34 protein-coding genes, 1 tRNA gene and 1 pseudogene (1 of these 36 running past the window's edge) are annotated in these 57671 nt (G+C 41.9%); 4 read left to right on the plus strand and 32 right to left on the minus strand.

Annotation, left to right across the window (positions count from 1 at the left end; all coding sequences use genetic code 11):
* The 3 genes from LPH68_RS09310 to LPH68_RS09320 form a co-directional block, all read left to right on the plus strand.
* On the plus strand, positions 1-243 hold a 243-nt coding region (locus LPH68_RS09310; RefSeq protein WP_204902625.1), incomplete at its 5' end, for a hypothetical protein.
* 539 nt (positions 244-782) lie between these two features.
* Positions 783-1232: a hypothetical protein gene (locus LPH68_RS09315; RefSeq protein ID WP_004305184.1), complete on the plus strand. Its 450-nt coding sequence runs from the start codon at positions 783-785 to the stop codon at positions 1230-1232.
* 301 nt (positions 1233-1533) lie between these two features.
* Positions 1534-4095: an outer membrane beta-barrel family protein gene (locus LPH68_RS09320; protein WP_128131414.1), complete on the plus strand. Its 2562-nt coding sequence runs from the start codon at positions 1534-1536 to the stop codon at positions 4093-4095.
* Between the two features lie 27 nt (positions 4096-4122).
* On the opposite strand, the gene LPH68_RS09325 is transcribed toward LPH68_RS09320, so the two are convergent.
* From LPH68_RS09325 to LPH68_RS09410, 18 genes are all read right to left on the minus strand, one after another.
* Positions 4123-5496 (minus strand): glucoamylase family protein, encoded by a 1374-nt coding sequence (locus tag LPH68_RS09325; protein ID WP_192923103.1) that lies wholly within the window; start codon positions 5494-5496, stop codon positions 4123-4125.
* 48 nt (positions 5497-5544) lie between these two features.
* Positions 5545-7854 carry a beta-glucosidase BglX gene (gene bglX / locus LPH68_RS09330; RefSeq protein WP_128131413.1) on the minus strand — a complete coding sequence of 770 codons (2310 nt, stop codon included), beginning with the start codon at positions 7852-7854 and terminating at the stop codon, positions 5545-5547.
* A gap of 142 nt (positions 7855-7996) precedes the next feature.
* Positions 7997-9529, minus strand: coding sequence for a RagB/SusD family nutrient uptake outer membrane protein (locus LPH68_RS09335; protein ID WP_008024295.1), 1533 nt, complete (start codon positions 9527-9529; stop codon positions 7997-7999).
* 64 nt (positions 9530-9593) lie between these two features.
* Positions 9594-12659, minus strand: a complete 3066-nt coding sequence (locus LPH68_RS09340) for a TonB-dependent receptor (RefSeq protein ID WP_009039766.1) — start codon at positions 12657-12659, stop codon at positions 9594-9596.
* A gap of 181 nt (positions 12660-12840) precedes the next feature.
* Positions 12841-13731 carry a PfkB family carbohydrate kinase gene (locus LPH68_RS09345; protein WP_008642866.1) on the minus strand — a complete coding sequence of 297 codons (891 nt, stop codon included), beginning with the start codon at positions 13729-13731 and terminating at the stop codon, positions 12841-12843.
* Between the two features lie 56 nt (positions 13732-13787).
* Positions 13788-13872 (minus strand) — tRNA-Leu (locus LPH68_RS09350).
* 73 nt (positions 13873-13945) lie between these two features.
* Positions 13946-14980, minus strand: a complete 1035-nt coding sequence (locus tag LPH68_RS09355) for a S41 family peptidase (protein ID WP_008649432.1) — start codon at positions 14978-14980, stop codon at positions 13946-13948.
* A gap of 45 nt (positions 14981-15025) precedes the next feature.
* Positions 15026-15886: a DUF3316 domain-containing protein gene (locus tag LPH68_RS09360; protein WP_008642868.1), complete on the minus strand. Its 861-nt coding sequence runs from the start codon at positions 15884-15886 to the stop codon at positions 15026-15028.
* A complete protein-coding gene (locus LPH68_RS09365) occupies positions 15886-18531 on the minus strand; it encodes a DNA gyrase/topoisomerase IV subunit A (protein ID WP_004309592.1) in 2646 nt (881 codons plus the stop codon). Before LPH68_RS09365 ends, LPH68_RS09360 begins: the two co-directional genes overlap by 1 nt.
* A gap of 135 nt (positions 18532-18666) precedes the next feature.
* On the minus strand, positions 18667-19995 hold the full coding sequence (locus LPH68_RS09370; RefSeq protein WP_008998021.1) for an MFS transporter: 1329 nt from the start codon (positions 19993-19995) through the stop codon (positions 18667-18669).
* 101 nt (positions 19996-20096) lie between these two features.
* Positions 20097-21848: a RagB/SusD family nutrient uptake outer membrane protein gene (locus LPH68_RS09375; protein WP_008642871.1), complete on the minus strand. Its 1752-nt coding sequence runs from the start codon at positions 21846-21848 to the stop codon at positions 20097-20099.
* A gap of 22 nt (positions 21849-21870) precedes the next feature.
* A complete protein-coding gene (locus tag LPH68_RS09380; RefSeq protein WP_008998020.1) occupies positions 21871-25413 on the minus strand; it encodes a TonB-dependent receptor in 3543 nt (1180 codons plus the stop codon).
* 23 nt (positions 25414-25436) lie between these two features.
* The gene (locus LPH68_RS09385) at positions 25437-26423 is read right to left on the minus strand and encodes a FecR family protein (RefSeq protein WP_004312646.1); all 987 of its coding nucleotides are present in this window, start codon (positions 26421-26423) and stop codon (positions 25437-25439) included.
* Positions 26424-26546: 123 nt separating this feature from the next.
* Positions 26547-27629 carry an SGNH/GDSL hydrolase family protein gene (locus LPH68_RS09390; protein ID WP_004312647.1) on the minus strand — a complete coding sequence of 361 codons (1083 nt, stop codon included), beginning with the start codon at positions 27627-27629 and terminating at the stop codon, positions 26547-26549.
* A 39-nt stretch (positions 27630-27668) separates the two neighbouring features.
* Positions 27669-28607 carry a glycerophosphodiester phosphodiesterase family protein gene (locus tag LPH68_RS09395; RefSeq protein WP_008020125.1) on the minus strand — a complete coding sequence of 313 codons (939 nt, stop codon included), beginning with the start codon at positions 28605-28607 and terminating at the stop codon, positions 27669-27671.
* 13 nt (positions 28608-28620) lie between these two features.
* The gene (locus tag LPH68_RS09400) at positions 28621-29502 is read right to left on the minus strand and encodes a PL29 family lyase N-terminal domain-containing protein (RefSeq protein WP_008642877.1); all 882 of its coding nucleotides are present in this window, start codon (positions 29500-29502) and stop codon (positions 28621-28623) included.
* 12 nt (positions 29503-29514) lie between these two features.
* Positions 29515-31935, minus strand: coding sequence for a PL29 family lyase N-terminal domain-containing protein (locus LPH68_RS09405; RefSeq protein WP_225739704.1), 2421 nt, complete (start codon positions 31933-31935; stop codon positions 29515-29517).
* Positions 31936-31965: 30 nt separating this feature from the next.
* Entirely contained in the window at positions 31966-35310 is a 3345-nt protein-coding gene (locus tag LPH68_RS09410; protein WP_230296917.1) for a PL29 family lyase N-terminal domain-containing protein, read from the minus strand.
* A gap of 301 nt (positions 35311-35611) precedes the next feature.
* Between LPH68_RS09410 and LPH68_RS09415 the strand changes: the two genes are divergently transcribed.
* Positions 35612-36199, plus strand: a complete 588-nt coding sequence (locus tag LPH68_RS09415) for an RNA polymerase sigma-70 factor (RefSeq protein ID WP_008998019.1) — start codon at positions 35612-35614, stop codon at positions 36197-36199.
* Positions 36200-36298: 99 nt separating this feature from the next.
* Here LPH68_RS09415 and LPH68_RS09420 read toward each other — a convergent pair whose 3' ends face one another.
* The 14 genes and pseudogenes from LPH68_RS09420 to LPH68_RS09485 all read right to left on the minus strand — a co-directional run.
* Positions 36299-37642 carry a Gfo/Idh/MocA family oxidoreductase gene (locus LPH68_RS09420; RefSeq protein ID WP_008998018.1) on the minus strand — a complete coding sequence of 448 codons (1344 nt, stop codon included), beginning with the start codon at positions 37640-37642 and terminating at the stop codon, positions 36299-36301.
* A gap of 87 nt (positions 37643-37729) precedes the next feature.
* Entirely contained in the window at positions 37730-37969 is a 240-nt protein-coding gene (locus tag LPH68_RS09425; protein WP_004299591.1) for a hypothetical protein, read from the minus strand.
* A 3-nt stretch (positions 37970-37972) separates the two neighbouring features.
* Positions 37973-39298, minus strand: a complete 1326-nt coding sequence (locus tag LPH68_RS09430; RefSeq protein WP_151923490.1) for a Gfo/Idh/MocA family protein — start codon at positions 39296-39298, stop codon at positions 37973-37975.
* 1 nt (position 39299) lies between these two features.
* A complete protein-coding gene (locus tag LPH68_RS09435; protein ID WP_164497217.1) occupies positions 39300-40070 on the minus strand; it encodes an FAD:protein FMN transferase in 771 nt (256 codons plus the stop codon).
* Between the two features lie 47 nt (positions 40071-40117).
* Positions 40118-41527 carry a putative oxidoreductase C-terminal domain-containing protein gene (locus tag LPH68_RS09440; protein ID WP_120144802.1) on the minus strand — a complete coding sequence of 470 codons (1410 nt, stop codon included), beginning with the start codon at positions 41525-41527 and terminating at the stop codon, positions 40118-40120.
* Between the two features lie 4 nt (positions 41528-41531).
* The gene (locus LPH68_RS09445) at positions 41532-42539 is read right to left on the minus strand and encodes a Gfo/Idh/MocA family protein (protein ID WP_120144803.1); all 1008 of its coding nucleotides are present in this window, start codon (positions 42537-42539) and stop codon (positions 41532-41534) included.
* A gap of 27 nt (positions 42540-42566) precedes the next feature.
* On the minus strand, positions 42567-43358 hold the full coding sequence (locus LPH68_RS09450) for a glucosamine-6-phosphate deaminase (protein ID WP_120144804.1): 792 nt from the start codon (positions 43356-43358) through the stop codon (positions 42567-42569).
* Complete coding sequence (gene nagA / locus LPH68_RS09455) at positions 43339-44526, minus strand: N-acetylglucosamine-6-phosphate deacetylase (protein WP_151923488.1); 1188 nt, start codon at positions 44524-44526, stop codon at positions 43339-43341. Before nagA ends, LPH68_RS09450 begins: the two co-directional genes overlap by 20 nt.
* Before the next feature lie 21 nt (positions 44527-44547).
* Positions 44548-45864 (minus strand): sugar MFS transporter, encoded by a 1317-nt coding sequence (locus tag LPH68_RS09460; protein ID WP_151923487.1) that lies wholly within the window; start codon positions 45862-45864, stop codon positions 44548-44550.
* 36 nt (positions 45865-45900) lie between these two features.
* Positions 45901-47388, minus strand: a complete 1488-nt coding sequence (locus tag LPH68_RS09465; RefSeq protein ID WP_230296918.1) for a DNRLRE domain-containing protein — start codon at positions 47386-47388, stop codon at positions 45901-45903.
* 24 nt (positions 47389-47412) lie between these two features.
* Positions 47413-48900, minus strand: coding sequence for a RagB/SusD family nutrient uptake outer membrane protein (locus LPH68_RS09470; protein WP_055235185.1), 1488 nt, complete (start codon positions 48898-48900; stop codon positions 47413-47415).
* Positions 48901-48922: 22 nt separating this feature from the next.
* A pseudogene (locus tag LPH68_RS09475) lies at positions 48923-52003 on the minus strand (SusC/RagA family TonB-linked outer membrane protein).
* A gap of 110 nt (positions 52004-52113) precedes the next feature.
* Positions 52114-56589: a sialate O-acetylesterase gene (locus LPH68_RS09480; protein ID WP_151923485.1), complete on the minus strand. Its 4476-nt coding sequence runs from the start codon at positions 56587-56589 to the stop codon at positions 52114-52116.
* Between the two features lie 96 nt (positions 56590-56685).
* Positions 56686-57671 carry the 3' portion of a DNA-binding transcriptional regulator gene (locus LPH68_RS09485; protein WP_055235191.1) on the minus strand. Its footprint extends 160 nt past the window's final position, so only the last 986 of its 1146 coding nucleotides appear in the window; its start codon lies off the right edge, out of view; its stop codon occupies positions 56686-56688.

Raw genomic sequence — 57671 nt, forward strand, 5'->3', positions numbered from 1 at the left:
TATACTATCTCCTTTTTTATCCTCAAAAAAAAATACGAAAGTTATAAATCTACCCTCACCACCCCTCACCCTGGACCCATATCTTATAATAAAAAGATAACGGGGAATCTTAAAAACTCAATCATCTTTTTCAGATTTACCACAACGTTTCCAGAATACTCCATTATTTTATTCAAAACCGTACAGAGAATGAGCCAAACCCGTACGGGAATGAATCAATTTTTAGGGATATGGCTGTCCTGAACCAAATCCCCAAGAATTATAATTGAGCTGGCTTGCTGAATATACATAACTTCCAGCATTTATTTCCATATTTCCACCACATTTAAAAAAATATGTATATCTTTGTCACACGCTTTCTGCTCATCAGCGTGATGAAATTAGCGGGAGGCGCTATATATTACTTAAATTAGGAATATGTAAGTGTTATCTCTCGGAATCAGAATCTAGCGATTTAAACCAAGGAGAGATGATGCGACAGATGTTCCACGTTAACGGCTTATATCAACATATCCGTAAAAGATGTGTTATATATAAACGATTGACGTGGGTGTCTGTTGTCATTATTATCTTTTGGGAGGGTTTCGCTAGGCCTTGATTCCGGATAATGGTGCAACAGCATTCACGTCTTTTTTGTGTCCGGTCGGTTATGATTACCCCTAAAAGTCTAACCTAAACAATTCCCCGTCCGCCCGAAATACAGAAAACGTGGATGTCCGTTGTGCCACATAAACAAAATAATACTCCATTTTTATTGTGGAACACATTAAAACAAAAGCATTATGCCAAAATGGATTAGCGTAGAAGAAGCGGCGGCCAAGTATGGAATCAACAAAGAAGTAATCTGGCTTTGGGCGGATATGAAAAGATTCCCAATGTCGTATGAGAAAGGTATCACCACTGTTGATGAAGAAAGCCTTATCGGATTCCTGCATCAGAATAAGGATCGAGTTACAGCCGAGTATATCGACACATTGGAAGACCTATGTATTGAAAAAGCAAATATCTGTAACTTATATGCTGAAATTATTGGCTGTCAAGACAAAGAACTCTTGTATCAAAGAGAGCAAATAGCTCGAATGAAAGAGATACAAACAGCTATGAAAAGGCAAAACAGCCGGCTCCGGGATTGTGAGAAAGTGTTCACGAAATATGAAGAGAACTTTAGTACCTGCTGGGTTGGAAGAATCTGCGCTCACTTAAGGCGGCTGATATGGTTGATACGACGGTAAATACCATTCTATCTCCTTTTAAATAAGGAATAACCGATACCGTTGAGCGGAAATGTCTAAAAGTACTCTTGAATAGAAAATTTAAAGATGCCCATGAATAGATATATTTAAAGATATCCCTAAATAGAAATGTTTAAAAATACTAGAAATATACTGTAGTAAGATTTTTTATCCATTCGTTTTATATTCTTAACTCCGAAAAATTCGTAAGTGTAGATAAACCAACTACTTTTGGCTCTCGAATTTGCAGCATTTTTGAATGTCTTGCGTTTAATAAACATAAACTAATATATTTCTAGTCATGAAACACAGACTGTTACTACTAATTCTATTCGTATTCGCTACCTCCGTGGCGGGGTGGGCACAAAAATCCACAGCTCCTTCTTATACAGTCAAAGGAGTACTTATTGATTCTTTAACACAAGAGGGAGAACCGTATGCTACCATCAAAATAGCAAAGAAAAATGCTCCGGATAAAGCAGTCAAGATGGCGGTGACTGGGGCGAATGGTAAATTTCAGGAGAAACTGAATGTCGCTGCGGGCAATTACATCATCACTATTTCTTCGATTGGTAAAGCGCCGATAGTAAAGGAATTTACTCTAAAACCGTCCGTGAAGGAGGTTGATTTGGGTACAATGATTTCTTCAGAGGCCAATAACGTATTGAAAGGAGTGGAGGTAGTTGCACAAAAACCTTTGGTAAAGGTAGATGTGGATAAGATTGAATATAATATTGAAGATGACCCGGACTCAAAATCAAACAGTATATTGGAGATGCTTCGGAAAGTGCCTTTGGTAACGGTGGATGGAGAAGACAATGTACAGGTGAACGGCAGTAGCAGTTTCAAGATACATGTGAATGGAAAGCCCAATAATATGATGAGCAATAATCCGAAGGAAGTACTGAAAAGTATGCCGGCAAACACAATCAAATATATTGAGGTGATAACTTCACCGGGAGCTAAATATGATGCGGAAGGTATCGGAGGTATTCTGAATATCGTCACAGTAGGTTCCGGATTTGAAGGCTACACGGCTACTTTCAGAGGAAATGCTAATAATAACGGAGTAGGTGCCGGCACTTACGCAATGGTGAAACAAGGTAAACTGACTGTTTCTGCCAACTATAACTACAATTATAATAATAGCCCGCGCAGCTATTCCGATAGTTATCGCGAAAACTACGAACCGGATAAAGAGAATGAAAAATATCTGGAATCGGAAAGTAGCTCCAAGTCGAAAGGGAATTTCCAGTATGGCAATTTGGAAGCCAGTTACGAGATTGATACGTTGAGGCTGCTGACCGTGGCTTTCGGAATGTACGGTAGCAGTGACAAAAGTAACAGTGGCGGAAATACGATTATGCACGGAGCTGACCGACAGGATTTTGCGTACCGTTATAGAACCGACAATCATGGAAAAGGGTCATGGTATTCTATCAACGGAAATATAGACTATCAGCGTACTTCCCGAAAGAATAAAGAACGAATGATTACGCTTTCTTATAAAATCAATTCCCAACCCCAAACGAATGATTCATATAATACTTATCTGGATATCGAGCCTGATGAGAATAAACTGGATATCATCAAAGAATTGTCATTAAAGAATTTCCATTCGGACGGAAAGACAAATACGATGGAGCAGACTTTCCAGGTGGACTATACTACTCCGATTGGAAAGCTGCATACAATTGAAACCGGTGCCAAATATATTTTCCGACGTAACTCCAGTGATAATCGGTTTTATGAAGCCGAGGGAGCAAGTGAAAACTATGCATATAATGAGAATCGTAGTAGCGAGTACCGTCATTTGAATCATATTCTCTCTGCTTATGCCGGATATACGCTGAAATACAAGGGATTTACTTTCAAACCGGGATTACGTTATGAGCAAACCATACAAGAGGTGAAGTATCTGGTGGGTCCGGGCGAGAATTTTGATTCGAATTTTAGTGATCTGGTTCCTTCCGTTTCGTTGGGAATAAAACTAGGAAAGACGCAGAATTTGCGTGGTGGATATAATATGCGTATCTGGCGTCCGGGTATCTGGAATTTGAATCCTTATTTCGATAATCAGAATCCGATGTTTATCAATCAGGGAAATCCGAACCTGAAGAGTGAGAAGAGTCATTCGTTCGACTTGTCTTACAGCAGTTTTACGTCCAAGTTCAACATCAATCTTTCTTTGCGTCATTCTTTCAATAACAATGGAATTGAAAGAATCAGTCGCTTGATTACTGATAAAGACGGAGAAATCTTTGAAGGTGGGCATAAAGCTCCCTACGGTGCACTGTATAGCACATACGGTAATATCGGAAAGAGCCGGGAAACAGGATTGAACTTTTATTTGAACTGGAACGCTTCTCCTAAAACGAGAATTTACGTCAATGGACGTGGCAATTATAGCGATTTGCGGAGTCCTGCCCAAGAGCTGCACAATTATGGATGGAATGCTTCTGCTTATGGAGGAATTCAGCAGACCTTACCGGGAAAAGTACGTTTGAGCCTGAATGGCGGAGGTAGCACACCCCGAATCAGTTTGCAGGGAAAAGGTTCAGGATATAGTTATTATAGTTTGGGATTGAGCCGTTCTTTCCTGAAAGAAGAACGTCTTTCTTTGAATATTTATTGTAGCAATGTTCTGGAGAAATACAGAACTTACAATAACCATACAGAAGGAGCTAACTTTATTTCGAAGAGTTCGAGCAAATATCCGAGCCGGTATTACGGTTTCAGTATCAGCTATCGGCTTGGAGAGTTGAAAGCCAGTGTGAAGAAAGCCGCACGAAGCATCGACAATGACGATGTGAAAGGTGGCGGCGGAGGAGGTGGAAACACCGGTGGTGGAGGTGGTCAGTAGACCACTTCCGCACACCGAGATTTCCTCTTATTTCTGTCTCACGTCTTGCTTGTTGGTGTTAAAACCAAGTTTGGTTAATCCGGCCTGTACGTCGGGATGGCTCATGAAGAGTTTCCACAATAATCCGGTCCGGTAGTTTTCGATCATGACAGCAATAGGACCTTGGTCGATAGCCAGATAACGTTGCGGATACCAATTGTCCGTTTCGCTGAAAGCATCGTAGAATCCGAAAGGACCGAACACTTTATCTCCCATACCATACAGATGGCGCATTACCTGCATGGAATATTCCGGTGTATAGACAATGGATGAAAGTGCGGCGGTAGGGGAGATCACTCCTTTGTCCTCCTGCTCATTGGGCGAATGAGCCGCATATCCATCGACGGAGTAGCTGGCGGTCAGTCCCCAACAATCCGGTCCGAAACCTTTGTAATGTTTAGGGTTGCGGATGCAGTAAGCACGGTTCACCAGTGTCAGGTTGCGCATTTCGTGGAAGTAGCTGGGGCAGTATTCATCTTTCAGTCCCACCGGATCAAGTCCGAGAAAAGAGTATTGAGCCCAGAAAAGCGGTCCGGCTTCGGTGCCCTGATAGCAGAGGTGCAACTCGATTCCTTCCACTTTATGCGGAGAAACGATGGCTCCGTTCTGTGCCCAACCGTCATGATAGACAGCCGCAGGTACTCCGTGTGTAGGAGAAGCGGCGGCAAGAATATACATAATCATACATTCGTTGTAGCCGTGTACAGGGAAATTCATTTCCCAGCCATACGTTGGACTCCAATGCCAGTAAAGAACGTTTTGCCCGCCTTGCCGATACCAGTTCCAGTCGACATCCCGCCAAATCTGGTCGATACGTTGGGCGAGGGCTTTCTCTTTCTCGTTTCCGTTGACGTAATATTGGTGTACGGCCAGCAGTCCTTGGATGAGGAAAGCGGTCTCTACCAGATCGCCCCCATTATCTTTCTGGCCGAATGGTTTCACCTTGCCCGTATCACCATACCACCAATGAGGGTAGGCTCCGTGGAAACGGTCTGCCTTTTCGAGGAAAGAAACGATGCGTTCCATTCGTGCCAGTCCCTCTTCGCGGGTGACGTAACCGCGGTCGATTCCCGCAAGGATAGCCATGATGCCGAAGCCGCTGCCGCCGGAAGTGACTACGTTGGCATCGTTTTCTGGATAAACGCCGTCTACATGATAACGTTCGGGAGCTAAGCCGCTATTCGGCTCGGCACCTTCCCAGAAATAAAGGAAAGTCCGTCGCTGGACGGTATCCATCAGGGCGTCGTCCGATAACGAGTCGGTGGCTGCGGAAAGGTTGTTGCTTTTGCTTTTCCCTTTACAGCTCTGGAAAGTCAGGGCAACGGCGGATAGAAATAGTAACATGAGCGGAAGTGCACTCATTTCTATTATTCTTTTATATTTATCGTTCATAATCAAGGTGATAAAAGTTTAGTTTAACGTGAACTTCGCGGTTTTCACATCACGGCTGTTCGTACCGATCATCACTTCAAAGTCGCCCGGTTCGGCAACCAGTTGCAAGTCATAATTATAGTATCGAAGCATTTCCGGAGCAATCTTGAAACGGACAATCTTCATTTCTCCCGGTTCGAGGAATATCTTTTGGAAACCTTTCAGCTCTTTGACGGGACGGGTACTGCTACCCACAACGTCGCGGATATAAAGCTGTACCACTTCCGAGCCGGGCCATGTTCCGGTATTGGTAACCTCCACTGCCGCGGTCAACGAACCGTTCATGTCCATGGAAGAATGACTCAAGTCGATGTCACTGTAAGAGAATGTCGTATAAGAAAGGCCGTAACCGAACGGATAAAGCGGATCATTATCCACATCGAGATAGTTGCTGCGGAATTTCTCGAACCATTTGCCATCTTTCAATGGGCGTCCGGTATTTTTGTGCGCATAATAAAGTGGTATCTGGCCGACATTCTTCGGGAAAGTCATGGTCAGTTTTCCACTCGGATTGACGTAACCGAAGAGGGCGTCACCAATGGCGTAAGCGGCTTCACTACCTCCGAACCATACATTCAGAATAGCAGGCACATACTCCTGTTCCCAATTCAGCGTAAGCGGACGTCCGGTGAATAACACCAGTACCACCGGTTTGCCTGTCTTTAAAAGCTCTTTCAACAGATTCTGTTGTACGTCGGGAATATTCAAGTCTGTACGACTGCTGCTTTCACCGCTCATTTCAGAAGATTCGCCTAGCGCTGCGATGATGATATCCGACCGACGGGCTACGTTCAATGCTTCGTCCAGTAACTGCTGGTCGGTGCGGTTGTCACGGTTCAGGGAACGGCCGAACATCGTTGCCCGTTCTTCGTAACTTGCATCACTAATCAGGTTGCTTCCTTTAGCGTACATGATATTCGCTTTTCCGGCTGTCATCTCTTTCAATCCTTCTACCAAAGAAGGGCAACGGTCGAGCACAGCTGCTACGCTCCATGTACCCGGCATATTGCTACGGCTGTTTGCCAACGGACCGATTACTGCAATATTTCCTTTAGGGTTGAAAGGCAACAACGGATTTCCGTTCGGATTACCGTCGGGACTGTCATTCTTTAGAAGAACGAAACTTTCTGCTGCAATTCTGCGGGCTGCATCACGATGGGCTTTGGTAAAGATGTCGCGTGCCGGACGTTTCGGATCGCAATATTTATAAGGATTATCAAACAATCCCAGTTTATATTTGGCTTCCAGAATACGACGGCAAGCCGTATTCAATGTTTCCATAGAGACTTTTCCTTCCTGAACGGATTTCTTCAGTGTCCCTACAAAACCCTCGCTTACCATGTCCATATCCACTCCGGCGTTGATGGCACGGGCGGATACTGTCTGAAGATCACCGATACCGTGGTCGATCATTTCTGAAATGCCCGTATAATCAGTTACCACAAAACCGTTGAATCCCCACTGTCCGCGGAGAATATCCGTCATCAGCCATTTATTGGCAGTGGCCGGAATACCGTCTACTTCATTAAAAGAAGCCATCACGCTGCCTACACCCGCTTCAACGGCTGCTTCATACGGCAGCATATAATCATTGAACATTCGTTGGCGGCTCATATCCACGGTGTTATAGTCGCGGCCGGCTTCGCCTGCCCCATATAACGCAAAGTGTTTTACGCAGGCCATGATTTCGTCATTCCGTTCCATGTTTTTCCCCTGATAGCCGCGCACCATTGCTTCGGCAATCATGGCACCGAGAAACGGGTCTTCGCCACTACCTTCGGATACGCGTCCCCAACGAGGGTCACGTGAAATATCCACCATCGGGCTGAAAGTCCATGAGATTCCATCAGCACTTGCCTCTACGGCTGCAATGCGGGCAGACTCTTCAATGGCTGTCATGTCCCAGGTGCAAGACAAACCGAGCGGGATAGGGAACATCGTTTCGTACCCGTGAATAACGTCCATCCCGAACAATAACGGAATGCCCAGCCGTGAATCTTCCACAGCTTGTTTCTGTACTTCACGTATTTTCTCTACTCCTTTCAGATTGAACAATCCTCCCACTTCGCCTTTCTTGATTTTTGCGGCAATGTCGCTGCTTTTAGCTTGTCCCGTAGTGATCTCTCCGGTGACGGGAAGGTTTAACTGTCCGATTTTTTCTTCCAGCGTCATTTTATTCATCAATACGTCGATGAAACGATCCATATCCTGTGGCGACTTTTGTGCCGACGCGGTTAGAAAACCTGCGGCAAACAACAGGACGGATAGACTTAACTTTTTGTATATCATATTATTATAGTTAATTTTATCTCTATTCATATAAAGTCCTCCTGATGCGTTGAATGTTCGGCACCGAGGAGGACATTGTTCGACACCGAGGAACAGTAGTTTCGGCACCGAGGAAACAACCGTTCGGCACCGAGGAACTTTCTTATTGGTAGTCGGGGTTCTGTACTAACACTCCCTTAGACTTGTCGATCTCTGTCTGCGGCAGTGGAAGCAGTGCGTTTTTGTCCTGATAATTGGTTTTACCGGCTGCGTGCAACACTTCTTTTGCAATGCCCCAACGAACGAGGTCATAGAAACGGTCGAATTCCAACCCTAATTCCACACGGCGTTCGTGGCGGATGGCCTCACGCAATTCTCCCTGATCGGTAGTCGTCACTTTAGGCAATATATTGCTGTTGGTGCCTCTGGCGCGTGCGCGTACTTGTTCCAAATAGTCGATTGCTTCACCCGGAATACCTTTTTCATTAGCTGATTCGGCTCCCATCAGCAGTACATCTGCGTAGCGGATCAGACGAATGTTTACCCAGAATCCTTTGTTGGTATATTCTTTACGCAATGCCGGGTCGGTATAGGCTTTCTTATTGAAATAAGCACCCATTGCCGGGGAAACCGGAGACTCGCCGTATGGTTCGTTGGTGTTTTCCGGTGTGATAGGATCGCTGTCCGAGTGGCGGAAGTAGAGTAGGGTAGAGTTTTTGCGTGGATCACCCTGTTCGTATGCTTGCGCCATATACTCTGTTGCCATGTGCCATCCCCATCCCAAGTCCCATTGACCTGCTCCGCGTACACCTTGTACTTCACAGAACTGGCTACCGATAACGGTACTTTGAGGAAGAGCGGCAGTAGCTGTACATTGCAACTCGAATATAGAACCTCCGTTATTTTCACCATCATCCGTGAAAATCTCATTATACGGAGTCTTTAAGTTGTAGAGCCCCTTTTTGATGACATCGGTGGAGGCTGTGTACATATTGTTCCAGTCGTTGCGCATCATATAAGTACGCGCGTGTAAGGAACGGGCAGCTCCCCAAGTCAGTCGTCCGGTGTATTCGCTGCTCCATGTTTCCGGCAATGACTCTTCTGCTGTTTTCAGGTCTTTGTCAATCTGCTCATAGATTTTATCAGCGGTTGTCTTCGGGATATTGGCTTCCGAAGCGTCGTTGATTTTGTAAGTCACCAAAGGAACTTCGCCGAAAGCTCTTACCAGATTGAAGTAGCAATAAGCGCGGAAGAAAGAGGCTTCTCCCTTATTGATGATGTCTTCAGTTTCTGTTTGTCCGGCTGTTTCTTTTTCTGCAATGGCATCAAGAATCTCATTACATTGGTAGATGATGGCATAATTCTGTCCCCAATAAGCACCCAGTAGGCCGTTGGTCGGTGTATACACAAAATCATCATACATTTCGGCTACATCAGAGCCATCGCTGGCAATACTTCCTTTTTCCGAATCTTCCGAACGGAAACAGTGGATGGCAAAAGCAGGAGGGCCGGCTGTCACATTATAGTTACGCATCATCGTATAGACATTATAAATCTTACCGTTGACCAGAGCGTTCGGATTATCATCTTCCGTAAACTGTCCTTGTGGACTACGATCCAGAAAGTCACTACAGCTGCCTAGAAATAATGTAGTTGAAGTAATAAGGGCTGCAAATATATATTTATTCAGTTTCATATAATGATAGTTTTAAAGATTAAAGTTGTGTTCCGCATGGAAAACTGGCAGTGGCACCTTGCCACTAGAATGTTAGGTTGATACCGAAGGTATAGACTGCAGGTACAGGATAACTGCCGTTATCTACTCCGAATGCGGTGGCGGTTCCTCCAAGTTCGGGAGTATATCCGGTATTATGTTTCCATGTCTTCAGGTTCTGTATGTTGACATAGACTTTCAGGGCTTGCAGACGTATTTTGGCAATTAAGCTCTTGTCGAACGTATACGCTAACTGTACGTTGCGGATACGGAAGAAACTACCGTTCTCAATGTAATAGTCGGAATTCAAGTTATTGATAGAATGTTTGGTGTTCAGCAACGGTTGGGTGTTGGACGTACCTTCTCCGTGCCAGCGGTCCAAACGTTGTTCCAGGTAGTTGAACTGGGCAAAATTGTAGTTATCCCATGTACGGAAAATCTTGTTTCCGCCTTGTCCCATCATGTCGATGCCTAACGACCAATTCTTGTAGTCTACTCCAAGAGAGAAACCGTAAGTTACCTTTGGAGTCGGGTTGCCTATCATGGTACGGTCTTCCGGGGTGATTTCTCCGTCACCGTTCACATCGGCGAATTTCAGGTCACCGGGGGTAACGGTAGCCAATGTATTTTGGGGTGATGCGTCAATATCTGCTTGTGACTGATAAACGCCTGCCACTTTATAACCATAGAAATATCCGATAGGATAACCTGCCATTGTGTAACTTTGCTGCTTATCTCCGGCAATGATGGAGTATCCTTCCTGAACAAGACTTTTTACCTCATTCTTGATAGTAGTCAGGTTGGCACTGACGGAATATCCCCAATCACCAATCTGATCGCGCCAGGTTACAGCCATTTCCACTCCTTTATTCTGGATCTCTCCCAAGTTTCCGATACCGGGGATAGTTCCGGAAATTCCGGGAACTTCGGCTAACAAATCTTTGGTGTTCTTCTTATAGTAAACACCCTCAAAATGCAAGCGGTTGCGAAGTAGGTTCGTTTCAAATCCGGCTTCCCAGGCTTCTACTTTTTCCCAACGCAGGTTAGGATTAGGAAGATAGGCAAGCTGGTATCCGGGATAAATGATGGACGGTTTACCGAATACGGCCGAATAAGCATTGGTCAATAAGGGTTCGGCAGGATAGGCTTTATCCAGGTTCTGGTTTCCTAACGTACCGTAAGATGCTTTGATTTTCAACATATCCAGCCATTTGATGTCTTTCATAAATTCTTCTTCGGACATCAACCAACCTCCACCCAGTGAGAAGAAGTTCTGCCATTCATTGCCTGTGTAGGAGAAAGCGGAAGAACCATCCCGGCGGAAAGATCCGTTGAACAGATATTTACCTTTATAGTTGTAGATCACACGTGCAAGTACGGATAATGTACTGCGTTCCCATTGAGTACTTCCATTGGTAGCGGTAGCCGCATCGCCGATGCTGACAAACCATTTGTCCGGATTATCCGGAATAACCAGTCCGACCCCCTGCTTGCGTGCTCCGTCCAATCGGCTCAACGAATTATAATAGGTAGTAAAACCGGCGGTAGCTGTCAGGTTATGATTTCCATTATCAAAGCTGTTGGTGTATGTCAACAGGTAGTCGCTCTGAACTTTTGTTTCATTCTCTTTAAACTGGCTGACCTCGGTCTTGCCTGTTCCCAAAGTAGAGATCCCTCCGTTGACAGCGGCATCGTATACTTTTACGATCGGTGTATACGTCCGTCCGTTGTTCGACGCATAATCCATGGAGAACATTGCTTTGAACGTGAAATGTTTCAGGAAGTCTACTTCACCATAAATATTACCGGATGCCCGGTAGTTCTCCGCTTTGGTAGTATTCGCTTTCAATTCGACGTCTACCATCGGGTTGCTAATCTGCGCTTTCTGGAATTCGGGCAGAGCCGTATATAATCCGTATTCGTTGTTATACACCGGAGCGATAGGAGTTGCACGCAGGGCATTCAATACCTGTTTGGAATCAGCAGGAAGCATACGTGCACCGTTGAATTGGAAACCGACTTTCAAAAAGTCCGTAATCTTATAATCATTACTTGCGTTGATGGTTACCTTACTGAATTTCTCATGCTCGATGTTGCCTTGTTCGTAAGAGTAGCCTACACCCAGATAGAAACTATGTTTGGGCGAAGCCCCTGTAATACTGATGTTATTGTTTGTAATGAAAGCAGTCTGGAAAATTTCGTCTTGCCAGTCGGTATTGGCATCCCAGCCGGTATAATCGAAAGGGTCATCTTTCTGATTGGCAAGCTGTTCGTTATATAGTTCCTTGAATTGTGAACCATTCACCAGTTTCACTTTATCTACCACTTTCTTGAAACCGAAAGAAGTATTAATATTGACTAGTGTCTGTCCCTCTTTGGCTTTCTTTGTGGTAATGATGATAACACCATTCGCACCGCGAACACCGAAGATAGCCAGAGATGACGGGTCTTTCAGGATTTCCATGGATTCGATGTCCTCCGGATTCAGGAAATTGATGTTGTCATTGAATAATCCGTCGACAATGTACAGCGGTTTATATCCGTTGATGGAGTTTGTTCCGCGAATACGGATTTCCGGGTCCGATCCGGCTCGTCCGGAGTTTACAATCTGCACACCTGCCACTTTCCCCTGAAGGGAAGACAGCGGATTCATTGCCGGTTTGTTGGCTAACTCTTCTCCTTTGATATTGGTGATAGAACCTGTCAAGTCTCTTTTCTTTGCACTACCGTATCCGATAACGACTGTTTCGGCTAGTACTTGTGAATCTTCTTTTAAAGTGACATTGATGACGTTCTGTGTCCCCACTTTAATGGTTTGCGAAGTCATCCCCACGTATGAAAATGCCAGTACGTCCTCCGGAGTGACAGAGATTGAATATTTACCGTCCATGTCCGTGATGGTTCCGGTGGAAGTTCCTTGTACGAGTACCGATGCGCCGATCAATGGTTCATTGGCAGCGTCCGTCACTGTTCCTGTCACCGTCTTTGTCTGTGCAAAGGCTGATGCAGAGGCCAGTAGCAGGCAAACAAGCGTCATGATGCTCTTTGACCTGATGGCTTTTTTCTGAAGATGTTGTAAAAGTCTAGTCCTCATTGCATTAAATTTTTCCATTTGTTATTATTTAGGTTGAAGTCTTTTTTCTGCCGTCTTTTGGCGAGAGTAACAAAGGAAACAAACGAAATTCAAAAAAGATTTGGGAAAAAAGAGAGGATGCTTGTTTTTAACACAAAAGGGTGAGGAGACTGTTGAAAAAGTTCAGACATGAACCGGTGTGGTTCATGCCTTTCCTGTTTTAAAACATTTGTTCCGCAGTGGTCATACATTGAATGACGTCTTCTTTGCTGCCATTGAAAGGACCTGATTTCTCTATTTTTAATGTAGACATGGCGGCTGCAAAACGACCGGCTTCTTCGATGCCGGCACCTGATACCCGTTGATATAAATAGCCGATGGTATACGTGTCTCCACATCCCGTTGCGTCTACCACTTCTCTGGGCTTATAAGCCGGAATACGATAGAAGTCTTTTCCGTCGAAGATAAGTGAGCCCATGCCGCCTAATGTGACTAATACTTCTTTCACTCCCCATTCATATAATTGGCGGGCAGCTTCATGCGGGTCGGAAAGACCGGTCAGTACTTCCATTTCATGCTCGTTGACTTTGAGGAAATGAATATATTGCAAGGCTTCTCTCTTATCTGTCCAGTCCACCGGATAGACGTGGGTGTCACGCACTTCACGTAAATAGCCTTGTGAGTCTACTGCAATCAACCCTTTTTGAGATAGTTCTTTGATTACTTCCAATGAGAAGTCGTCAGCCAGCAGAGAGCCGAGATGGTAGATTTGCGCATCTATCTCTTTCAACTGACTGGCTGTGAACGGATCGGCTTTCGCTAATACCCGTTGGGTACGGTCGTCCGGATTGGCTCCATAGATGTTCTCGAAGTATACGGAGTGTTTGCTCGGTAAGGCAGTTACGTTAATACCCACTTTGCGCAGCTGCTCTACAACTTTCATTTCAGTGGCACCTACTGCCGTTACCAGCGCATAATCGATATCATTAAAATGGCGGATGGCATGTGAGCAATAAAAAGCTGTTCCTCCCGGCATGTAGACAGTGTTTTGAGGAGTGACTACTTTGTCTAATGTGATGTGACCGATGCAGCAAAGTTGATGTTTATTCATGTTTAACTAATTAAAAAGCCTCCAAGATAGTATCTTGAAGGCTTATAGTTTATTTTTGGTGCGGATGATAGGACTCGAACCTACACGCCTCACGGCACCAGATCCTAAGTCTGGCGCGGCTACCAATTACGCCACATCCGCATGTGTAGCTTTTTTGTTTAGCGGTGCAAAGATAGGAAGATTTTCTGATTTGGCAAATAATTCGACAATAAAGTTATTCACTTAAGATTTCGAATGCTTTTTCAATCAGAGTGTCTTTGTGCTTAAGTTGATCTGATTCAGACATATTGATGGCAATGTCCGGCTCAATACCTTCTTCCAAGGGTTGCTTGTTTTTGTCGAAATGCGGACTGGCGGAGAAACGGACGCTCCATCCATTAGGTAATTCCGATGAGAAGGGAAGTCCCGAACCACCTCCGGTCCAGTCACCTAACTGGATGATTCTTTTCTCTTCGTTGTCCTTGTTTAAGCTGCGCATCGCATTCACAAAATCATTGGTGGCACTATAACAACGACGATTGGTCAGAATGATTACTTTCTTCTGCCACCGGATGCTGTTGGATGGTTCCAGATAGATCGGCTCCATCTTGGAGAAATCATTATGTCCCGGTCCGGTTTTGTGCTGTATATATCCGGTAAGTGTTTTCTCGTTGGTAAACCGGGCGGCAATGCGGGTGGAGTTGGTCAGGTTTCCGCCTCCGTTATCACGTACATCGATGATTAATCCGTTGCAGGTGGCCAGGTAGAGGAGAACTTCATCCAAGTTGCCATCGCCCACTCCGGAACTGAAACTTTCATAACGAATATATCCTATATTATTATCGAATATTTTATACTTTAAACCGGCGGATGTATAGTATCCTGTGCTGGCACTGCCCAGATAAGTTTGATAGAGAATATCTTCCCGGTAGTTCCAGTCGTAACCCTGATACCATTCATCGTAGAAAGAAGTACGTTTGGCAGAGGATAGATTGACATGTCCGTCTTTTAAAATGTATAGCATCTGGCTTAGGATGTCGAACAGGTCGTCATTAGACATTGTCGGAATAATCAGTGGGCTATATTTGTCGTGAACGGCATCCCAGTCAATACCTTTTGCTTCCAGAAAACAATACTGTTCGTCGATGATCTTCCATAGTTGTTCGAAGTTTCCTACAGGATCATTGGCGTAGTCTTCTTCTCCGATGCAACCGGTCAATACCGGAAGACAGCAGAGCAGCCAAAGCATTTGTCTAATCTTATTTCTCATTCTTAATTGATCTCACTTGAAGTTTCAACATTAAATTTTGTTCTCTTAGTAGGCTCTGACCGATGAAGGCAAAGCTGTTCCTTTTTTGTTTCGGATACGGTATAGGTCTTTCACAAATCCTACCATGAATACGTGCGAGTAGGTATGTGTCTTGATATTGTTTACATTGGATTGTTGCAAATCAGCCAGATAGCTGAATCGCATTTTTGTATATCCTATCGGTAAGTCGACCGAGAGCATCTGCCGCAGTGAAGGCTGGTTGTGCAGGGAGGTGAACTTTATCACTCCACTCGAATTTCCCAGAGAGAATATCTCGTAGTAAGATTGTCCGTAGTGCGGTGAGAACATTACTCCCATCACCGGTAGATTGACTTGATAGCGTAATACCATCGGGTACCGTTTGATTTTCAAATGCCAGATAGCCATTCCGGAAGCATCCAAATTGACGTATGCCCGTGCGGATGCCGGATTGTTGGTGTTCCGGAGATTATAGACAAAGCCTCCGTTGGCATCTATCAATCCTCCGGCTAATAATTTGAAATTCTCCGTCAGTCGAAACTGGTAGTGTAATCCGTAATTCCAGTTGACTAATCCGGAGAAGGTGTTATTGTTATCGGCACGGTTATGGGTATAACCGATGTCTGCCTGAAAGAAATTCTGCACAGACACATTTCCATCGAATAACTTAGTCATCCGAATCGTCTCGCGGGAAATACGGAAGTCAATTCCTTTGTATTCCTGCGGTGAAAGATAGGTGTCGAATACGTTGGTAAATCCTACACCGTACATGGTGGCACGTGTTACATACCGATGGGTTTGCAGACTGTCAATCTGCGCTTGTAATCTGGTGCAAAGGGCGAACAGGATGCATCCTGTCAGCCCCAGATATATTAGTTTTTTCTTCATCAGAATAATTTCATCTGCCCGGTGATCTCATCAATAATATCGCCTTCGCTCTTATCACTGTCCGGGTCCAGATTTTCCGGTTCCTCTTCCGGGCTTTCCTGCTGCTCTTGTTCAGGTTCGGGGAAGCGGGTCGGTTCAAGTTCGTTGATCGTATCCACGGTATAGGTCGTGATGCGTTTTCCTTTGGCTTTGAACCCTTTGACAGCTATGAATTCATCTGCATCGATATCCAACGGATCACGGAAGCTGTCGTGTCCGCCAAATATAACTTCCAGACGCGGATAGTACTCATCGGTCAGCAAGATGAGACGGTTATTCTTATTCTCTCCCAGATAGTTCTGTTTGCGGTTGGAGGCCTCGAAGCAGAAACGTTTCAGGTACGGGTAATTCTGTTGATCGGCATCATAAAGTGCAGCGGTCCATACCTTATGGGGATCGAATTTCTCAACGATGCTCACATTGTCTTCGTAGTGATTGCTCAAATCGAAGTTGGTGGTGTAGAAATCACCATTGTTCAGTACAACCAGTATGGAGTCGTCACTTTGGAATTCTCCCAGGTATTCGCCGCGTCCATCATAGTTGAGGCGAAGTATGTCACGGTCGAACCAGACTTTACGTCCACCGAGAGTAGAGCCGCCTTTCTGTTTCAAGGATATTTTGTGTACCGGCAAGCGGGTGAGAATTATCCCCCGTGCCTGGCGTCCCTTGATACTGACTTCGCTGAAGTCATGCTCGAAGATGATGCGGCGTACACGCGGGTTCGGCTTCAATGTCACTTTGATAATTTCGGCTTCTCCGTTCGGGTTGGCACTGAAATAGGTAATTCGTGAATCGGGAGTTCCCAGTGTCACATCATATTCGCGGTCGCGGACCACGGAAGTTACGGCGAAACGTTTTACGTAGGTCGTTCCTTCTTTTCCGTCGCGGTAGGCTACGTTGTAGATTGTACGTTTATCGTTCTTCTTGAATACATTGACATAAAGAACGTTCTTACCGACAAATTTCTTATCGGCAACGGGGGTGACGATATATTTACCATCACGGAAGAAGATAATGACATCGTCGATATCCGAACAGCAGGCTACGAACTCATCTTTCTTCAAGGTCGTTCCGATAAATCCTTCTTCACGGTTGATATAGAGTTTCTCGTTTGCTTCTACTACTTTGGCTGCTTCGATGGTGTCGAAGTTTCGCAATTCCGTGTGGCGCGGGAAATTCTTGCCGTATTTGTTCTTCAGCATCTGATACCAGTTGACGGTATAATCCACGATGTGAGCCAGGTGGTTATCAATCTCGGCAATTTCCTCTTTCATCTTGGCGATCAGTTCATCTGCTTTGTCTGAGTTGAATTTCAGGATACGCCCCATTTTGATTTCCATCAACTTGAGAATATCTTCTTTCGTAACTTCACGGATAAATGTCGGATAGTAAGGTGTCAGACGTTCGTCGATATGTGCACAGGCTGCATCCATGTCTTTGGATTGCTCGAACTCTTTATCCTTATAGATGCGTTCTTCGATAAATATCTTTTCGAGAGAAGAGAAATGCAGGGATTCCAGAATTTCTCCTTTCTTGATTTCCAGCTCCTGCTTCAGCAAATCCATCGTATTGTCTGCCGACTTTTTCAGGACTTTGCTCACAGTGAGGAAATGTGGCTTACTGTCATCGATAATACAGCAGTTGGGCGAGATACTTACTTCACAGTCAGTGAAAGCGTACAGAGCATCAATCGTTTTATCTGATGAGGTGCCGGGTGCGAGGTGCACTAATATTTCTACGTTGGCAGCCGTATTGTCGTCTACCTTACGAATTTTGATCTTTCCTTTATCAACAGCTTTCAGGATAGAGTCGATCACTGTCGAAGTCGTCTTTCCGTATGGAATTTCTGTGATAGCAAGCGTTTTATTATCAATCTTGTTGATCTTGGCACGTACTTTCACGGCTCCGCCACGCTCTCCGTCGTTGTATTTGGCTACATCGATAGAGCCTCCTGTCTGGAAATCAGGATATAGTTGGAATTCCTCTCCGCGTAAATAGCTGATAGAGGCATCACAAAGTTCGTTGAAATTGTGTGGTAAAATTTTTGAAGAAAGTCCCACGGCGATACCTTCCACTCCCTGTGCTAATAATAACGGGAATTTCACAGGAAGAGTGACCGGTTCCTTGTTTCGTCCGTCATAAGAAAGTTTCCATTCGGTAGTTTTGGGATTGAAGACAACATCCAGCGCAAACTTGGACAAGCGTGCTTCGATATAACGGGGAGCAGCTGCGCCGTCTCCGGTGAGGATATTACCCCAGTTACCCTGACAATCGATCAACAGGTCTTTCTGTCCCAACTGTACCAGGGCATCTCCGATAGAAGCATCACCGTGAGGGTGGAACTGCATGGTGTGTCCCACAATGTTAGCCACTTTATTATACCGTCCGTCGTCCAGACGTTTCATTGAATGTAAAATACGTCGTTGCACAGGCTTTAAACCGTCATTGATATGAGGCACGGCACGTTCCAGTATAACGTATGAAGCATAGTCCAGAAACCAATTCTGGTACATGCCTGTTAACTGATGCTTTACGTTTTCGTCCCGCGTGTCCGCCGGTTTGTAGTCTGAATGTCCTTCCGTTATCTCGTTGATTTCGTCACTCATATATCAATCTTCGCTTTGCTTTAACAACAAATTATCTTCCTGAACATCAAAAAAGGGGATGTCCACGCAAAAATACGAAATAAATTCATATGAGGACGAAAAGAACTCACGTTTTTTATGATACTGACAGTTCTGTTAATCCTTTGATTTCACATTCCATACCAATAAAGCAAAAAAGACGGAGAGTAATGCGGCTCCGATCCAAAAAATATTGATATAAGAAAAGTCATAGATTTCTTTGCCATCGACAATGCTTTTATGCCCTCCTATGAGAATACCGCTCATAATATCCTGTATACCTGCCCCGATGTAACTGGCAATACCTACGATTCCTAATGCTGCACCTGAAGCGTTCCGGGGAGCAATGTCAACTGCCATCAATCCGCCCAAGAAACAGAGGAGTACTCCGATCGCAGTACCGAACAGTACCATGGATAACGCGTCTACCCAAAAGTGGACACCCGGAACTAATAGAAACAGACAAAGTGCCATTACATTCATCAGACCGAAGATGAGTGCAGGAGCATTTCTGCGCCCACTGAAAAACTTGTCGGAGATGACACCGGAAAACATTGTACCGATAATTCCACAAACCGAACCGATAGAAATGATAAAACTGGCGTCCAGTGTAGAATATCCTTTCTGGGTTTCCAGATAGAAGACTCCCCAGCTGTTTACGGCATAGCGGCTGACGTACATCAATGCACTCGAAATGGCAAGTATCCAAATTGCGGGCATCATTAGAGCTTGCCGTTGTGCCTTGTTGAAATCGGCAGCATCACCTGTTTCACTTTGCATTTGTGGATGATTGACGGCAGGCAGCCCTTCACTTTCCGGAGAATCATGAAAGAATCTCCAGACGATTAATGCCCCGATTATTCCGATACTTCCGGCTCCAATGAAACCGTATCTCCATCCTAAAGCACTGACAATGGAGGCGACAATAATGAAAGTCATTGCTTCCCCGATGTTGTGGCTTGCCGACCAGAAGCCATAGAACGATCCCCGTTTCTTATTTTCAAACCAACGGGATAATCCGACTACGCAAGAAGCAGCCCCCATTGACTGAAACCATCCGCTGATTCCCCATAATATGGCGAATAGAATGAAAGAGTGGGTGAATCCTAGGCATAAGTTTGCCAGGGCTGTAATTAGCAGTCCGGTGGACATGAAACGCCTGATATTGCTGCGGTCTGCCAGAAATCCGTTAGTGAATTTTCCGATAGCATAGGTGAAAAATAACACTGCTCCGATAATACCGAGCTCTGTTTCTGAAAAGATTCCTTCTTCAACAATCGGTTTCTTTACTACATTCAGGCTTAGCCGACAGACATAATAAATACCATATCCGGCTGTGGCGGAAAGAAAGGTAGCCCACTGCAATCTTTTAAGTTTTTTCTTGTCTTTTTTAAGAGGAGTCGCAGGAGTGCTGATGTGATAAAATTTGATAAGTTGTTTTAACATGGTGGTAGGATTTGATAGCCTAGTGAAAGGCGATAGTAATGGGAAGGTGTATCGATTATCTTCCGATACACCTTCTGATGAAGAAATAAATAAAGAGTTAGTTAGTAGCTTAGTCCATCTTCCCAACCCGGATTTTGGGTTAGAATGCCTTGTGTAAGTACGCGCTGGTCAGCAGGGATAGGCCATAAGTAGTCTCTTTCCTCTTTCCAGTCTTTGCCATAAGTAACTTTGGGGAATCCGATAATATAACCGGATGTTCCGTTGGAGAGATAGATATCCTTATCCAGTTTCTTTTTATTATCACATTGGGAGGTCGCTGTGGTTTCGTAGATTTCCAGATCAGGCTTCCCGTCACCATCCATATCGTATGTTCCTACTCCGGGAACATAAATACCGTAGTAAGGTACGTAATGATTGAACATTTGTTTACCTTCTTTCCAACGGAATAAATCCCATTGTCTCAACCCTTCCATTACTAGTTCAATTGTACGTTCGCGACGGATTTCGAGAATGACGCCCTTATTCGTTCCCTGCTCAACATTCGGATAGCAAGCTGCCAGATAAGGATCAGGGTTACTGTTGGCATCCGTAAGATTCAGATCCGGCATTTTAGCCCGTTCTCGAATTTTATTGATAGAGATATCCAGGTCTTCTTGTTTGAGTGTTCCCAGTTCGGCTTTGGCTTCGGCATAATTCAGGTAGACTTCCGCTGCTCGCATCAAAGGCCAATCGGAGGTACTTTTAGCGGCTCCGTCATGATCTTTGGTACCTACAAATTTGATAGGTCTGTAGCCGCAATAAGCAGTTAAGTCATTGGCGGTCACGGTTGTTTCTCCTTTTTGGATATAGTTCGGACAAAGTACGGTTTGTTGCAGGCGTGGATCGCGGTTTTTCACCTCGTCTGTGTAAAACATTGTTTCATATCCTTGTTTATCAGTGAAACGTGTTCCGTCCGCCATCAGGTAGTGATTCATAAACCGGCGGGTAAATCCCATTTGCAGGTTAGCGATGCTGAATTGTACGGAGTGTGATAATTGCAAACCTTCGAAGTTATAAGCTCTTGCCAGTACGACTTCTGTGGTTTTGGCGTTGTCGGCACAGAACATATCTCTGTAAGGTTCCGTTCCTTCTTTATACAGGCTGAAGCCGCTTTCGTCAATAAACTGCCGGGCAGTGCTTGCTGCAATTTCCAGGTATTTCTCATAATTATCCAGTCCATGGTATTTCCGATAAGTCCCTTCATAAAGTGCAGCTTGACTGGCAAATGCCAATGCCGCCCATTTAGTGACTCTTGTGTTCCGAGTGTCTGTGCTTTTAGTTGGTAAGCTGGTGGCGGCATCTTCGAAATCTTTGAGGACCCGATCCATCACAAATTCGCGTGAATCTCTGGCTTTAGCCAGTAATTCCTGATCTTCCGAACCTAATACCTGATCATACCAGGGCACGTCTCCATAACGACGTACCTTTACGAAATAGAAATAAGCTCTGAAGAACTGTGCCACACCGTTATATTGGCTGCGGGCGGTTTCATCATCACAATTGGAGGAATGTTGCAGAAAATAATTGATGTGACGGAGTTTGCTCCATGACCATCCGGTTTCGCTAGCAGCCGAACGGGTACCTTCAATCACCTGTCCCATGCCTTTGTCAATCATATCGTCTGCATTTGTACCGGCTGAAGCGTCCGGTTCATCCAGCAAAGTATAAAATTGATTGGTCCATAACTCCAGGTCGGATTTATTTTGAAAGTAATTCTCCGGTGTCACTGCATTTTCCGGTAGGAGTGTCAGGTCGCAACTACTGAACAGGGTTGTCACCATTCCCAGGATAATTATTTTGTTGATAGCTTTCATACTATATCTGATTAATCATTAATTAAAAAGTAATATCTACTCCAACAGTATAAACACGTGGATAAGCATATCCCGAACCTGTGTTGGATGAGTAAGTGCTACTAGAGATAGCCAATTCCGGATCAATGGTTTTATTATGCTTCTTCAGAGGCGACCAATAGTATAGATTCTCTCCTGAAACATAAACACGGACTTTTTCGAAAAAACGCTTGTTGATGGGCAGGGTATATCCGATAGAGAGGTTCTTGAAACGCAGATAAGCAATGTTCTGTATATATCGGTCATTGACTGTTCCGAGTGAACCTCCGGAGTAGGATTGATAACCTCTGATGCGTGGGAAGAAGGCATTTCTGTTATCTTCTGTCCAACAGTCTTCCGGGAATGACTTTTCTATAAATGAGGTAGAAGGGAAAGAGTAGGGGCCCCAGAAAGAATTCGCTCCTTGTGAACTGGAACTGGAGGACGGATACCAGTCTCTTTTACCGATCCCTTGAAAGAAAGCAGATACGTCAAAACCATTCCAGCTTGCATCCAGGCGGAAAGAATAGTTGTATCTTGGAGTCGTATTTCCGATGATCCGTTTGTCGCCCGGGTCATCTACGGTTCCTGCTCCTGCTCCGATCACGTTGTCTCCATTCAAGTCGGCAAAGCGTACATCACCGGCACGTAGATAACCGTCTACTTTACTACTGTAAACACGTCCGTTCACGGCTTTGTCATTAATCTTTGCCTGATATTCCGCAGCTTCTTTGTCTGTTTTAAACAATCCGTCTACATGGTATCCCCAGATTTCTCCCATTTTCTTTCCTACATAGTGGTCGGAAATCAGTTTGTCCGGGTTGTTGTATTTGGTGATTGTGCGCTGGTAATCTCCCAAGGTAGCTTGTATCCCATATCGGAAAGGCTTGTTGGCTACTTTGAACGAATCGTTCCATGAAACAGATAATTCCCATCCGTTTGTCCGTAAGTCAGCGCAATTGGCTTTTGGGGTAGAAGCACCGTATACATCCGGTAAAGTCAATGAGGTGGTCAGCATATCCGTTGTTTTACGGACGTAATAGTCGGCACTCATACTTAGACGGTTTCTAAGGAATGACATATCCAATCCGACATTGTATGTTGTAACAGTTTCCCAGGTCAGCCCGGAAGAGATTGGATTGGAAATTTTCGCATAGTATGCTTTTCCTTCTCCATCAAAGGTATAACTGAATTGGTTATCGGAAGTGATTGTTTGCAGATAAGCGTAATAATCTACTTGTTGGTTACCCAGACTGCCGACAGAAGCACGTAATTTTAAACTGCTCCACCAGTCACTTACAGGTTTGAAGAAGTTTTCTTCAGAAATTCTCCACCCTGCTGATACCGAGGGGAATATTCCCCATCTGTCTCCTTCTGCAAATCGGGAAGAACCATCAGCACGGCAGGATACCTCAAGCAAGTATTTGCCCATGTAGTCATAGTTGATACGCCCAAAGAAACCAAGAGTCTTATAGGCACTGATATCTTGTGATACGGTAAGCACACTTTCGGGTGTTACTGCCGAAAAGGAGTCGAGGTTATCATTGGACAAGTTGGTCATGGAAGTATCTTTGTTGACATTACGGTAAGTCTCATACTGACTACCTGCCACCACTTTAAGATTATGTTTCTTTGCCCATGAATGTTCAAAAGTAGCATAGTAATTCAGCATATGAGTGACGGGGAAAGATTCGTCTTCTTCATAGTTGTTAAAGATACTTCCGGAAGTGAATGTCTGTGTCACTCCCTGACTACGTGAATATTCAAATGAGTTGTTGCGATAGCGATACAGCTGTTTTCTTTGCTGATAACTGTAATTGGCAGTCAAAGTCAATCCTTCCAGTAAAGTAATATCAATCTGGTTGACTACAGACAAGAGTGTTCTGGATTTGGTGTTATGCCCTCTTTGAGATGTCAGATAGCCACCGTCGCCGGCTCCGAGAGGGGAGTTGGCATAAAGTTGGTTTGTATATTGCACAATTGTTCCGTCAGGATTGAAAGGCACGAATGACGGACTGATATTCGATTCCAGACGAGCAATGGTCATTGCATAATTGGAAGTTCCGTTATATCTGTAATTGTTGTTGTCCAATCCGATATTTGTCGACCATTTTATCCATTTATTCAGTTGGGCATCCATCTTGGCACGGAATGAGTAATCTTTATAGAGGTCTTTATCAATGTTGAACATACCATACTGCTGATAGTAGCGTCCACTGATATAATAATTCACCTTCTCGCCACCTCCGGTGATGGAAACGTTATGTTCCATCTGTGGGCGGGTGCGATTGTAGAAGTGTCCATACCAATCTGTATTTCCATAATAATAGTACTTCCCGTCTTCTCCGATTTCTACCCAGGGGCGTTCAGGATTCTCAGTCATATCATTCCTGCGGTCGTAGAGCTTCTGGAGTTCTTCATCTTCATACAAATACATATTCACACCATTGTATGCATGGTAGAACTTGTTGGCGAAAGTTACATAATCATACCCGGTACGGATAAAATCAGTGGAAGTCGTATTCTGTGTCCATCCGAAACGACCGTTATAGGAAATTTTGGCTTTTCCTTTTGTTGCGGCACTTCCCGATTTAGTGGTAATAAGTACCACACCAGCCGATGCTTTTGCTCCATAAATGGCACATGAAGATGCATCTTTCAATACAGAAATCGATTCGATATCATTTGCATTGACTTGATTTAGCGGTACTTCTACACCATCACACAATACTAACGGCGTGCCACCGTTGACAGAGATACCTCCACGAATGTTTAATGAATACCCTGACTCGGGCGAGCCTGTACCAAAAGTAAGATTTACAGATGGATCGGCTCCCTGCAATGCATTGGCAGCAGACACTACCGGGCGGTTGTTCAGGTCTTTACTAGAGATGGTGGAAACGGCACCTGTCAGGTTACTTCTGCGTTGACTACCGTAGCCTACTACGACTACCTCGTCAATCATCAGGCTGGAAGGAATCAGGCGGATGGTCTTGGTCTGATTGTCTTTTACATTGACTGTTGCCATTTCATAACCTACGTACGAAATTTCGATTGTTGAGGGTATGAAAGCTTCTAAAGAAAACTTTCCATCCAGATCGGTAATTGCTCCTTGTGCGGTTTCTTTGTTCATCACTGAAGCGCCTATAACAGGATTACCTTCTTCGTCATAAACAATACCGGTAATCGTCTGTTTCTTTTTCTCACCGGGCTTTTGCTGACTGGTATCTGACTTTTTACTGATAATGATACTATGCCCGTTGATGGCGTAGCTAACATTCTGTCCCACAAAAATCTGATCCAAAACGGCCTTAATAGGCGCATTAGTGGCATTGACTGACACTTTTTTACTCATGTTGATCTCTGCGGATTTGATCACAACAGAATAATTTTTGGTCTTATGTAAAGCTTCTATTGCTTCTTTTACAGTAACATTCTTTAATTGTAAGGTTATGTCTTGTGCTAGAATGGGTTGAGAGAAAAATATCATCACACAAGCAAACCAGATCGTTGATATATATTTTTTATAAATATTAGTTTGCTTCATATCAGGTTATACTACTGCTAATTTTATGGAGCTGCAGAAGTAATCAAGATTACTCCCTGACTCCGGGTTATGGACATTTGTCCGTCTGTATTGAGATTGGATAAAATCTCATCGAGAGTTTCCCCGTTAGTGAAGTAAGCAATGTAAGTGCTGTCACCTAGCTTTTGATCTAATATGATGATTCTGGTATCGAAATAATATTCCAGTTCCTTCACAATATCATTAAGGGGAAGATTACTGAAATAGAATCCTTCGTTTTTGGCCGGACACTTGTACAGATTGGCAAGGAATGTATCGCGGACAATCTTCTGTGAAGTTCGGTTATACTGAATCATTTCTCCTTTCTTCAAAATCTCATTAGGATGAGTTGGAGTTTTGAACAGTACCGAACCTTCTACGAGCGCGACTTCTACTGTCTCGATATTCTCGTAGGCACGGAGATTGAACTTTGTACCCAGCACCTGCACATGGACGTCACCAGCAGAAATGATAAAAGGCTTGTCTGGATCCTTTGCCACATCGGCAAAGAGTTCTCCACTGACAAAGATTTCTCTTTTATTTTCTGTGAAATCGGAAGGGTAAATTACTCGCGTGCCTGAATTGACATGGAGCGTCGTTCCATCCGAAAGAGTGAGTGTCTGATGCATACCGTGTGGTACGGTGATATCATTCCAGTGTGTATTTGCCTTCTTGTCAAGAAGTAAATATCCGGCTAAAAATAAGAGTGGTATAAAAAGGACGGCTGCCACACGCTGCATCCAGCGGATTGAACGCTGAAGTCCCGGGCGTGGTGTGCGGACCTGTTGGGGTTGAGTTGCTTTTTGAAATTTCTCAAAAGCTTTTTGAGATAACTCATGATTCTCCATTTGAATTTCAGAGATAATCTCACGGAAACTCTGGTCCACTAGGCTATTGTCATTTTCTGTCAACCACTTTTGGATTTCTATTTCTTCCTCGTGAGAACACTTATCATAGAAATAATCTTTTAATATGTCATTAGTTATCTTCATAGCGTATTTGTTTAAAGTACAAAAATGCATTTTTTTTCTTTATCAATGAGTATATTATGTTGATTATTTCTGAATAAGATATTCTATTTGGGATAGATTTGTATTTTTAATCTGATCTCATATTCATAAGCACTTGTTTTTATTTAGTATTTCGATTATTTTTTTCTCTAAATTCTTAGCCCAAAAGTAGTAGCCGAGGTCAGACGGATGGGTTCCGTCGGTACAGGTATCCCTGTTTTCGGGAGATGGCAACGGATTGCCTATCAGGTAGATATTCGGATATTTCCGGATGATCTCTTTCATAAGAGTTTCTACTATTTCCAGTTTGTCACTCTCCCTGGCTCGAATCAAGGTGTTAAATGCTTCATTGCCCCGTTGAATAGTTTGTACGAATATCAGAGGAGTCTTAGGGTGTTTGGCTACAATGATATCTACAAATGCTTGTAAACGTTCCTTGATTTGCATTGCGTCGGGGTTGGAAAACACATCAAATACAAAAGCATCGGCTTCGGTGGCTGCTATCACTTCCGCAAAATAAGACTGAAGTTTGGCATTGCCACTGAATCCTAAATTGCAGACATGTAAGTTTGTATTACGCTCTATTTGCAGCGGATAACTCATCCCCGGACGACTTGCTCCAATACCTTGCGTAAAACTGGAACCGAAGAATACGACTTTTTGCCCAAAAGGATTCGGGATCGTTTCGATTGAAGATCCCGGCTGAATGCCTATCTTCAGAGATTCGAGTTCGCTGTACATCGGCAGGTAAAGCAGACATTCTTTTTCCTTTGGCTCCATACCATACATCAGTGTGAACGCTTCGTTCCGTTTAGCAGGAGCTAGCGAATTGGCATATATCCATTCATTATTCTGTCTGATATAGAGGTCGAAGCCGGCAGCTGCTATTCCTGTTACATTATCTTTCCTGTATTCCCATTTATACGAGGGAAGCAGGTCAATCTGGGGTGAGTTGGTCCTGAAAACAACCGCTAATCCTGCTGAACATCTGGCTTGCTGGTTTTCTGATTTTGAAAATCCCTTGAAAGCTACCGTATCTATACGGTGATATAGATGTGGGGTAGGCAAGGCTTTTCCTACAAGGGTCAGTTGGGAGGCATCTACATAGCGGATGTCTTTTATACTTTGTCCCCATAGGATAGTCGGTGCCAAAAGCGAAGCCAAAAGGAGCAATCTGAAATTTCTCATGTTTTCTTATCTGGTAAATAGAATAATTACTTTCGGGGATTAATTGTGCCGTCCGATTTTCTTCAGGTAGCTGATTAATAACTCCGGTCGGTCGGTTTGTATGATGGATGTGCCGAGATCTAATACCTTTTGGTAAACTTCTGCCCCATGTTCAAAAGCATAGTCATCGTACATACCTGCTTCTTCACCTCCGCAGAGTGAGGCCCAAAGAGTATTTACCCAGATTTTAGAACCTTGTGCAAGTATATCCTTCATGCATTTTTTTACTTCCGAAGTTTCTTGCTGCCAGCATACTTCATATGCTAGAGGAATGATTTTCTTGTCCATATATTGACGGAACAAATCTTGTCCGCTTGGTTTGTTGATATCAATAATGGGCATGTACATCATGGCGTGTTTATACTTCTTAGCTTGTGCATCTACAAAATCAACCGACTTTTTACCTTTAATCAAGATTTGTTCTGTGACTCCCAATTCTTCTGTGATAGCCATTACCAAATCATAATATTGGTACCCTTGGTCTATGTTAACCACTATACGGTCTTTGCAGACGGCCAATGCTTCTTTTAAGGTCGGCATCTTGTATTTAGTGGGGCAGTTATGACCTGTTTTCAGGAAACAGCTTTTGATATAGTCGTAAGTTACGTCGCTGACTCTGCCTTTTCCTGTGGTAGTCCGGTCGATAGTACCGTCGTGACAAAGGACAAGTACACTGTCTGCTGTTAGTTTCAGGTCTAGTTCCATGACATCAACTCCCATGCGGATAATCGATTCGATGGCAGGGATGGAGTTCTCCGGATAATCCCGCCAGTCTCCCCGGTGGGATACTACCACTACATAGTCTGTTTTCGGATTGTGAATGGCTTCTACTATCTTTTGCGCATGTGTCTTGTCCGGAGCGACAGGAGTGACTGCAAAAGTGCCTAGAGTCAGCAACAGAAGAAGTCCGGTGAATAAGATTCTTTTTTTCATATTCATATCATTTTAAGGATTAATTTTTTTTGAATAAAAGAGGACGAAGTACAAGATGCTGAAGATCGTAAGCTGTGATGATCACATGACCTTCATCAAAATTGTTTTCGAATATTACAGTAAGGGTATGAGTCTCTTTGTCGATTGTTGCTTTTACGTTCACCGCTTGGGCAATAGTGACTAATGCTTCTTCTGCAGATGCTCCCGTTACTTCATATTCAATTTTTAGGGGACTGGAAAGATCGGTTATTTTTGTAACAGCATTTGCTTTTAACCTGAGATTCAGAGAACTGAACACTTCCAGTGTGAGTGTTTCCCCATTACCCAATGTGATTTTGAGATATCCCTCATCAGTCTTGGTAATATTTTTAAAAATGGCCGTCTCGTCGGTTGTAGCTGTAATAGGAGTCCCCTTGTTATCCTTGAGTATCTCACCATTGACTGTCCAGTAACCGTCGGCATTTACCCCCATTTCGGGGGTATAGCCACAGACGGGTACTTTTTTTTCGGTATCATCTGTGAGCCAGTTTGTCTCATTGCCAATAGTGGTGGTCCAGTAATACAACTGGTCGTCATCGTTGAGGCGTACACCGAGTATAGGGGCTTCTATTACATCTTCCTGGGTTGCTACAACAACTGCTTTTTCTTCATTATTGTTGTCTTTATAGGTAATAACATATTGCCCGTCCGAGTTTCGGGAAACAGAGGTAATTACATTTCCTTCCGTCAAATATCCCAGTTTTGAGATATCTTCATTGAGTTTATCCGCTTTGGTTTGAAGGGCGGCTATTCGCTCTTTGAAATCATTGAGCTTATTCTGAATCGAAGAGTCATCATAATCCCCACAACTGGTGAGCAGGAGGGAAAAAAGCACCGAACAGACAAAATATATTCTTTTCATATCTTGTGTCTTTTAGAAATTAATACTAGGATCGAAATTTTGGTTTGCATGACAAAATGCATTCTGGTTAGTGGCATCTGGTGCAGAAGTAGGATCGTCCTTATACTTGCTGTAATCACCGACATAGCCTCCACATACACAAGCCTTGCAATTGGTCCAGGTTGCAGTGGAAGCACCAGAATAACCACATAACCAGCCCGGACCATGTCTGTTGGTCCCATTTCCTTCGGTGAATACATCTCCCAAAACAGCACCTTTGTTTACGCAACCGATAATCTGTATGTTAGAGTGACCGATGATGCCTCCTGTGCGGACACTTAGGTGAGTCATGACATTTCCGTAATTCGTGCAGGACTCTACTGTATATTCCGGTTTGGTTTTCAGGTCGTCTGTACCTCCTACAATTCCACCCATACGTTTGTAATTGTAGGTCACACTCGCTTCTTTGCCTTCATGTTGCCCTACTTTGTCATCTTCAATGGTTCCTCTGTTGTCACAGTTGTAAATGTTACCATACATTAGTGTTGCTACAATTCCGCCCGTTCTTCCGCTCGGACAACTGATATCGCCATAGTTGGTGCAGTAATTCAATTTTCCTCCTTCTGCTTTAGCCATGAAGGCGCAGATTCCGGCTGTCTGCATACCTGTACCGCCATTAGCTGTATTGCTGATGCGTCCTGTACGGACAAATCCTCTGTTGGAACAACCTTGTGCTTTGGATTCTCCTCCAATGGTTGTGTTGGCAATTGTACCTACCAGGCCGGAAAGTGCGTTAAATTCTCCGGATTTATTATCGGCTGTGAAGTCGATATTATAATAGTTGGTACAGCCCTCTATTACCGATTTTTTGGCGAAGCAGACAAGAGGAGCTATGACAGTATATTTAGATGCTGTTCCGCTCATCATCCAAGTTATAGTGGTACTGGCATCTCCTAAAACTAAATTTTTGATTGTCGCATTTTCTATCGAACCGAATAAACCATACGCCAATCCACCATTTGTTATATCTGCACTACAATTCAGGTTCTTGATAGCATGGCCTTGTCCGTTGAAAGTTCCAGTAAACGGATGTATGGAAACATAGGGTTCGGCCGTAGTATAGTTGGAAGCATCTATATCACCGATAGGTGTCCAACTGGTCACGGATGACATATCAATATCATTCAACAATACTATCTCTCCGGCGTCATTCTGCCAGCGGGAGGTACTTGTTCCGTTATTTACGGCTTTTGCAAAATTAACTAGATCGGCAGCAGTACTGATTCCTCCTTTAGCTTCCACTTCTTTAGCTTCTTGTATCACATCGATACTTGAAGATATATTATACAGCGAATTAGAGAATATTATTTTCCCGGAACGTTCGTCACCCGTTTCATTAGCCAGAATGGTGAAGGCATGTGTGGTTGTAATTAATGCACGGGTTCCTTTGTAAGTGATCCACTCGTTTTCTGTACTGACCTGATAGAATATGTTGGCAGATATCTGCATTTCTATGTCCATTTGGGTGCCTTTGAGTTGGATAGGACCTACATGACCTTGGTATAGTGGATCGTCCAGAATTGCGGTACCGTATGTGAAGTATATCGGTTTCAATACGGTATTATTTCCTGCACTTGCCAGCAACAGAATATTTCCTTCAGTCGCTCCTTCTTTCATGGTAGCGATGAGGGTGGAAGAGGCTTTATCTATTTTGACTTCCATATTGTAGGCAGTAAACAAGTCTACATATGCATTTTCCGATTGGGTACCATATATTTCATATGGAATACTAACCGGAGTAGCATAGTCTGTTACTGCATTGTAAACCGGACTGTTGAACCGGATACCGAGTGCCTCTTGTAAACTCATACGCAATTCCTGACCGTCTGCCAGAATAAATACGGCTTCTCCTGTTTTATCATCTATATAAGCCGATTTGAATAACAGATTACTTAAATCATTGGCTAATACACCGGTGCTGGCGCCATTCACACTCCAATAACCGTTCTCGTTTATTTTAACGTCAGGCATCGTTCCGCCTATCGGAAATTTCTTTCCGTCACCGTCGAGAATGAATGTATAAGTCTTCCCTTTATCAGTCGTCTGCGCCCAATAGAATTTACTGTCAGTATCCTGTTTGGCCGTGATGATAGGAAGTTTGATGGCATCTTCTTGAGTAGCGATCGTAACGGTGTGGGTTTCCCCACCACCGTCACTGTAAGATATTACGTGGTTGCCATCGGCATCCTGACTGATTAAAGTGATAAACGAACTCCCGATCACTTTAGACAGTGAAGTCATTTGCTTGGTCAATGTTTCGGCTTGAGCTTCATAATCTCCGATCGTCTTTTCTATTTCGTTGAGGTCCTGCCAGATTCGTTCGTCGTCGTAAGAACTGCAACTTCCCAGAAAACAGGCAGATATAAATAATGATATACTTATAAACTTTTTCATATATTCAGTGATTAACATTCGTTTGATTCATTATTCGAGTACTCTGACATGCAGATAGTTCATACAACTTCTCTCACCTTTCGTATCCGACACGTGATTGATTACTTTTCCGATACCATTCTCATAAGTCCACATTACTGTAGAGCCTCCCCCATCGAAACGGATTACATCATATAATCCCAACTTTTTGCAAACACGGTAAGCTTCGTAGAAATCAAGTCCTCTGTCACTATCTGTCCTTCCGTCTACACAGAAAATAACAATCTTTGATTTATCCTGTGTCATACCGAGATTGGTGGTCGGGTTGATTGTCTCTGCATCTTCTTTTTTAGGAGGTGCAGAGTATACGCCATTATATACATAGCGGTACATACTGGAGTTGTGTACTTTGATTGGATTAGTAGAACTGCCTATTTTAAGTTCGGCACTGATTTGTACTTTATCACCGGTTTTTAGGTTTTGAACTAGTTCGTCAGCTTTGTCTCCTGTTACTTGCAGTACCCATTCATTTTTATCTGTTACGTATGGGGCTTCTACTGTAGTGCCTCGTCCGTCAATGATTTTAGTAATTGTGGCTTCAAAATCACCAGAGTTAACCTTTAGCGGTTGGTTGTTCTTGCCGATGATAAATAGGGCTTTAGTTCCTATCGGGTTAGTTAATCCGGGATGGGGCTCTTTTACATACCTGAAGGTGTACAAGTTTGCATCGTATGATGGTTTTCCACTCAAACGGACAATAGTATCATTGACTGAATAATATTCATATTCCTTGGTACCAACTTTCAGTTTGCCTGTGAAATCTCTTTTTTCGAAGCTAACCGTACGGTTGTCAAAGAAGGTGAATCCCCAGACATGATTAGTTAAGATAGAACGTACATACGGGTTATTGATGAATACCGGTTCTCCTTCTTCAATATGCATTCCTCTGGGGAAGCCGTCATGTGAATTGAAGAAGCCGGTATTTATACCTACAATAATGTTTCTTCCTTCATCTCTTCGTCTGGTACAAGTCTCCGATAAGGTTTCGCGGAGGACTTTACCATTATTTGAATTATTATTACCATTCGGGTTTGGGCAAATTTCGTCTGCCATGACTGTCTCGAATGTAACTTTGGGGTTGTTCATGTCAATTTCAATAGCATAGATATTTTGATTGAAATTGATAAAGGAGTAGTGTTTGTACACAATACCTGATGCTAGTTCACGGTCCTCGGTCACCTGCCAGTCATAGTATGCCTCATCCTGGTTAGAGAAATTATTGGCTTCTTTGGAGAAAGCTCCGTGACGGACAGCGTTACTGTAAGTTGCTCCCGGAGTATCTTCCGGATTATTTTTGTAAATACTGTAATCTCCAACTTTACCTCCGATATGACAATCTGTGATATAGTTCGTACCGTTTTTGGTGCCACTATAACCACAGGCCCATCCGGCACCATGTTTGTTGGCTCCATCAGCAGTTGCATCGGACAAGATGATTCCATTGTTTGTACACGATTGAACAAATCCGGCATTGTGTCCGACAAATCCACCTGCACGACTTCCGTTTTGGGAATAGACATTTCCGTTGTTAATACAATTTTTGAGGTATTTATCTGTATTTATACCTCCTGCAAGTCCGCCGATGCGTTTCACATTATATCGTTTGGAAGTTGAAGCAAAAACACCATTCACGTCATCTTGAATGACTCCTTCGTTAGTGCTGTTTTCAATAATTCCTTCCTGTAGAGTTCCTGCAATTCCACCACCACGCCCGGAAGGTGCACTGATATTTCCTTTGTTAATTGCGTAGCCGATATAAGCCTCATCATTTTCTATATATCCCGCAATACCTCCTTGGTTGAAAGCTGAATAGGCACCGGAAGCAGTGTTGACTATGTTGCTGCACGTCAGGTTACCTTCGTTGCTGCAACCGTTTGCTTGTGTTGTGTCGCCTATTTTATTTCCGTATAATACACCTGCTAAACCTCCCATTCGAACACCTACATTAGCAGCGTCTGTTCCTTCAAAAGATAGATTTATTTGGTTGGTACATGCCACTATGCTTCCCTCACAATAGCCTACTAAGCCGCCAATAGCAGCTCCTTGCGGAGCTTTACCTGTAATGGTGGCATTACCCGAAATCACTAAATTCCTGATGACACCGGAACTGCCGAGTGCATTGAATAATCCATGGGCAATATTGCCGTCTTCAAGATTATATGTAAAAGTCAGATTAATAACTGAATGTCCTTTACCATCAAATACATCGTTAAAGGTTTGCTCGCCGATTGTATAAACCACTTTTGTATTGGCGTTGGTCGTATTGCTTGTTACATTACTTCCTGCACCGCTCGTCAACGTGATATCTTTCATATCAATATCGTTCAACAGAATAACGTTTCCTTCCGTATCTTTGAATTTACGCAAACTACTTCCACTGGTCACAGCATCTATAAATGCTTTGAAGTCTGTTGCAGTAGCAATGCCTCCGTTTTCAATGATAGGCAAAGTGAAGCGCATCGGTTTGATCAGTACGTTATCTTCAGTGTCATAAAGCATAATCATTGTTACCCCTTCTTCGAAATCATCAGCGAAGGTGACGACCAATGTTTTATTACTACTATTTAACCTGGCTTCTAATCCATCGTCGTTGCGTGTGATGAGCATCAATGCTTGTGCTGCCTTTTTCCCAATGATATTATAATTTAAGGTAAGGTTTTTTGTTCCTTCCTCTATAATAATAGGAGAAATGGCAGTCTGATCTGTATTTTTAAACTCCACATTAAATAGTGTAAAGGTATTGACCGATAGAGTTTCTCCGTTGCCTAGAGTAATTGAAGCAGTTCCGTTATCGTTCATTTCCACTTTAGTAATAAGTGAAGTTGTTTTTCCTTCAGCTTTAATCGGCTTTTGGTTGCTGTCTAGAATTTGCTGGCCGTTAATAATCCAATATCCATTCTCATCCACTCGTATTTGAGGGGCGCTACCTGATACCGGTATTTTTTGTTTGTTGGCATCCAGCAGGAAAGTCGTTTGACCTTTGGTGGTAGTAGTCCAATAATATGTTCCGGCTTCTTCTTGTATTCCGATAATCGGACTGGAAACCATTTGGTCAGTGGTAGCAATGGTGAAACTATGCTCAATATTGTCACTTCCTTTATAAGAAATGACATAACCACCGTTAGCAGCTTCTGTGACAGAGGTGATGGCTCCTCCTTTCACAATCTGGCTCAACGCATTCGCTTGCAGTTGTAAACTGTTTAGCTTCTCTTTCAGTTGATCGAGATCTTTGTAGATTCCATCAATGTCCTTCCAGGCAGCCGAGTCATCATAGTCATCGGTGCAACTGCCAATCACGGGCATGAGTAGCAGGAATAAAAGTAGAAAATTTCTCATGTTCTTTAAATAAATTGATTCAATGGTTAATAGCGCGCTATGTGTGATTCGTTTCTATAATGAAGAACACATCATCTAACGGGGGTACGTAATCGGATTTGAACTTTTTTTTAAAATCATCACTATTTTCAATAAGACTTGAATTTTTCATATTAATTTCATAATTTTGTCACCAGAAGTATGCTACTCCCTGTTTATTTCTCCCTTACATATTACAATATGATGTGATTTTAAATACGGCTTGGTATATCTTCTATATTATTTATAGCTTTGTTGACTAGAATCTTTTTTAGAAAAAACGATGAATAAAACTGATTTATCTTCTGCTACTGAAGAGCAACTGTTGTTACAGCGGTTGAGAGAAGGGGACATGGGGAGCTATGAAACCTTGTTTCATCGTTATTATCCTACTTTTTTTGCTTTTGCCAAAGGTATGCTGAAAGATGCAGGGGCAGCGGAAGATATTATTCAGAATGTGTTTATGAAAATCTGGATACACCGTGAGGCGCTGGACGAAACAATGTCAATCAAAAACTATATTTATGTACTCTCCAAACGTGAAGTCTTTAATTATCTTCGGGCCAAATACAATACTCATGTAGTGTTAACGGAAGACATGATGACATTGGAGCGACCTTCAAGTATAGATGAACCGACTACAGACTATCGTGAATTGCGAGAGGCAGTACAAAGTGTGATTAACACGATGCCACCTAAACGCCGGAGTGTGTTTTGCCTTAGTCGCTTTAAATCTCTGACTAATCAGGAGATTGCAGATAAACTTGGTATTTCCATTCGTACTGTCGAGAAACATATAGAACTGGCTCTCCGTACTTTTAAGGAACAATTAGGGAGCTTCTTTGCTCTTTTTGTAGGGTGGTTTCTTTAGATGAAGAGAAGGAAGTGTGATGATAATGGGTGGATTTTATAGTAGAAAGAGATATGTCGTATACATGACATATCTCTGATAATTTAATGAGAAGTTGATTTAAACCCGTATTTCCCAACCTTTTTCGTACTCTCTTCCCCAAAGTTTATTGGCTTCCAAATCGTTGAGAATTCGTCCGCTTCCCGGATCAATCTGTAATGAATGTCCGACACGTTGGGCAATGTTACCTAATTGTACTAACTGGGTACTGATACAGGCATCTACAATTCCGGAATTTAACTTTGTTCCTTTACGAATGGCATCAAACCAGTTTCGGAAGTGGAAGGCATCCAACTTTTCGGATGGATTCAACAGATTGCCGGTCTCAAATTTTAAATCACTTTTTACCTCTTTAATCGTTTTACCTTTTATATCTGCAATTTTATATTCATTGCCACCGCCAATGAAGAGAGTTCCGTTTTCTCCATAAAATGCGGTTCCTACTCCATATCCGTCTACCGGCATCGTATTACAACTACGTCCTTCCCATGAAAAAGATGCTTCGTCGCCAAATTGGAAGGTGATGAGTTGTGTGTCAGGAGTTTGCCAGTCGTCTTGAAAACGATACCGACCTCCGATAGAATCAACCTTTGTAGGATAATCTACGCCCAATCCCCAGCGGAGTATATCAACAAAGTGGGTTCCATTGTTGAGCGCTTCACCTGTTCCCCAATTCCAGAACCAATGCCAGTTATAATGGATGAAATTATCTTTGAAATCTGCAACACGTGGGGCAGGACCTTGCCATAAATCCCAATCCAGATAATCAGGTACAGGTACAACTTTCCCTGTTCCAATGGAAGGGCGATTATTGACATACCAAGATTTGGCATATCTCACTTTTCCGATAGAACCGGATTTGATTTCTTCCATAGCTTTAATTACATTGGGAAAGGAGCGGCGTTGGTTACCCACTTGAACAATCCGGTTATATTTCAAAGCGGCTCGAACCAACATTTCATTTTCTGCCGGATTATGACTGGTCGGTTTTTCCAGATAAACATGCTTTCCGGCCTGCATAGCCATAATGGCTGCTTTGGCATGCCAATGGTCAGGGGTAGCAATCACCACTGCTTCAAAATCGTTCGACTCTAACATCTTACGAATGTCTTTTTCTCCTTTGGGAGTACGTCCGGTTATTTTGTGGATAGCAGCCTGGCATTTTTCTAATGCTCTAGAGTCTACATCGCAAATGTAAGTTACTTCACAATCTGGAAGTTTGGCAAATCCTTGCGCCAGGGCCTTACCTCTCGAATTCACTCCAATGACTCCGATACGTATTTTTTCGTTAGCTCCCAGAATATCTTGATAACGGCTTGAACCGAATCCTGGAAGTATGCTTCCTAATGAAAGTGCAGCTGTACCTGCTACTGTTTTTTTGATAAAATCTCTTCTTGTTGTCATAGTATCTATTTTTCTCCAAAATTAGGTTGTTATTAGAATATGTGAATGAGCTTTTCCGTCAATTCTCCTTCAAAAAACGTAAATCTCTTATTTTTTTCTTCGGAAAAGGTGACTCAAGAATATCAGGATTCCTCGGGGAATCCATAAGATAAGATAGATGAAAAAACTAATCACGATGACATACCCGATTTGGGATATTATTTCAATCCATGGGCGGGAATAGATAATGATTGCAATTACGTTGATGATAAATGCAAGCAGGAAACTTAGAAGAAAGATATTCCTTTCTTGTTTCAACTTTTTTGAGGTGATAATAATATCTTTCATAGTTTAGAATTTCATATAGGGTATTTTATATTCGTCGGGGAAGAGGATATGGCGTTGTTCATCCATTGCTTGATTCCCAAGTAAGCAAAGGACCGTAGAACAATAAGCCTCTTCTACTACATTCTGTGCTTTCTCTCCAGTGATACAAGATTGGCAGAAAGAGGATAGAATGATATCCGATCCGTCTTTGTCTGCTCCGATCATACTTAAACCACTGTTAACGTGAATATCTCCATTAATGATAAAATGTGGAGTGTATTCCATTTTTGTTTCCGGCCGCCAACTAGGTCCTGCCGTTGGGATGGCGGCAAAAGCTTTGTCTTTTACCTGGTCAATCAGTTGGCGGATGCCCGAAGTAGAATGGTCTTCTTCCAGGTAATAAATACCTTTGGCCATATCCATCGTTCCTTTACTTCCCAGAATTTGGTCTTCCATTCCGTTGAACTTGTTGGCGATTAATGATTCGTAGGCAATCTTGGTTCCATCGGAATATCGGTAAGTCACATTTACACTATCGTATACTTCACGACCGTCTTTCCAGTAAACAATATCACCCATCCCCATGATACTTACCGGCATTCTTTTAGCTGCCCAGTTACATACTTCCAATTGATGACAAGCCAGTTCGGTCATTAGTCCGCCCGAACTGGCTTTATATAATCTCCAATTGATTTTGCGCTCCAATTCCGGTGAAGGAACAGGACGACGCCAGTCTGCATTTCTGAACCAATGACAGCGCATTCCTACCACATCTCCGATCAGTCCGGAATGAATCATTTGCATCCCTTTGATATACTTCTCGTCATACATTCGTTGCATACAAAAGTAGAGTACTTTTTCAGACTGGTTGTAAGTGTCATAGATAGCCTTGCACTCGTCAAGGGTGCGTGCCATTGCTTTTTCACAGAAGACATGTTTGCCGGCAGCTAATGCGTCCAACACAATAGGTGCGTGCCAGTTTAGTGGTGTGGATATGATGACTCCATCAATGTCTTTCGATTCCAGCAGCTTACGGTAGTCTGTATAGGACTTGGCATCCGGGCAAAGCTCCAATGCTTGCTGAAGATTGGGAGCATAATTGTCACACACGGCTACAATTTGTGCATGAGGTATTTCCTTGAGGTTATGGATGTGGTATTGCCCTCTGGAACCTGTGCCAATTAAAGCAATCCGTGCTTTTTCATGTTTAATCTCTTTCAATTTTTCGGGGGTACAGGAGGTAAGCCAGGGAGTGGTAGCTAATAAAGCGGTTCCTCCGGCAACATATCCCAGACTTTTTATAAATTGTCTGAGCCCTAAGTCTACTCCTTCTTTTTTATTGTCTTTCATGTTATAAATCATATAGGGTTGCTTGTATATCTTTAAAATTCTCTGTGAGTAATTGCTGTTGTTCTTTATTCGCAATCATCCATACGGTACTTAGAATTTCAGCCTCTAACGGATCTGTAGATATGATAGAGCTTGCTTTTCGTTGTTCATTAAATAAACCCGTAAGTGGATTCATAATGTGTCCGGTATATTGCAGCGTATTACCGGAAGTGGATAATGCTGTATTTTGAAGGTTGAACTCATTTAAAAGAGACTGGTTATACGGATTCAGAAAACTCACTTTCCAACTGTCTCCATAAGGATGATGTCCCATGCCCAGAATGGAGCTATTACCGAAATTGACAAATGCATGGTTGACGTTCTCTTGTTCAATGAATCTTTTGATTTTCTTCAAAGCATACCCTTTGGCAAAGCCTCCGAAATCGAGTGAAATAGTGGAAGATGCAAAGGAAATGCGTTGATGGTCGTGAATTTGTATTTTGGAGAAATCTTTTAATGTAATGTCAAATAGATGAAAGGTGTTTTCGTAATAATATTGGCAAAGTTGCAATATTTCCTCCAGTTCTTTGCTAATTTGAATATAACTTTGCAAAGCATGTTTATTAATTCCGGAGACCTCACTGTGGGGATCAAAACGGTTCAAGATCTTATCCAAACGTTCCAGCTCGTTGATGATATGGTACCAAAGTCCGTTTAAACGTTCTGCATCAGAATGAATAAGCAATATATCGAATCGTGTCCCCATGATATGAGGAATGAAGCCATGAAACATGGCTTCATCTTTATAATATTTACATCTTGTCTCTAACACCTATTGTCTTATTTATTTTCTTTCTTAGCCATTTCTACAGCAGTTGTAGTAATGTAATATTTGGTTAATGTATTTTCGTTTTCCCATTCCGGGATGTTTTTGTTACGTATATAATGCAGGAAAGCTTTTGCTACTTTACTGAAGTGCTCTTCATGTCCTAGTCTGTATTCCTGTGGTATATCAATAAGATAAATCCCGTTACTTTTATTTTTGACGGATAAGAACGGGTAGCTTTCTTGAAGTTGTTCTATCGTCTTTTGTAATTGAGTCTCAAAAGCATGGCTGTCAATGTTTGGCTTTTTCTGAATATACAATTCTTTCACAAAACCATTCTTCTCATTTTGAACAATTTTTAAAGTTGCTTTGCTACCTTTTTTGATAGAAGTAAACGTATCTCCTCCATGAACTGGTGGCATATAATTCCATGTGACTTTCATTCCCATATAAATTCCTTTGACGGTGTAGTTGAGACTTCCGTTTGCCATAACTTCCAATACATCATTTTTTATGTATTGATTCAGATAAATAGGGAAAGAGTCTGTTTGCGTTGATTGGCTGAACTCTGCCAATGTGATTGGGGTTGGCCAGTGTTTGGCCGAAAGTACTTTGACATCCGATTGATAATGAATTGCTTCATCTGGAAAACATTGCCAGTTGATAAGATCTATCAAATGTGTTGTTACATCTGCAATTCCTTCTCCTTGTTGTGCTATATCATAGTACCATGCAGGACGAACCAGCGGTTTACCGGAAACCTTTTTAAAGAAATGATGTACGCTTTCCATTATTACAGAAGGGTTGTCCGGTGAGCCTTTTTGTAATTCTCCAAATAATTCTGTTTGATGTAAGAGTTCTTTTTCTATGATGTTGAGAATATCATATCGCTCCGTCATCAAATCATATAAAAGGAGTCCCTTTTGTTGTGCTAGCTGATAAGCCTCTGTCAATAATTGGAAGTCCTGTGAGTTAATAGCCAGTGGCTTATCTGCAAGAACATTATATCCGGCTTTGATAGATTCTATAATATATCGTGTCTTCTTCTGATTATTTCCAGCCAGAATTACGACATCACCTTTATGATCTGAAAGCATTTTCTGGAGATAATCTTCGCCTGTATATACTTGTTTCTTCCATGTGGTGGGAGACTTTGGCCGATGGTTGTAAGAATCTATACTTTCCAGGTATTGATTGACGCCTATTCCTTCAGGAGCGTATATCCGGATGGTATCATTAATAACAGCTAATGCATCTTTCTGAAGCAGACTGGCATGGAAATGTCCTGGATCAAGAACGACTACTTCTATTTTACATGAATCATTGGCTTCCGCCTTATTCATAGTCTGTTTCTTGGAGAAAGAACATGAAGCAACTATAAATAAGATTGATATAAGCCCGATTCCTTTATATATAAATTTCATTTTCTTATTTATTATAGGTTTTGATTAATTTCCGGGCGTCTTTCCATCCTTTTTGGTAAGCTTCTTCCAATGTGACAATTCTTCCATTCTCTTCTTTACTCATATTGGATGCTTTCATGAAAGTGAATATTTCAATTGTTTCTTCTCTGGAGATAGGAGAGATTCCTGTTTGGAAAAAATTCAAAATTTGTTCAAGAAGTACTTTATATCCTTGATAACCTCCTACTTCAATAGCTTTTTTGGCGCCGAACGCTGTTCCTCCATAAATGGCAGGCCCTTTTTTTATTCCTCTGAAAGTTCCGATTCGTCCATCTTTCCAACGTCCGACCACAATGTCTGCATTTTCTGAAGACATTCGGTTGACTGATTCACATCCGGTTCCCATAATCGTATATAGAGTTTCTATTCCATGTATTCCGTAAAAACCGAAATCCGGATGTGTAGGTTCCACTTTATGCGGAGAGTAGCAGTCGGCTCCTATAATATCTCCAAATTCTCCGTTTCTTAATTTCTGATTTTGTGGAGAGTATCTTAATGCTGAAGAAGAAAAAATAGGGACCTTATATTTTTCTGCCATCTCGAAGATAGCAATGGCTTCGCCTAATGTTGAGCCGATCGGTTTATCAATATAGCAGATTTTTCCTGATTTGAAGACTTCGATAGCTTGTTCGAGATGAAGCCTGCCATCATTTGTTTCTAAAAGTACACAATCTACTTTATCCAATAACTCACTGATTGAAGATACAATCTCTACTCCTTGTTGTTCTACTTTCTTAATATAACCTGGAATACGTTTAGCGCTGGATTCAATAGTTTTTGAACCATACGGATAGGCCGCAACGATTCTAAAGCCTTTGGCAAAAGCATTGTCTTTATCTCCATTAATTAAATCTGTAAAGGCTACTGAATGGGAAGTATCTAGACCGATAATTCCTATCCGTATAGATTTTTGTGCATGAATATTCAAAACGAAACTTGATAAAATAAGAAGTAGACATAGTTTGTTTTTCATAATTCTTTTCAATTAAAATATTAGAAGTTATAAATTGAGTAACTGTGCACTTTCTGTGTCCAAATATAACGAAGATTTTTCTTTTCTCCGCAATATACTGGCCGGACATTTTTCAGAAATATCTCCATGGATTGTGCGATAGACAGCTTGAGCCTTATTCTTGAAAGGCACGATGCAAAACATCCATTTGGCTTTTAATAATGCCGGTATAGTAAGAGTTAAAGCTTCCGTAGGCACCTGTTCAAGTGTCTCAAAACATTTTTCATTGACTTGTTGCTGGCGGCACACATGATCAAGTTTTACTATCTTTACTAGTTTGTGATCGTTGAAATTGGCAACATCAGGGTCGTTGAAAGCAATGTGTCCATTTTCACCGATTCCTAAACAGACAATATCAGTGGGGAATTGTGACAATAAACTGGTGTATCGTGTACATTCCTCTTCCAGATCAGTAGCATGCCCGTTTAAATAATAGACATTCTTGAAAGGTACCTTATCAAAAATACGTATTCGGAGGAAGTTTCCGAAACTTTGCGGCGCATCAGGCAGCACTCCAATATATTCGTCCATGTGAAAAGCATTGATTCTGTTCCAGCTAATTCGCTGATCGCTGATCAAGTGATGTAGAAATTCTTCTTGTGAAGGAGCTGCGGCAAATATCATATTGATTTCAGCTTTTCCTTCCAATAAATTGCATATTCTGTCAGCTACTTCTTGAGCGGCGGCTTTTCCCATTTGCTGGACGGTTGGGTAGATTTTGACAGTTAATTGATTTTGTTGAAATACTTTAGTTTCAGTTTCATTTACTATAGATAACATGGCCTTCTGATATTGTGTGAATGATATTAATTTGATTGTCGAAAATAACGATGTCCGCATCTTTCCCGGCCTCCAGTGAACCTTTTGACTTGTCGATATGGAGGATACGGGCAGGAGTAAGTGTCATCATACGAATGGCATTGATGAGACTGACGTCGGCCAGTTGTACCATTGTTCTGACCAGACGGTTAGTGGTAGCTACACTTCCTGCAAATGCGGAACGGTCAGGCATTTTGGCTACTCCGTCTTCGATGATTACTTTTTGTCCGTTAGCCAGACTTCCTAATATGGATTCTCCGTCAGGCATACCTGCTCCCCGCATGGCATCAGTACAGAGAGCTATCTTGTCAGCTCCTTTAAATTTGTAAACAAACTGCAGTAATGGTTTAGGGAGATGGATACCGTCGGCTATGATTTCCACTGTCATATCATCAATTAGGTATGCAGCTTCTACTACTCCTGCATAGCGAAAGGCATTTCTGCGTGTGACAGATGACATCGCTGAATATAAATGGGTTATATGCGTATAACCGGCTTTATATGCTTGTGTTACTTCTTCATAGATCGCATCGGTATGGGCAATAGAAGGAAGTATGTGGTGCTCTTGTAAAACATGTCCCATTTTAATAGCTCCCTCCAATTCAGGAGCGATACTCCAGCGTATAATATCTTCCGAAGATTCTAAAATGGCGTTATATTCTTCCGGTTGTGGCTTCTTCAAGTATATAGGATCTTGTGCTCCGCTTTGTTTGGGGGAGAAGTAAGGTCCTTCTAAATGTAAACCGATGAACTTTGCTCCTTTTGTGTTGAGGACTTTAGCTTTCCGATAGGTAGCAAACGTATTCATTAATTCTGTGTCAGAGCATGTCAATGTAGTGGGAACCATGGAAGTAGTTCCATATTTCGCATGAGTTTCTGCTATGCCTAGAAACGCCTCTACGGTGCCATCCATGAAGTCGTGACCACCACCGCCATGAATGTGCATATCGATGAATCCTGGTGCTACGTAATTACCGGCAGCATCTATTATTTGGTCATCGGGTTGAGGCATAAATTCATTGCTCGCTACAATTTGCCTGATTTTCTGATTTATACATATCAGTATTTTATCAGTTTCTATGCTTGTAGGTAAAATGATTTTTCCGTTGGTAATAATAAGTCTTTTCATTGTATGAAGTATGTCTTTTTATCAATAGTTTCGTTTCCAGGAATTGATTTTATGGCCTTTGGTTGCAAAGAATATCAGATAAAGGAAACACGGAATTAATATCCAGTAGCCAATGCGCAGATCATATACTTCAGCAAAATAACCGTATATCAATGGTAAAATGGCATTTCCGCAAAGTCCCATAATTAGTAGTGAAGAACCTGTCTTGGTGAACTTGCCCAGCCCGTGGATAGATAAAGGCCAAATCCCGGCATAGATTAAAGCATTCGGGAAGCCGAGTGCACAAAGCAGGAAGATGGAAATATTTGCTTGATGTCCGAATAGAGTCACGTTGAAATCAGCGAATACAACTCCGAATGAAAGCAACAATCCTAATACGGTACATATAATCAATGCCTTTGTCTGTGAGACATATTTGGGAATTATAAGGATGCCTAATATATAGCCAATCATAGTACAAGCTAATGTATATGAGGGGAATACTTTTGCTTCAAGCAAGTCTATTCCCATTGAATTGGCGTAGTTGATGATGGTATCTATAGCAATTACCTGTGTCCCTACATGGAAGAAAATAGCTAAAGCTCCTAATATAAGATAAGGAAAATCGAAAATACTTTTTTTAGAGTTATGCCCGTTCTCTTTTTCGTCAGTTGCATTTTGTTCATCTGTATTAATCTCCGGCAATATGGAATAGCGGATTCCGATTCCTGCTAATACTAATAGCCCCCCTAGTATGGCATAAGGTACAATGACACGTTGTATCAACTCGTCAAGCATGGCACTTTTAGTTATTGCATCCAATGTACCAGATTCTATGAGGCTGAAAAGTTCACTGTCGTCTGCTTTTAAAATTAAAGCTGCGAAAATGAGTGGAGAAATAATCCCGGCAAACTTGTTGCATATTCCCATGATGCTGATTCGTCGGGCGGCACTCTCAATAGGACCGATGATCGTTACATAGGGGTTGGCGGCAGTTTGTAAAATAGCCAAGCCTGTTCCAATAGAAAATAGGCCGATCAGGAATATTTCAAATTGTCGAACTAAAGCAGCCGGAACAAAAAGAAAAGCTCCTAATGCCGTCAACATAAAACCATACATGATTCCTCGTTTGAAACCTACTTTCTTCAGGAGGATTCCTGAAGGAATAGCCATGACAAAATAGGCTATATAAAAAGCAAAAGCCACGAAGTAGGATTCGAAATGGGTTAGTTCGCAAGCGATACGGAAATAAGGAATCAGGATGGAGTTCACCCATGATACAAATCCGAATATAAAAAACATTCCGGCTAGGATCGTCAGCGATATGAAATATTGCTTTTGTTTACAAGAGTTTGGCATTCTGTTTCTATTTTTATAAATGTAATGATTACTTTATTATTGAATAGTGATTTGCATAGGTATTCGTTCTGTGTATACTCCACCGGTATAGTCTTGTACTTTGAGTATAAATGTATCTGTTGTACCTTGACCGTTATGGATGTATTTTACTATACCGGCAGCCAGTTCCGCTTGTGTGAATCGAGCCGACTTGGTCATAGGAAGTCCGTTGCGTACAAGTGTGCCATTGGCGGGTAAGTGTTCTATAATAAAAATAATATTATTATCATTGTATGTATACTGTGCGTTGGGGCCGGCAGACATTTGCAGATGCACTTTGGTCAGTGTAATGATACTGCCGGCGCTGCCCTTTATCTGTTGATTATGATCTAGCTGGAGCTCACTGTCGATGGCACCCTGTAATTTGATATAGGCAGCATTAGGACTATTATTCAAATTAGTAGAAGAGGTCTCTCGCGGATATATCTCTACTTGAGAAGTACTGATTGCTTCGCCGTTCAACACTTTTAATCCAAAAGAAACTTCAGTCTCAGAATTATTATATGCATTTTGAATGTATTGTGTGATGTCGGTTTCATTCCAGGCCGTTGACAAATCGAAAATAGAGACCTCTAGTCCGAACTCCGGACGATTATTATAAGTAAGTGTTTTTTCTGTCCATTCATTTGACGTTGCATAAACGGCGCATGAAGGAATGAATGAACCAACTATTCTTTTTACATTAAAACATAGCTTGGCGGAGAAAAGATTATCTATAAAATCCATCTCTGATAATGCAAACTTGAAAAAGGTATATCTGTAACGAGAGGCGCGGTTACAAAGATAGTTCAATCTATTAGAACCGTTGTAGTTAGTATTGGCAGCGCCATGATATACATTGGCATCTTCGGTCACAGGTAAATTATAAGTAGGAGCTTGCGAGTGGTCGACATCATCCGGAATCGGGTCTGTCTCTTTTACTTTTTTAATATATAGGGGCAATTGACCTACGACATGTGCTACACCATCCTTGAAAAGATAATCTTGCCGGATGACAGCGATAGATTGTCCGTCGATTTCTTTACTATCGTTTACATAGAGTAGGAATTTGTCACTTGCTCCTTCTTTACGAGTTAAGAAAATAGGTTCTCCGGAATCACTTATTCCTTTTACGCTTTGGTCAGTTTCCATATCGATAGAACGATAAGTACCGTCAAAAGTCAGGTAAGAAAATAGATTGCGGATGACCCCCTTGGAAAGTTGATTGATTTGTTCTACTCCGGCACTTGATAATACACTTTTTATAGCATCATTAGTAGGAATGATGCGTGTTCGGTTTCCTGTTGAAATTTGTTCCTCCAGACCTGCGTATTTAATTGCTTCTAAATACATTGTCAGTGTACTTTCTTTCCCTTCTTCAAGGTACTGTATCAAAGATACCTCTTTTAGATAATCGGGATTGGTGTCTAGTTTATAATCGGTTATTAAATTACAACCGGAGAAAAGTAGTACTATAATTGATAGTATGTAATGAGTCGATTTCATATTTTCATATTTTAAATGATAAAATTATTTGTAATACTCGTTCTGCTCGATTAGCTTGCTGCGACGTAGTTCCTCTAAATGAATCGGCCATACTAGTGCTTTAGGACTCAATTCGATGACAGGAGATTCGTCTTCTCCGATATCGTTTCCTCTATTTTTAACGGCTTCAAATACTTTGCCTGTGCGGATTAGGTCAAACCAGCGATGGCCCTCGTAAGCTAATTCATATTTACGTTCGTTGAGAACGATTTCTTTTATTCCTTCCTGGTCATATTCTTCGCGATTGAGAAACTGTTCTTCGGGAATCTCGTAATCACTTCCTCCGGCTCTTTTCCTTATTTGGTTTACTAGTTTCATTGTTGCTTTACGATTTTCATCTGTATCTTCCTGATTGGCAATAGCCTCTGCTTTCAACAGGATGATGTCTGCCAAGCGAAGCATGACAATGTTACGGCTGTCAGCAGTGTAGTCAAAGCCAATTGTAAATTTGGTGACTTTGTATTTACTACCGGCTACTTCTTGTATTGCAGCTGATCTCCAAGTGCTTCCTTCAGCGTCAATGGCTTTTCCGAATCTAGGGCGAGGGCGTAAGATAGGCCATGAGCCGGCTAGATAAGTTGTTAGATTCTTTTGGTCATCTCCATCGGCAACATTGCTTGCCAATTCAAAAATCGATTCTTTACTGCGTCCGGTATTAAAGATTTGTGCATATTCGCTGGCTTGTACCAATGCTTTGAAATTTTTGTTTTTGACATCGTCTGTCGTACCGGTATATTTTTCGTCGTATAAGTTCGCTAAAGTATAATTGGTATTAGTCAATACTTTGTCAGCCATATTGATTGTTTCTTCATATTTATGTTCCCATGCATATACGTGAGCATTGATGGCATAAGCTGCTGTTTGGGTGAACGTCGTTCGTGAAGTCGAATTTTTATCAATCATGTTAGATGCATTTTCTAAATCACTGTGAATTTGTTCGACAATGTCGGCAACAGCAGCTTTGGGGAGGTCAAAACTATCGTTGGAGTCTAAATAAGGTGCTGTTACCAATGGAGCATCTCCCCAAATGCGGATAATCCAGAAATAGGTGAACGCTCGTAGGCAATAAGCTTGTCCCATTACATCATCGGCTTTTTCTGCACTTATGCCGCCTGCTTCAAGTACTTGTGGAGTAAACTTAATGACAGCATTTGCTTGTTTGATAACACGATAGTAATTATACCATGAAGCCCAAAATATATTATTATCAAGTGAATTGTTCACTACTTTATCAGCATTCACGTTAAATGCGTTGTTGTAAAATGCATCACCCCTCATTTCGCCATAGGCTAGGAAATTGATACTCAAATCCGACTGGAGTGTATTGTATCCTCCGTATAAGATTCCGTATAAGTGTGACTCTTCTTTAGGTGTGTTTTCTGCTGTCCAGGAAGTAGTCGGCTCCAACTCCAAAAGAGAACAGCTGGAAAAGCAAGTGCCTATAAAGCATATTAAAATAGATAGCATTTTCATATTTGATGGTATTTACGGATGATTAGAATGTGAAATTGACACCAAGATTATAAGAACGGCTCTTAGGGAAAGCACCGTTATCAACTCCTTGGATAAATGGTGATGTCGAAGTGTTTACCTCCGGGTCGTATCCGCTATACTTGCTCCATGTGAGGAGGTTTGTGCCGGATATGTATACATTGGCTGATTTCAAGAATACTTTCTTGCACCATTTAGGAGGAATATTGTAGCTTAATGTGATTTCTTTGATGCGTAGGAAAGAGCCGTCTTCCATGTTAAAAGAAGAAGGACGGAAGTTTTCCATTTTGTCTTGATAGCGAATCATCGGGAAGTTTGTAATGTCGCCTTGTGCTTTCCAACGTGCTAATGCGTCTTGTCCTAGATTGCTAGTTGTTCTCATGGCATTACGGGTGCGTCTCAACTCGTTCATTATTTTATTTCCGTATGACCATTGCATCATGATATTGAGTGAAACTCCTTTGTAGGAGAATGTATTAGACATACCGCCAATAAACTTAGGATTGGGATCACCGATGATGACGCGGTCATTGTCGTCAATAACTCCGTTTCCATCAATATCCTCCCAAATCATGTCACCGCCTTTAAATGGGGCACCTGTAGAGGCTCCTTTTCGTACCTGGTCTTTTTGTCCGTTGGGCAGTATATAAACGTTATCTTCATCTTTGGAGTAGACACCAAGTGCTTTGTGAGCATAGAATACTCCCATTGGTTCGCCAACTCTTCCTAGTGAGAAGTCTCCTATGATGATATCTTCATTGTTGGGAAGTTCGGTGATTTTATTCCGGTTCATGGAAATATTGAATGACGTTTTCCATTTAAATTTACCGGTAAGGTTGACCGTTTCAAGCAGAAATTCCAATCCTTTATTTTCTACACTTCCGTAGTTTCTTGGAACGGAGGAGAAACCTGTGTAATTGGGGACGGGAAAGTCAAATAATAAATCATTCGTTTTCTTTAGATACGCGTCGGCGTTGAATACTACACGTCCATTGAAGAATGAAAGATCCAAGCCAATATTATATTGAGTTGTTTTTTCCCATCCGATAATATCGTTGGGCATTGCGTTATACAAAATTTCTACATTTCCGTCATATTTGTTGGATGAGGCTGTGTAAGAACCCAATGAGGCGTAATTCGAAATTGTCTGATTACCTGTTACACCGACGCTGGCTCTGAACTTAGCATCACGTAATATCTTTTTCGCAAAGTTCATAAATTTCTCGTCGGAAAAGCGCCACCCGATAGAGGCTGATGGAAATGTCCCGAATCGTTTGTTCTTTCCGAAACGGGAGGAACCGTCGCTTCGAAGAGTGGCTGACGCGAGGTAACGTCCTTTCCAGTCATAACTGACACGCCCGAAGAAAGAGAGTAGTGCCCTTTCTGATTCGCTTCTAGATATGTTGGTGTAAGTAGAGGCATTTTGAATGGTTATAACAGATTTGTCAATATAGCCGTTTCCGTTTAAAACGATTGCTTCTGTTCTGTCTTGTTGGAATGATTGTCCGAGTACTACATTTAAATGATGAGATTTGATTTTTCCGTTATATGACAGTGTGTTTTCGTTTAAAAAACTTTGGCTTTCGCTCTGCCGGAACTTGCCATTATCGCGAGCTGGTGTATTGGAATCGAATTCCTTAGGCATGAAACTGTCTTGATTGGTTTTGCTGATATCTCCGGATACACTGACTCTTAGGTTAAGACCTTTCGTTAGATTTATCTGTATATATTGGTTCATTGTCAACCACCTGCGTTTAAAGTGTATAGGAACTTTGGTCGCTACAGCCAGTGGGTTACGTTGTTCTTTTACTCCTAGCCAGTCTACCACTTCACCGGTTAGAGGATCGTATGGAGAGAAACAAGGATTAGTGAACAAGGCGGCTCTTAATGCACTGTAATTGTTGCTTCCTGAAGAGAGGATACGGGTATAATCCATGTTACTGAAAGAAACTTAAGTTCCTGCAGTGATACGTTTCCCTACCTTGTAAAGGAAATTGGCTCTCAGATTAATTTGGTTGTATTTCGTATTAATAACTACTGGTTTAAGATCTCGATATCCGGCTGATACTCCATAAGAGAAACTGTCACTACCACCGCGTACACTTACATCGTTACGGGTTTGGTATGCTGTCCGGAATATTACGTCTTGCCAATCTGTCGTGCGATTGTAGTAGGGATGGAATGGATTGACAATCCAACCTTGTTCGGCAACCTGGTAATTGTTTGCGCGTGCTTCTTTATATGCTGTACGAAATTGCTCGGCGTTCATTGCATCCAGCTTGCGTGAAATGGAGACGACGCTTGACGTATGGCTGACAGTGACAATAGGCTTTGACTTTTCAAACTTGTTTCCACCTTTGGTGGTGATCATAACAATGCCATTGGCGGCACGTGAACCGTAAATAGCTGCTGAAGACGCATCTTTCAGCACTTCGATAGATTCAATGTCGCTTGGGTTGATACCGGCTATGGGACTAAACGTCGCATCACCGTCGATGGAAGAAATATTCTCGCTTTCAATAGGTACGCCATCTACAATATACAGTGGTTCACTACCTCCGTTAATGGAAGACGCACCGCGAATTTTAATCGATGAGCCGGCTCCGGGTTCACCGGAAGTTGACACAATTTGCATGCCCGGAATCTTTCCTTGTAAAGCTGTATTGATATTCCCACCGGAATTAGAGTCCAAATCTTTAGAAGAGATAGTCGTGATCGAGCCAATAATATCTCGCTTGGCTTGAGTTCCGTAACCTATGACCACAACGTCATCCAGTGAATTATAATCTTCTTCTAATTCAATCATATAACTGGTTTTATTTGCTTCCAGTTTGACTATCTTCCTTTTCATTCCGACATAACTTATTTCAAGTTCTTTGTCGGATTGTCCAACGTAAATAGCGAATTTTCCATTAACGTTGGTTACAGTTCCCCGCTTTGTTCCTTTAATAAGGACATTTGCTCCGATGATCAGCTCTTGGTCACTTTTCCCTTTTACGATGCCGGACACTTTTCTATCTTGTGCAAACAGGCTCATGGAACAGGCGGTGATTCCAATTAGTAATAGAAGGATTTTGTTTTTCATACAGTAAATTTGAATTAAACGATTTAAGTGCTTTATATCTTTTACGTAAGCTCACAACAAAAGTAAAGGATTTAGTGCTCTTTAGTTAGTGGAAATACGCAAATCAATCCTCATTTTACGCTAAAGATATTCTGGGAATTCCTCATTTCTTGCAAAATAGTAGAACCTGGCACTAATAACTCCATGGCCCAAAGAGCACTTAATGCTGCATATTTGGAGACAGCCAAAGACTCTCCGTGTACGGCCTTAGGATAAGCTTCTGATAAACGTTTCATGGAACTGAATGAACTTTCGGAACCGAATGCCCAGATATATTTCAATAAAACAGCCCGTAATTCCGGTGAATCTTGGATGTATTCTCTATAGTATATTAGTGGTAAGGCATTTAAAGTACAACGTCCTCCTCGTAAGTACATCTCATTCTCACGTCCTTTTAATAAAGGCGGGAGGAAAGTCCGCCTCAGGTTGTCATCTATAATTTTATTCAGGTTATCATCGTGTAGTGCAAGGCGTACCCAGAACAAGGCTTCTGCTTGGTAGTAGCCCGAGGCAGGGTATGTTGCTTTGACATAATAATTGGCATTGCGTTTTGCAATTGCTTGGTATTGCATTTGAGTAGAGTCTTTCTGTAAGATTCCCATGCAGAGTTGAAAAGCTAGAATATCTGCTCCTACCCAGGATGGTCCTGTTTGTATTTTCTTTTTCCCATATTTGCCCAATCCGTACATTCCTTCGTTAGCATGCCCTTTTGCAAACTCCTGGGGGTGACTTTCTCTCAATGAAGCAGAACGTATACTGTCTATATAAAAAGTTTCCGCCCAATTAAAGAAGCGTGAACACAACCTCTGATATCTTCCTTTTCGTACAGGATCTGTTATGTAGCGTAAGGATTGTGCGATAGCAAGGGCTATTTGTCCACCATCTGCAACATTATATCCGCCTGAATGTTCCAAATATCCCATGGGGAGTTTGCCGTCTTCGGATTGTCTGTCAGCTAACATGTCATAAAACCGAAAGACGCAATTTTCTATTTCTTCAGAAGTTACGATTGGTAAAGTATTATTGCTTTGTGCGCCACAATGTTTCTCTTTTTGTAAGAAATGCAGATAGGCAGACATGGCTCTTACTCCGTAAGCATCTCCGAAATAATGATGACTGATACGCCCGTCCGGGTAAAATTGTTGGTTGCGTATCAGATGTTTGAACGCATAAAGCATTGCTTTTTCTACGTCAACCGAATCACAGAAAGTATCTGTTATTCCTCCCTCATCAGTTGTTAGCGTTATTTGCCAATTGAAATGCTGAAAAGGAAAATCTTCCGGTATTTCAGGAAGAACGATGTCGTATTCTTTGGTTCTCAGGGGAGTAATTATGATATTACTCTCTTTGCATAATAATTTTCCGGCAATCTCAATATGTAGTGTACCGGTCATTGTTTGGTGTAAGGGGTTCTTGATGGTAACACGTAATTGTGGAAATGTACCTTGGGTTGTTGTACAGGTATTTAGTTTGGTTGCGATGATTCTAGGTTTCTTCAGGAGATAGTTTGCCATGTTGGAAAGGGCCTTCCGGCTTTCTTGGTTCTTGAGGACTGTTGCTGGCGGAAGATTGAATGTTGCCACCGCCGAACCTTTATATTCTCCTCCGGCATATAACTCAAGATTAGCAATCGGTTGCTCAGCTTTGGGAGAGGAAAAATGGGAATGAATTGGAATAATACGACTTTCGCGTTTCTTTTTTGTATCATATTTGGAACTGACGTCAGTTCCCATCTTACTGCCGGGATAAGGTTGAAAATTATTTCGTTCTCCCCAAAATGGATCGAATAGCCAGGTAGGGAAACAAATGTTATTTTCTTTAAACGGAATTTCCATGGGTTTCAAGGCGGAGGTAGGAGCATAAATATCTTTTTTGTTTTTGGCTAAGGATAAGCTGCTGACTGCCCAATGCATTTCTTTCTCGCGCCATACAGTTAATAAATTCACACCGAGGGATATTGTTCTGATATTTTCAGGCCGCAATAATCTATAAGCCTCATTGGGGTTGTTATAATCTTCAGGTACAAAATCTGCGAATGAAATAGTATATTTATCCCATGTATTGGTTAGTTTGATAAAGTTGTACCATCTTTTTTCTGCATTGTCAACTATTTCTATCGCTAGTAAATCCATATATGGAGAACCTTTCGCATTGAATGTTAAAAGTGAGAGTTCCGGCTTGGCTTTATCTTGAACGGGTATCTTTATCATTGTACTATGCATGGCTTTTCTTGTCGTAGATAATTCTAAAGCTTCTTTTCCATTAGGTAATGTGATGATGTTGATGATTGCTTTCTCCAAAGAACCGGCCTTAAAATCCTTCTTTTCACGACTTATTTGATAAGAAGATCGATCGGAGAACTTAATTAAAGGGACTTCATCGGTAGCTTGTGGGGTATAATCGAATCCTTTGTCGCCAACTAAGATAATATTGCCGCCGTTTGATAAATAGCGATTAATGGCTATTCGGCTTTCAGGTGGGAGTGGAGTTTCTCCGGATAATAACAGCAAAGCCCCCTTATCTATGGAAAGTGTATTTAGTTCGGCTCTTGTCAGAAATGAAGGCTCAATGTTATTAGCGGCTAATTCATTTTTAAAGGTAAGAGTATTGAACTTGTTACCATATATTGCAATCTTTTCTTTATTGTATATGTATTGGAGTACTTTTTGTGCATATCGTTCTCCTAATGTAATACAGCTTTCTCTGCTGAAGTGGGAATCGGAAAGATCTCCTCTGGATACAAGTTCATCAGCCTTGACGTAATCTGTGTATGGTATATGTTTATTGATCTGACGAATCATATTGTTGAAGTTTTGTGAACGGGAATGTTGAGTCTTGGAATCTATTCTCCAGTGCCCGAGTTCTCCTGCAATGAACCAAAGATTAGGCTCGTTGAGATCTTTTCGGAAATTAGTAATCATTTCTCGAAGTCTGCATGGATATTTGGAAGGATTACTCCAGTCTTCATCAGGAGAGATTGACCTGTCGTCTCCTTCTCCCTGATGCCATAATATTGCCTTTATTCTTCCCCATTTTTGTGCTTCTTTCGCACGCTCGATAGCGGCCTCATAAAGTCCGATGCCGCTACCTTTTGTCCATTCGGATATAGATGTCCCCCCTCTTCCGTTCACGATCATGCCGATTTTGGAATGAATGTGCCGACTTAGATAATGAGCAAATCCATACGAAGGGCTTATTTGTTGTACGCTGATATCATTACGTACAGAAGAATATTTGTTGAAAGGGTTTGATGCAATTTCCCATTTGAGTGCGGGAGTGAGCAGGAAGGTATTGTCCACAGGTTTTAAATCACCTTTTGATTCATCCATATATCCTCTTCCACACATATTGGATTGTCCTATACAGATGAAAATATCCAGTGGCGGGAGGATTTCATAGATTATTCTATAAGTGTTGCTGTTTTTTCTATCTCCGCTTATTATTTGTATATAGCTTGTTCTTTCTTCCTTTTTGCCGGTCAAGGATTGAGGAGGAGTAATTTTAACTTGTTGATTTGGATTTTCTTTTGTAATGGAAATTAGAGGCGTTTGTTGCTTGTAATTATAAGGTAAGTAGTAACGGTATTCTTTTTTCCCCGGTTTGAAAAATTCTATTTTTTCTCCGTCTATTGAAATCTGTTTTATTGTAGTTGTTGAAGTAATAGGGGCTTTTATGAAATGAATACTGTAATTTAAGCTTTCTCCCTTATTTTTTACGGAAATAATCGTTGTCTGTTCTCTATCGTTTGGTGATTGTTGATTGGAACTTTCTATATTTACTTTTGCGCTTTTTACGAACGGGCAGGCTTCTACGGAAGGTATTGCTTTCGCATCTGCTTTCAATTTTACTGTATAATTCAATTGATAAGGAGAGAAGTTTTCAATCGTAGAACCATTAATGTTTATATCGGATAATAAAATGTGATCTTTGTTTAGTTGAGTGATTTCAAGATAAGGTCTATATGTCTTGTTGTTTTCTTTCGATTTGAAAACAACAATATCACCTTTTCCCGATTCATCTTTTATATTAGTGCTGTCACAGATCTCCAATGTGATAAGATTGCCTTTGAGATGACTGTCTCTTTGGAGTTTTCCGGTTAAATCCCAAGTTATCCATTTCCCGTCAGCCGGCACTTCTCTTGTATTTGTAATAAATTTGTTTTTCCCCGTTTCCTTATGTGTGTTGTAACAAAGGTCGTCTTCTGCCCATGAAGTACTATTCGTTAAAGAAACGTTCAAGATATGTTCTCGTTTACTATGACTTTTTCCGTATATATGCAATTTGATACTTTGTATCCATTCCGGATTTGCAGACATTTTGCTTAGGTCGAATTTGAGATAAGTCGTGTATTGATATACTTTTGCCTTATTATAATAACTTTTCAGTTGTAAGGGATCATCTAATCCCTGCACACGGTCATACTTCGCTTTATTGTTTCCACCATGTATGTAAGTATCATCGGTTGGATAGATACGTATTGTTTTTTGAGCTGATAATAGTTGGAATATAAAAAATAATAGTCCGGTTGCTAGAAAGATTCGTTTCATAATATCAAGATATTTGATGTTTACTTGGCAAAAGTGCGGAATTACTGGAATATTATTCAATCTAAATCCGAAAACTAATCTTCAGAAAACGAAAGGTTATCTCTGGCTAGTCTTCTTTTGGCGATATTCAAGTGGTGGGCATCCTTTGTATTTTTTAAAGACACGTGAGATATTATTGTAATCCTTAAAGCCGACTTCTATGGCTAAATCGGCTAATGGTCGGTCGGTTGTGAGTAGTAAGTCTGCAAGATGATTACACCGGCAATTCAGAATATACTGGTATATGGAAGTGTTCAGTGCATTTTTGAATTTCACTTCAAAGTTTCTGCGGGATAATGGAATATTTGCAAGCAGAGATTCTATGGTCAGGTCGGAACTGTAATGGGTTTCTATGTACTTCACAACCTCCAGTATGTAGGGATCTTTGATATTGTGCTTTTCCGTAGATTGTCGCAATTCGATACGGATAGGGTTGATAACAATATTGAAAGTACCCTCATGTTCTTTCTTTATTTGTCGGTGGACCAGTCTGCCGATAGAATATCCTCCCTTTTCTACTTCGAGCTCTATGGATGAAATGGGAGGGTCGGAAATGTTACACATCAGTTCGTCGTTGTCCACACCTAATAAGGCAATATCCTCCGGAATCGGTATATTCGTCATTTTGCAAGTTTCGGAAATGAACAAGGCATGTGCATCATCACAACAGAATAAGGCAACAGGCTTGGGAAGTTCCTGTAACCACCGGCTGACTTCCATTCGTATTTCATCTTCTTGTTTATCCGATTCGAAACTGAAAAATTCGCCTCCGATACGTTTTACTTCCTGCCGATACCCTTCGCAACGTTCGTCAGACCAAACCACCCCTTTAACACCGAAATAAGCAAAATTGCGAAACATTCTTTTGGCAAAAAACTGGGCTGCCATTCTTCCCGTTCCTTTATAGTCGCCTGTCAAATTAGAGTAAGTGACGCTCCGGTGATGATAGTTTTGTAGTACTACCGGAATATTCAGCTCCTTCTGCAAATCGATCGTATCATTATTCCACTGACCGATAATGGCGTCGGCTTTCCATTCTTTCG

This window comes from Bacteroides sp. 1_1_30 (assembly GCF_020982715.1).
GTDB classification, from domain to species: domain Bacteria; phylum Bacteroidota; class Bacteroidia; order Bacteroidales; family Bacteroidaceae; genus Bacteroides; species Bacteroides xylanisolvens.

Bases quoted from the DNA above. Each gene is read 5' to 3' on its own strand.
- LPH68_RS09390 (WP_004312647.1), bottom strand. From the start codon at position 27,629: ATGAGAAATTTCAGATTGCTCCTTTTGGCTTCGCTTTTGGCACCGACT.
- LPH68_RS09345 (WP_008642866.1), bottom strand. From the start codon at position 13,731: ATGAATAAACATCAACTTTGCTGCATCGGTCACATCACATTAGACAAA.
- LPH68_RS09410 (WP_230296917.1), bottom strand. From the start codon at position 35,310: ATGAGAAATTTTCTACTTTTATTCCTGCTACTCATGCCCGTGATTGGC.
- LPH68_RS09465 (WP_230296918.1), bottom strand. From the start codon at position 47,388: ATGAAATCGACTCATTACATACTATCAATTATAGTACTACTTTTCTCC.
- LPH68_RS09450 (WP_120144804.1), bottom strand. From the start codon at position 43,358: ATGTTATCTATAGTAAATGAAACTGAAACTAAAGTATTTCAACAAAAT.
- LPH68_RS09315 (WP_004305184.1), top strand. From the start codon at position 783: ATGCCAAAATGGATTAGCGTAGAAGAAGCGGCGGCCAAGTATGGAATC.
- LPH68_RS09435 (WP_164497217.1), bottom strand. From the start codon at position 40,070: ATGTTTCATGGCTTCATTCCTCATATCATGGGGACACGATTCGATATA.
- nagA (WP_151923488.1), bottom strand. From the start codon at position 44,526: ATGAAAAGACTTATTATTACCAACGGAAAAATCATTTTACCTACAAGC.
- LPH68_RS09470 (WP_055235185.1), bottom strand. From the start codon at position 48,900: ATGAAAATGCTATCTATTTTAATATGCTTTATAGGCACTTGCTTTTCC.
- LPH68_RS09335 (WP_008024295.1), bottom strand. From the start codon at position 9,529: ATGAAACTGAATAAATATATATTTGCAGCCCTTATTACTTCAACTACA.
- LPH68_RS09440 (WP_120144802.1), bottom strand. From the start codon at position 41,527: ATGAAATTTATATATAAAGGAATCGGGCTTATATCAATCTTATTTATA.
- LPH68_RS09355 (WP_008649432.1), bottom strand. From the start codon at position 14,980: ATGAGAAATAAGATTAGACAAATGCTTTGGCTGCTCTGCTGTCTTCCG.
- LPH68_RS09480 (WP_151923485.1), bottom strand. From the start codon at position 56,589: ATGAAACGAATCTTTCTAGCAACCGGACTATTATTTTTTATATTCCAA.
- LPH68_RS09370 (WP_008998021.1), bottom strand. From the start codon at position 19,995: ATGTTAAAACAACTTATCAAATTTTATCACATCAGCACTCCTGCGACT.
- LPH68_RS09375 (WP_008642871.1), bottom strand. From the start codon at position 21,848: ATGAAAGCTATCAACAAAATAATTATCCTGGGAATGGTGACAACCCTG.
- LPH68_RS09385 (WP_004312646.1), bottom strand. From the start codon at position 26,423: ATGAAGATAACTAATGACATATTAAAAGATTATTTCTATGATAAGTGT.
- LPH68_RS09400 (WP_008642877.1), bottom strand. From the start codon at position 29,502: ATGAAAAGAATATATTTTGTCTGTTCGGTGCTTTTTTCCCTCCTGCTC.
- LPH68_RS09395 (WP_008020125.1), bottom strand. From the start codon at position 28,607: ATGAATATGAAAAAAAGAATCTTATTCACCGGACTTCTTCTGTTGCTG.
- LPH68_RS09430 (WP_151923490.1), bottom strand. From the start codon at position 39,298: ATGAAAGACAATAAAAAAGAAGGAGTAGACTTAGGGCTCAGACAATTT.
- LPH68_RS09380 (WP_008998020.1), bottom strand. From the start codon at position 25,413: ATGAAGCAAACTAATATTTATAAAAAATATATATCAACGATCTGGTTT.
- LPH68_RS09365 (WP_004309592.1), bottom strand. From the start codon at position 18,531: ATGAGTGACGAAATCAACGAGATAACGGAAGGACATTCAGACTACAAA.
- LPH68_RS09320 (WP_128131414.1), top strand. From the start codon at position 1,534: ATGAAACACAGACTGTTACTACTAATTCTATTCGTATTCGCTACCTCC.
- LPH68_RS09460 (WP_151923487.1), bottom strand. From the start codon at position 45,864: ATGCCAAACTCTTGTAAACAAAAGCAATATTTCATATCGCTGACGATC.
- LPH68_RS09415 (WP_008998019.1), top strand. From the start codon at position 35,612: ATGAATAAAACTGATTTATCTTCTGCTACTGAAGAGCAACTGTTGTTA.
- LPH68_RS09445 (WP_120144803.1), bottom strand. From the start codon at position 42,539: ATGAAAAACAAACTATGTCTACTTCTTATTTTATCAAGTTTCGTTTTG.
- LPH68_RS09420 (WP_008998018.1), bottom strand. From the start codon at position 37,642: ATGACAACAAGAAGAGATTTTATCAAAAAAACAGTAGCAGGTACAGCT.
- LPH68_RS09425 (WP_004299591.1), bottom strand. From the start codon at position 37,969: ATGAAAGATATTATTATCACCTCAAAAAAGTTGAAACAAGAAAGGAAT.
- bglX (WP_128131413.1), bottom strand. From the start codon at position 7,854: ATGATATACAAAAAGTTAAGTCTATCCGTCCTGTTGTTTGCCGCAGGT.
- LPH68_RS09325 (WP_192923103.1), bottom strand. From the start codon at position 5,496: ATGAGTGCACTTCCGCTCATGTTACTATTTCTATCCGCCGTTGCCCTG.
- LPH68_RS09340 (WP_009039766.1), bottom strand. From the start codon at position 12,659: ATGGAAAAATTTAATGCAATGAGGACTAGACTTTTACAACATCTTCAG.
- LPH68_RS09360 (WP_008642868.1), bottom strand. From the start codon at position 15,886: ATGAAGAAAAAACTAATATATCTGGGGCTGACAGGATGCATCCTGTTC.
- LPH68_RS09405 (WP_225739704.1), bottom strand. From the start codon at position 31,935: ATGAAAAAGTTTATAAGTATATCATTATTTATATCTGCCTGTTTTCTG.